The following is a 57671-nucleotide window of genomic DNA, read 5'->3' as shown; positions in this document are numbered from 1 at the left end:
CTATCAGGTCCGCTCCCTGCTCGATCTGCTCTACGACGGCTTCTTCATGCTGTTTCTGTTGAAGAACGGCCGTGAGCCCGGCGACGCGCACGAATTCAGCCAGCGTATCCAGCAGTTTCTCGGCGACTTCGAGCGCGGCGCGAAAAAGCTCAATGCGTCGGCGGAAGACGTCTACGCGTCCAAGTTTGCGTTCTGCGCCGCGATCGACGAATCGGTGTTGTCGTCGACCTTCAAGATCCGCACGGAATGGGAGCGCCGGCCGTTGCAACTGGTGCTGTTCGGCGAGCAACTGGCTGGCGAGAAATTCTTCCAGTATCTGGAGGAATGCCGTGCGCAAGGCGCCGCGCGTTTGCAGTCGCTCGAAGTGTTCCACATGTGCCTGCTGCTCGGCTTTCAGGGTAAGTATCTGCTCGAGGGACCGGAGAAGCTCGCCTATCTGACCGCGCGCATCGGCGACGAAATCGCGCATATGAAGGGCAAGCGCGCACCGTTCGCGCCGCATTGGCCGCTGCCGGATCAGGTCGCGCACCGGCTCAAGCGCGAGGTGCCGTTGTGGTCGATCGGCGCGGTGTTCGCGCTGGTTGGACTGCTCGCTTATCTCGGGCTGAACACCTACCTGAAAGATCAGACGTTGCGCACGCTTGCACCGTACTCGCAGGTGGTCAAGCTCGGCCCACAATCGGCCACGTTGACGATTTCGCTGCCTTAAGGAACCTTAAGGTACATCAAGGAACATTAAGGGACCCCTTGTGTCCGGTCCCGTTGGCACGCGACGTCGTTAATTACACCGCTGCCCGGCGCACAGCCCTGTATGACGGGTCAGTGGCTGATCATCCACGGCCGGCCGCCAGGATTGGTCTTGAGGCCGCCTTGGGTTGTCGCGCCAGCGGACGCCTTCGACCCGCACCCGCACCCCGGCCCATGACGATGCGTGTATTCGCCCGAACGCTGGGGCGCATGTGCGGAGCGTTCGTTAGTCTGGTGACCGGCACGCGCGGCCGTCGACATCAGCGACAACGCCGGCAGGCTCAGCATGCGCTGCGCCGGTGCGGTGCAAGTAGGACACGCGCAAGCCGTATCGCGTTCGGCGACGCGGCGTATCGCGGCAAAAGGGCCGCAGGTATCGCAACGGTAATCGTAAGTCGGCATCGTGCTGCCCTCTAAAGATCGGTGGATCGGTATTTACATCGCCCGCATGTCGGATGGCCGCCGTACTGGTTGCGCGGCGGCCTCGGCACGCGCTATCGCGCCCGCTCGATAAGACACGCGTCAGACCAGATCCGGCGACAACGGCAGATCCACCCCACCCGCAATGTGCCTGACCGGCCCGGCCGAACTCGGCCGGATATCGAAGTCGAAGATCTGCGTAGGCAACCACAGCGTGGCGCACGCATTCGGCACATCGACCACGCCGCTGATATGCCCTTGTACAGGCGCAGTACCAAGAATCGAATAGGCCTGTGCGCGTGAATAGCCGAACTTCGTCAGATATTCAATCGCGTTCAGGCAAGCCTGCCGGTATGCGATATGCACGTCCAGGTAGTGCTGTTTGCCCTGCTCATCGACCGAGATACCTTCAAAAATCAGGTAGTCGTTGTAGTTCGGCGTGATCGGGCTCGGTTTGAAGATCGGATTCCTGATGCCGTACTTCGCCATGCCGCCCTTGATCAGCTCGACCTTCATATGCACCCAGCCGGCCATTTCGATCGCGCCGCAGAAAGTGATTTCACCGTCGCCCTGACTGAAGTGCAGGTCGCCGACCGATAGGCCCGCGCCGTCGACATACACAGGGAAATACACCTTCGAGCCTCGCGACAAATCCTTGATGTCGCAATTGCCGCCATGCTCACGCGGCGGCACGGTGCGCGCCCCTTCGGCAGCAGCTTTGGCGTGAGCGTCGCCGGCGAGTCGGCCCATGTGCGCCGTCGCCGCGAACGGCGGATTGGCGAGGCCGGGCACGCGTTGCGGGTCCGTTGCGATCAGCGCCGCCTCGCGTTCATTCCACGTCGCCAGCATCTTCGGATCGGGCAGGCACCCGATCAGCCCCGGGTGAATCAGCCCCGCGAAGTTCACGCCGGGAATATGCCGCGAACTGGTGTAGAGGCCATGAAAGTCCCAGATCGACTTTTGCGCCTGCGGGAAATGGTCGGTCAGGAAGCCGCCGCCGTTCTTCTTCGAGAAGAAGCCGTTGAAACCCCACTGGCTTTCCTGCTTGGCGCCGATATCGAGCAGATCGACCACCAGCAGATCGCCCGGCTCCGCGCCCTTGACGCCGACCGGTCCCGACAGAAAGTGCACGATCGACAGGTCGATATCGCGCACGTCGTCAGCGCTATCGTTGTTCTTGATGAAACCGCCGGTCCAATCGTAGGTTTCGAGAATGAAATCGTCGCCGGGGTTGACCCAGCAGGCCATCGGGATGTCCGGGTGCCAGCGGTTGTGGACGTTTTCGTTGTCGTAGGCCGACTGTTTCAGGTCGACCTTGATTAGCGTTTCAGCCATTGCAAACCCTCCTCCAGGAAATGACAGACAGTCGGCTCACACCGACAGGTATTCGCGAATCTTTGCGGTGTCGACGGCGCTGCGCGGACTCTCGTGCACGAGCCGGCCGCCTTCGATGACGAACAGCCGGTCCGCGACGTCGAGCGCAAAACTCAGCACCTGCTCCGATACGACGATCGTGATATCGCGCAGCTTGCGGATCTCGTTCAATGCTTTGGCAATGTCCTTGATGATCGACGGCTGGATGCCCTCGGTCGGCTCGTCAAGCAACAACACTTTGGGTTGGGTGACGAGCGCGCGGGCAATCGCCAGTTGTTGCTGCTGGCCGCCGGACAGGTTGCCGCCCTTGCGGGTGCGCATGTCGTAAAGCACCGGGAACAGTGCGTAGATCTCCTCGGGTACCGTCTTCGTGGGGGCATTCTCGAGACCGGTCTGGATATTCTCTTCGACACTCAGCGTGGCGAAAATCTGCCGGCCTTGCGGCACATAGGCGATGCCTTTGGCGACCCGTCGGAAACTCTCGTCACGTGACACCTCCTCACCGTCTACCTGCACCGAACCTGCCTTAAGCGGCAAAATGCCGATCAGCGACTTGAACAGCGTGGTCTTGCCCATGCCGTTGCGTCCCATGATCGCCACGGTTTCGTTGTGGGCGGCGTTGAAGCTGATGCCATGCAGCGCTTCACTCTGGCCGTAACTGACGAATACGTCGTCGACATTCAACATGCTGGGCTCCTCCGTGAACGACTCGATAGCCGGCTCAGTGGCCGAGATAAACGTCGATGACGCGCGGATCCGCCTGCACCTGTTCCATCGCCCCTTCGGCGAGAATCTTTCCCTGGTGCATCACGGTGACCTTGTGGGCGATCTGCGCGACAAACGCCATATCATGCTCAATCACGATCATCGAGCGGTTCTGGCAGATCCGTTTGAGCAGCTCGGCCGTAACCTCGCGCTCGCGCACGCTCATGCCGGCAATCGGCTCGTCGAGCATCAGCAGTTCCGGCTCCTGCATCAGCAACATACCGATTTCCAGCCACTGCTTCTGCCCGTGCGACAGCAGCCCGGCCTCGAGATCGAGCTGGTTTTCAAGGCCGATTTCACCGGCCACGCTGCGCACGCGATCGAGCACATCGCTGGTGCGCCGGAACGTCAGCGCGCCAAAGACGCCCCGCCCGCGCGGGAACGACACCTCGAGGTTCTGGAACACCGAGAGGTTTTCGTATATCGACGGCGTCTGGAACTTGCGGCCAATCCCTTTGCGCACGCGGCGAAACTCCGGCAGCCGCGTCATCTCCTCGTTGCGAAACTTGATGCTGCCTTCGCTCGCTCGCGTCTTGCCGCAGATCAGATCGAGCAGCGTCGTCTTGCCCGCGCCGTTCGGCCCGATCACCACGCGCAACTCGCCGCGATCGACATACAGGTTCAACGAATCGATGGCCTTGAAACCATCGAACGACACGCTCAGGCCTTCGACGGCCAGCACGAAATCGGTATTGCTCATGAAGCGCTCCTTGCGCCGAGGCGCGCGAGCCATGGTTTGACGTGGCTGTCGTAGAGACCCGCCAGCCCGTTCGGAAACGCCATCACGACGCCGATGAAGAGCGCGGCCATCAGGAACAGCCACAGGTTCGGGAAACTCTCCGAGAACCACGTCTTGCCGAGGTTGACGAGCACCGCGCCGTAGACCGCGCCCACCAGCGACATGCGCCCGCCCACCGCGGCGTAGATCACCATCTCGATGGACGGCACGATGCCCACGAACGACGGCGACATGAAACCGACCTGCAGCGTGAACATCGCCCCGCCGACCGCCGCGAGCACAGCGGCGATGCAAAACGCGAACACCTTGAACATGGCGACGTCGTAGCCGGAGAAGCGCACCCGGTCCTCCTTGTCGCGCATTGCGAGCAGCAAGGTGCCGAGCTTGCTGCGCTGGATCTGCCGGCAGCAGACAATGGCGACGAGCAGCAGCACCGCGTTGACGAAGTACAGGATCAGCTTTGCTCCATCGCCGCGAATATCCCAGCCGAGCAGCGTGCGCAGATCGGTGATGCCGTTCACGCCACCGGTATAGCCCTGTTGGCCGATGATCAGCACCGACAGGATCAACGCCACCGCCTGCGTGATGATCGCGAAGTAGACGCCACCCACGCGCCGCTTGAACATCGCGAAGCCGACCACGAACGCGAGCGCGCACGGCACGGCCAGTACCGCCGCCAGCGCAAACGGCAGCGAATGAAACGGCTTCCACCAGAACGGCAAGGCGGTCAACTGATTCCAGTCCATGAAGTCGGGAATGCCCGGCGTCGACTGGATCTTTGTGCTGATCGGGTCCGAAGCTTCGAGCTTCAGAAACATCGCCATGCAGTAGCCGCCGAGGCCGAAAAACACGCCCTGCCCGAGGCTCAACACACCGCCGTAACCCCACGCCATGACGAGCCCAACGGCGACGAACGCGTAGGTCAGATACTTGCCCATCAGGTTCAGGCGGAACACATCGAGCGCGAGTGGAAACACCACGAGGATCAGCAGTGCCAGCACGACGATGCTGCCGTAGCCATCGCCCGTCAGCCAGCGCTTCAGCGCGTGGCGCAAGCCGGCGCGGCCCGCGGCTGGGTCCGGCGCGACGGACGCGCCGGCGGAAGGGTTCAGCTGGTCCATATTCGTTTCTCCGGGCTGAAGCGATTGAAAGAGCCGTTCAGTGACGCAGTCGATGAATACTCAGGCACGGCGCACCTTCGAAGCGAAGAGCCCTTGCGGCCGCAACATCAGCACAACGACGATGGTGAGCAGCGTCACCACACGAGCGGATGAGCCGGTCATGAAGAATTCGCTGATCGACTGCATCTGCGCGATGCCGAACGCGGACGCCACCGTGCCGAGCAAACTCGCCGCGCCGCCGAACGTCACCACCAGAAACGAATCGACGATGTAGAGTGACCCGCTGGTCGGCCCCGTCGAGCCGATCGCCGTGAACGCCGCGCCCGCCACGCCCGCGATCCCGCAGCCGATCGCGAAGGTCAACCGGTCGGTCTTGCGGGTATCGATGCCAGCCGCGTTTGCCATCTGCCGGTTCGCGACGGTGGCGCGCACGCGTAGTCCCCAGCGCGAGCGATACAGCGCCAGCAGTACGCCGCCGGTCATCAGCACCGCGAGGCTCATCACGAACAATCCATTGATCGGGATGTCGAGACCCGGCTTCGGCGACCATGAACCCATCAGCCAGTCCGGCAGCGTGGGGCTCACCTCCTTCGGGCCGAACACCGAGCGAAACACCTGCTGCATCCCGAGGCTCAGGCCCCAGGTCGCCAACAGCGTGTCGAGCGGACGCCGGTACAGATGGCGGATCAGCGCCCACTCCGCCACCCAGCCTGCCGCGAACGCCAGCACGAAGGCCGCGCAGATCGCGATCGGAAAGTACACCGGCGCGTAGCCATGCCAGTAGTTGTCGGCCAGTTGCGAGAACATGTAGATCGTGTACGCGCCAATCGTCATGAACTCGCCATGCGCCATGTTGATGACGCCCATCTGGCCGAAGATCACCGCCAGCCCCAGCCCCATCAGCAGCAGCACACTGAACAGGCTCAGGCCGGCAAAGCCCTGCATCAGCGTGACGTTAAGAATGTCTGAAGCCGACATGACTCTCTCCTCGAAATAATCCGCGCGCGCTCACGTGGCGGCAGCGCGGCTGATTCGCGTTTCACTGATAACCCTTGGGGAACGGGTTCGGCTCGATCAGATCGGGCGACTCGGCCACCACCTTGAACTGGCCGTCCGCCTGCGCCTGACCGATGCGTGTGCGGCTCCACAAGTGATGGTTTGCATGGATCTTCACGTAGCCTTCCGGCGCGCTCTTCAACTCGATGCCGGGCGATGCGGCGACGACCTTGTCGACGTCGAAGCTGCCGGCCTTTTCCACCGCCGCTTTCCACAGCCATGGACCGAGATAGGCGGCCTGGGTGACGTCGCCGATCACCGACTTCGGTCCGTACTTGGCCTTGAACGCCGCGACGAATTTCTTGTTGTTGTCGTTATCGAGCGATTCGAAATACTTCATCGCCGAATAGAAGCCCGCGACGTTTTCGCCGCCGATCCCGAGCACTTCGTCCTCGGTCACCGAGATGGTCAGCAGGAACTGCTTGTCCGCAGTGATGCCGGCCGCTTTCAGTTGCTTGTAGAACGCCACGTTGGAGCCGCCAACGATGATCGCGTAGATGCAATCGGGCTTGGCGATCTTGATCTTGTTGATCAACGAGTTGAAGTTAGTGGTGCCGAGCGGGTAATACTCTTCGCCGACTACCTTGCAACCGCTCAGATGCTGCTCGATATGCTTGCGCGCAATCTTGTTCGACGTGCGCGGCCAGATATAGTCGGAGCCGATCAGGAAGAAGCTCTTCGCCTTCTTCGTCTGGTTCGCCCAGTTCAGCCCCCAGAGAATCTGCTGGGTCGCTTCCTGCCCGGTGTAGAACACGTTCTTCGATTGCTCGAGCCCTTCGTAGAAAGTCGGGTAGTACAAGAGGCCGTTATCGCGTTCGAAGATCGGCAACACGGCTTTGCGCGACGCCGACGTCCAGCAACCGAATACGGCCGCCACGTGATCGTTTTCGAGCAGCTTCTTCGACTTCTCCGCGAAGGTCGGCCAATCGGACGCGCCGTCTTCCTGAATGATCTTGATCTGACGGCCGAGAATGCCGCCTGCTGCGTTGATCTGCTCGATCGCGAGACGCTCTGCCTGAATCGAGCCGGTTTCGGAGATCGCCATCGTGCCGGTTGCCGAGTGCAACTGGCCGACTGTCACTTCCGTATCGGTCACCGCGAGGTGCGTGGTGTTGACCTTCGCGGTCGGATACTGCTGGGCCCGTGCGATACCGGAGATGGCGAGCGCGGGCGCGGCGGCGAGGCCCATCAAGAGTTTGCGGCGCAGCGCCGAAGGCATGCCAGACTCGTTCTGGTCGTCGTGTGACATCGAATTCTCCTTGTGGTCGTAGTCGGGCGACCCGCGCTGGGAACCGGCTGGCGGTGTCGACGGAACGAAAGGTAGGTAGCCAATTTGCGCGGCCCAATACGTCAGTTGACGTAGGGCGCGGTAAAAATCCGCTCCCTATAATCGCGTCGGCATGGCGCGCGAGCGGTGCCGACGCAGCGCCGCCTATGGCATGACGGTGTTGCGCCGGCTTCGAATGGAATGCAATTTGCATGGCCGCACCGTTAGCCTCGGAACCCGTCGACGACAAACCTCGATGCACCAAACAGAGTCACAGCCCCCGCGCCCCGCCGACCAGGCCACCCAAGCTGGGGCATCGCGCCCACCGTCCGGCGGCACGCAGCGCATCGTCAAGATTCGCCGCGACTACAACGCATGGGTCGGCGACGAAACGCTCGAGGATTACGCGCTGCGCTTCACGCCGCGTACATTCCGGCGCTGGTCGGAGTTCCGGGTCGCGAATACGGCGATCGGTGCGGTATCGTTCCTCGTGCTGGAAGCCATCGGCGGTGCGCTGGTGGTGAACTACGGCTTTACGAACGCGGTCTACGCGATCCTCGCCGTCTCGGTCCTGATCTTTTTGACCGGCATACCGATCAGCTACTACGCCGCGCGCAACGGCGTCGACATGGACCTGCTTACGCGCGGCGCCGGCTTCGGCTATCTGGGCTCCACGCTGACGTCGCTGATCTACGCGATCTTCACCTTTGTATTCTTCGCGCTCGAAGCGGCCATCATGTCGCTCGCGCTCGAGCTGTATCTGAAGGTCCCGCTATCGGTCGCCTACGTGATCAGCGCGCTCGTCATCATTCCGGTGGTGACCTTCGGCATCACCTTCATCAACCGCTTGCAGGGCTGGACCCAGCCTGTATGGCTCGTGCTGCTCGTCGTGCCCTACGCCGTCGTGCTGTGGCGTGAGCCGCACCTGCTCGCCGAATGGGTCACCTTCGGTGGTCTTTCGGCGGACGGCCGCGAGTTCAACCTGGTCTCCTTCGGTGCCGGCTGCACGGTGGTGTTTTCTCTGATCGTGCAGATCGGCGAACAGGTCGACTATCTGCGCTTCCTGCCGCCGCGCACACGCGCAAATCGCGTGCGCTGGTGGGTCGCGCTGATTTCGGCCGGCCCTGGCTGGATCGTGCCTGGCGCTTTGAAAATGCTGGGCGGGGCGTTTCTTGCCTTCCTCGCAATCGAGCACGAAATCGACCCGGTGAAGGCCGTTGAGCCGACCCAGATGTATCTGGTCGCGTATCACTACGTGTTCCACTCGCCTGAAGGCGCACTCGCCGCGATGACGCTGCTGGTGATCGTCTCGCAACTGAAAATCAACGTCACCAACGCCTACGCCGGTTCGCTCGCGTGGTCGAACTTCTTCGCGCGGCTCACGCATAGCCACCCGGGGCGCGTGGTATGGCTTGTGTTCAATGTGCTGATCGCACTGCTGCTCGTCGAGATGGGCGTATTCGAGGCCATCAGCAAGGTGCTCGCACTCTATGCGAACGTGGCGATTGCCTGGATTGGCGCGGTGGTCGGCGACCTTGTGATCAACAAGCCGCTCGGTTATAGCCCCCGCGGCATCGAATTCAAGCGGGCACACCTGTACGATATCAATCCCGTCGGGGTGGGTGCCATGGTGATCGCCTCGCTGATTGCCGCGCTGTCCCATGCGGGCGTCTTCGGCGCGATCGCTGAAGCACTGGCGTCCTTCATCGCGCTGCTGGTCGCCTTCGTCTGCTCGCCGTTGCTGGCGATCGCCACACGCGGGCGCTTCTATCTGGCGCGCGACGGTCGCGACCTCGAAGCGGGCGCGGTACTGCGCTGCGTGATCTGCGAAAACAGCTTCGAGCGCGAAGACATGGCGCACTGCCCGGCCTACGCCGGTTCGATCTGCTCGCTCTGCTGCTCACTCGACTCGCGCTGCAACGACTCCTGCAAACCTCACGCGCGACTGCCGGCCCAGTTCGGCAAGTCGATGCATGCGCTGTTCCCGCGGCTCAGGCTCGGTGCCGCCGGCCTGCGGCTCGCGCAGTACGCCGGTCTGTTGATCGTCGTGCTCACGCTGCTTGGCGGCGTGCTTGCCGTGCAGTGGTATCAGAGCGTGCGAACCCTGCCCGATCTCGACGCCACGGTCCATGACGTCCTGCTTCAAGGCTATCTGAAGGCCTTTTTCGCACTCGCGCTGGTCGGCTGCATCGCCGCGTGGTGGCTGGTGCTCGCCAACGAGAACCGCAAGGTCACGCAGGAGGAATCGCAGCGGCAAGCGGAACTGCTGATGCAGGAAATCGAGGCACACCGTAAAACCGACGCCGCACTCCAGCAGGCGAGCGCCGCCGCCGAATCGGCCAACCGCGCGAAGAGCCGCTATGTGACGGGTCTGAGCCACGAATTGCGCACACCGCTCAACAGCATCCTCGGCTATGCGCAACTGCTGCTGCAAGGCACCGATGAACTGCCCCCCGCCCGCCGCAACGCAGTGGCAACGATCTATCGCAGCGGCGAGCATCTTTTGGCGCTCGTTGACGGCCTGCTCGACGTCGCCCGCATCGAGGCGGGCAAGCTGCAACTGAACGTGACGGAGATTTCGCTGCCGGATTTCGTCACGCAACTCTCCGCGATGCTCGAACCGCAGGCCACCGACAAAGGACTGCACTTCGATTTCCAGACTACCGGCCGCATTCCGGAAGTCGTACGCGTCGACGAGAAGCGGGTACGGCAGATTCTCATCAACCTGATCGGCAATGCGATCCGCTTTACGTCGAGCGGTTCGGTGAAGGTACGCGCCGGCTATGCGTGGGAGACCCTCACCTTCGAGATCACCGACACGGGCCCCGGCATGCCGGCTGCCGAACTGGAGCGCCTGTTCCTGCCGTTCGAGCGCGGCGCGGCGGCACGCGAACACGACCACGGTGCCGGGCTCGGCCTGACGATCTGCCGCCTGCTCACGGAACTGATGGGCGGCAACCTGCAGGTGCAAAGCGAGGTGGGCAACGGCACCCGCTTTATTGTCAAGCTATTCGCACCGGAAGTGCGCGCGCCGCAATTGCTGGCAAGCGGCCCGCTCAACGTCAAGGGGTACGACGGACCGCGCCGCACGGTGCTGGTGGTCGACGATCTCACCGAGCAGCGCCGTATCGTCACGCATACGCTTGCGCCGCTGGGCTTCCTGGTAGTCGAAGCGGCCAGCGGACCGGAGGCGTTGCAATGGCTCGGTACGGGGTCGGCCGACCTCATCGTGATGGATGTGTCGATGCCGGACATGGACGGCTTCGAGGCGAGCCGCCTGATTCGCGACAACCAGTTGTCGGCGGCGCCGATCCTGATCCTGTCGGCTAACGCGTTCGCCGACGATCGCGACAAAGGGGCCGCGGCCGGTTGTGACGACTACCTCGCCAAACCGCTACACATTCCGCTCCTGCTCGACAAACTGGCTGCATTGCTGCAACTGCAGTGGATCGTCGAGTCAACTGACACAGCGCTGCCCGCTTCCGCCGTTTCGCTGACCGAAGTGCAGGCAAGCTTGCCCGCCACCCTGCGCGAGAAACTGCATGCGCAGCTTGAAATGGGCTACGTGCAGGGCTTCATCGAACAACTCGACGCAGCGGAGAGCGGCGCGCCGGAGTTGGCTACCCTGCTTGAACCGTTGCGCACGCTCGCGCGACGATTCCGGCTGACTGAACTCGCGCAGTTGCTCGCGCCTACCCAGCAGGTCAATCCCGATGCATGATGAATCGCTGCTCCTGCCCTCTGATATGCAACCGGAACTACCCGACGACAAGCCGGTTGTGCTGATTGTCGACGACACGCCCGACAACCTCGCGCTGCTGTCCGATACGCTGCAGGCGTCCGGCTACGCGGTGCTGGTTGCGCTCGACGGACAATCCGCCTTGCAACGCCTTGCGCGCATCACGCCGGATGCCGTGCTGCTCGACGCGCTGATGCCCGGCATGGATGGCTTCGAAACCTGCCGGCAGATCAAGGCCGATCCCCGCAACCGGCATCTGCCGGTGATCTTCATGACCGCGCTGACCGACAGCGAACATGTCGTGCAAGGCTTTCGGGTCGGAGGAATCGATTACGTGACCAAACCTGTGAAGCCGAGCGAGGTCAGCGCGCGCATTGCCGCGCATGTGCAGCGCTCGCGCCAGCAGCGTCAGGCGGACATGGTGCTCGAAATCGGCATGCGCGCGGCGCTGATTGCCGCCGCGAGCGGAGAAATCAGATGGCAGAGCGACCTTGCGCGGCAGCGGCTCGCGCGTTACGGATCGGGCGACGCGCAAACTGAGGAGAGGAATGGAAGCGCGGAGAGCAACGTGAAGGACAATCTGGTGGACGACGGCGCGCGGCTACCGGCCCCTCTTGCCGAAGCCGGCCCGCGTCTGCCGCCGGTGCTGAGTCAATGGCTGGCGCGCTGGATCGAAACGGGTTGCGACCTGCAAGCCGCCTTCGAGACGGCTGCAGACGGCGCACGCCGCGTCGCGCGGGTACTTGGCCGCGCGACGCGTGGCGACTGGGTGATCCTGCTCGAAGAATTCAACGACGCCGCGCACACCAGCGCGCTCGGCGCGCAATTCAACCTGACGGCCCGCGAAGCGGAAGTCCTGCTATGGGTTTCGCGCGGCAAGACCAATCGCGATATCGGAGACATCCTCGGCATGGCGCCGCGCACGGTCAACAAGCACCTCGAACATGTGTTCGGCAAGTTGCATGTGGAGACTCGCGCGGCGGCGGCGGCGATCGCCGCCAAGGCGAGCACGCGGTATTGAAGATCGCCGCCCTACGTCAAGCCGCGCAACCCGCTTACTGCGACTCTTCCGCCCACACGGCGTTTTCACGCGCCATCAGCGCCGTCGACGCAGCTGGTCCAAACGTGCCAGCCGTATAACCTCGCGGCTTGTCGCCCGACTTGGCCCAGCCTTCCAGAATCGGCTCGGCCCACGCCCATGCAGCTTCGAGTTCGTCGCGCCGCATGAAGTGCGTGAGACGTCCGCGAATCACGTCGATCAACAAACGCTCGTACGCTTCCGCGCGACGCTCGGTGAAAGCCTGCTGCAAGTCCAGGTTCAGATTCACCGGCAGCATATGCATGCCGCTGCCCGGTTCTTTCGCAAGCACCTGCAACTGGATCGACTCTTCGGGCTGCAACTGGATCACGAGCCGGTTGCCATAGTTGCGCCCGCTATTGCCGTTCGGAATGATCGAGAAAGGCAACTCGGAGAACTCGATGACGATCTCCGACACCTTCTTCTGCATCCGCTTGCCGGTGCGCAGGAAAAACGGCACATGGGCCCAGCGCCAGTTGTTGATATGCGCGCGCAACGCGACGAAAGTCTCGGCGCGGCTGCCGGCCGGCACGTTGTCTTCTTCCTGATAGCCCTTCACTGCTTCGCCGTCCACTGCGCCCGCGGTGTACTGGCCGCGCACTGTATCGCGCGCGATGTCCTCGGGCGTCATGGGGCGCAACGAGCGCAGCACCTTGAGCTTTTCATCGCGCACCGCATCCGGATCGAGCGACACCGGCGGCTCCATCGCAACGATGCACAGCAATTGCAGCAAGTGGTTCTGCACCATGTCGCGCAGCGCGCCGGTTTTGTCGTAGAAGCCCGCGCGGCTGCCTACGCCGACCGTTTCCGCCACCGTGATCTGCACGCTCTTGATATACGGCGCCTGCCACAGCGGGCCGAAAATCGGATTGCCGAAGCGCAGCACCATCAGGTTCTGCACGGTTTCCTTGCCGAGGTAGTGGTCGATCCGGTAGATCTGCGCTTCGCTGAAATGCTTGCCGACCGCCGTGTTGATCTCCTGCGCGGACGCCAGATCGTGGCCCAGCGGTTTCTCGAGCACGACCCGCGAATTCTCGTCGACCAATCCCGCCGCCGAAAGGTTTTCGCAAATATTCGTGAACAGATCCGGCGAGGTCGCAAGATAGAACACGCGCCGCACACCTTCGCGCGACACTTCCTTCAGACGCTGGTAGTCCTCGACCGAATCGACGTCCATGCGCACGTACTCGAACAGCGCCATGAATTTGTCCCAGGCGGCGGCATCGAACGCCTTCTTTTCGATGAAGGGCTTCGCCTTCGTTTCCATGAATTCGCTGATGTACTCCTCACGCGACCACGGCTTGCGGCCGATCGTGAGAATGCGGGTATCCGGCGGCAGATTGCAGTGCAGATGCGCCATGTAGAGCGCGGGCAGCAGCTTGCGGAACGACAGGTCGCCGGTGCCGCCGAAGATGATCATGTCGAGCGGCAGGTTGGGAGTGGCAGAAGCGTGTTGGGTCGTCATAGCGCGGTCGCAGCGTCGTGGTAGGCGTCAAGTCAACAGACAAAGGGCAAAAAAACGCCGGCGGACCGGCGCTTCTTTCTGGCAAACGCCTATGGTGCAACGTTTTGAGATTGTTTGCACGGCAACATGTGCCGCAGGTTGGCGCAAGATGCCAACCCGGAGCGCCGAGCCGCAACGCGCCGGGTGCTGCAAACGGTCCGCGATCAGCCGCCTGACAAGGCTTCGCGCGCCACGCGGCAGGCCGCCAGATCCCACGCCGCACAACCGACACTTTTAAAAACAATCGGTTGTTTCGACGGCAACAAAGCAGTGTTGTCCACCACGGCGGCAATTCCGCCGACCTGCGCCCAATCGACACCGGCCTGGATGAAATCGCCGGCTTCATGCCGCGCACCGGCTTCGTCGTCGACGAACAGCGCGCTGCCTGCGATCGTGCGCGCGCCGATCTCGACCATCTCCGGCGTGAACGCACCGACGCCGATCACGAGCCGGTTCGCGCGCGCGGCTTCGTCGTAGACGGCCTGCTTGCTGGTGGTCAGCGCAATCACCACGTCGATCGAATCGGGAATGGTTGCGTTGGGGTCGGCTAGCGGTTGCAGTTCGCGCGCGCTGCCACCCTGCGCACCCTGCGCAGCATGTGCGGCGCAAAACGCCTCGGCACGCGCGGGCGAACTGCCCTTCACCCACACGCGGGCGTCGGGAAACAGTTCGCCGATCGCTTCCAGATGATTCACCGCCTGCGTGCCGGTGCCGATCAGCAGGAATTCGCGCGGCGTTGCGGACGCGAAAGTGTGTACGCCGAGCATCGACATCGCCGCCGTGCGACGCCCGGTCACCGTCGGGCCGTCGAGGATGAAGAGCGTCTCGCCGGTATCGGCGTCGAAGGCCATCACCTGGCCGTGGATCGTCGGGATGCCGCGCGTCCGATTGCTCGCGCACACGTTGACCAGCTTGTGGATCGCGAGATCGGGCGCGGTGGCCGGCATCGATAGCATGATGCCGCCCTCGTTGAGCGGCACGACGAGCCGTTCGGGACTCGCAATGCGCTGCTGCGCGTAGTCGATGCTCGCACGCCTCAATGCGTCGACGAGCGGCGCGTAGGGGATCAGCCGCGCGGTGGCGGCGGCGTCGAAAATCTGCGTAGTCGGGCGGGTCATAAGCGGGCTTTTCCTGTTCAGGCGAGTTGATGCATTCGATTCAGCGCACCCGGTCGTGCGCGTTGCTGTGTGGGCTAGCGCGACGAGTCTGCTCGTGGCGGACGCGACGACTGGATCACCATGAGCAGGTCATCTGCTTCGATCGGGCACGGCTCGTCGTCGTAAAACGACAGCATGCGCCCCGCGCGAACCAGGCCGACCACCACTGCGCCCGGCAATGCATTGCTCCAGCGGCCGACTTCCTGCGCCGTCGCCGGACGCTCGATCAGATTGGCACGGCCGCGCGCCGACAGCAGATCGTTGACGAACGGCACGATGTAGTTGCTGTCCACCGCGTCAGCGAGCAACAGGCCACCGATCTTGGTCGACGAAACGATCACGTCCGCGCCGGCCTGGCGCAACTGACGCTGGTAAGTTTGCTCCTGAATCCGCACGACGATCTTGGTGTCCGGCGCGACGCTGCGCACGGTCAGTGTGAGCAGGATCGCGACGGCGTCGTCGCTGACGGCAATGATCACCGCTTTGGCGATGCGCACCTGCGCCTGCTGCAACAGATCCTCACGCGAGGGATCGCCGAGCAGGCCCGCCACGCCCAGCGCCGTGGCCGCTTCGAGCGCGTCCTGCTGCGAATCGATGACGACGATCGAATCCGCGGCGAAACCGCTTTCCAGCAGCTCGCGCACCGCGACCGAACCGCTCAAGCCGTAGCCGCACACCACGACGTGATCGCGCAGTTGTTTTTGCAGGCGTTTCATGCGGAATTCCTCGATGACGCGTTGAATGACGAACTGATAGGCAGTGCCCAGAAACACGAACCAGATGACGATACGGATCGGCACGATGAAGAAGGCGTCGATGAGCCGCGCGCGGGCGGTGACCGGCACGATGTCGCCATAACCGACGGTGGCGACGGTGACCATCGTGAAGTACATCAGGTCGACGATGCCGAGTACCTTGCGGTTGGCGTCACGCAGACCGTCGCGGTCGAGATAGAGCACGGCGAAAGCGAGCACGCACAGGCCGAGCACGAGATAGATACGCTGCAGCAGCACGCGCTGCGGCGAGGCTGCGGGGCGTGTAAAGAGCGTGCGGGCGCGCGGCGCCTGCCAGGGCGTGCGGGCACGGCGCGGTAGACGAAAACGTGGCGGGCGTGACTGCTGGTGTGGCTGGTCAGGCACGCGGCTACTCCGGGAATCGGGAACAAGCGATTCTACGACGCCCGGCGCGCCGCGGGGCCGGATCGGGGGATCGCGGGCACGCAACTGCAATTGCAACTGCGGCGCAGGAATTAGCGTGATTCGCTGACAAGCAGCGGCGCGCCGCCGCTACGGTCACTGCGAAGCAGCGTTGGCTTTAGCGTCATCTTTCTTGCCGCCCTTGAACATCGCGCGGCACGGCGGACTAAGTTCGTCGAGGTGCTGCTTCATGCAGGCGGTGATTTTTTCCTTGTTCGGAATGTCGGCGGCGCAGAAATGCATCGCGTCGCCGCGGCAGGCCTTGGACTGGTCGTCCTGGGAAGCTGCATGCACTGCGGTGACGGCGCCGAGCGCGACGAGGCTGGCGGCAAGCACGGCATAGGTTCGCTTCATGGCGGGCTCCGGTATCGCAAAAGTCGGTTGAAGCTCTTCAGCAGAAAACGGGCCCGATCATCGCGTTCGCCGTGCGTCTCGCCTGTTGCCGTATCTAGCGCGCGCTGCGGGTGAGCGTCATGCCGCGCCCTGCGTAGAAGCGCGCCATCGTTGCGAACGGCAGATAGACATCCGCCTGATGAGGCGCGATGCCCGACGGATTATGAAACCATACGCCACCGCGATCGCGCCCGTGCAGCAGGATCAGATGCCCGCCCTGACGCTGATTCGGCCGCTCCGGATAACGGATCTCGGGGCTCACGGAAACGATCGCCAGCGTGTCGCCGTCGATGCGCACGGCGATCTCTTCGAGCGGCGCCTGCGGCAGCACCTCGACCTGAATACCGAATGCGTCGCCCAGCCAGTCGGCGAACGGCCGGTAGATCAAACCGTCGACGCCGCCATCGTCGCGCAGCCGGTACACGCCGTGGCGCAAGGCTTCATCCAGCAAGGCGGCGCGCGGCGCGTGTTCGATGCGCCAGTAGTCGAGCGCGGATTCGAGGCAGGTCAGACCGCACAGGCGTTTCGCCCAGAAACGGTAACGCTCCGGGTCGGCAAAACCACTGCGCTGCCAGTGTGGATCGTCGCATGGGTCGCCCTCCTGTTCGACGATGTGGCGCACCCATTCGGGGCTGCCCCATTGCGTGTGGTACGGCACGTCGGTGTGGCGTAGTGTCGGTTGGTTCATGAGTCGCGCGGAGTCGGCAGAAAATATTTTCACAGCATGCTACACGGCCAGCCCAGCAGGGGCGGACACAGACGGAATTTATGCGTCACGCAGATATTTGCCATTTATTCGCCAGACAGATATTTGTCGAATATGCGCCACACGAATATTTGACAAATATCTGCGTGACGCATAAAGTGCATTTATTCGTCTCACGGATAATTTGCCATGATCCACCTCGTCGCCACGCCGGACCAGATGGCCCAGCTGCTCGCTGCCGGCCGGCGCCAGGCCGGCCTCACCCAGGCCGATGCCGCTGCGCGCATCGGCGTCAGCCAGAGCCGCATCTCGGCGCTGGAAACCGACGCCACCGCCCTCACCCTCGCACAATTGCTGGCGCTATGCGGTGCCTACGGCCTGCAATTACAGGTGCGCGACAAGAACCAGCCGGTGCCTGAACCCGCGCCTTTGGTCGAGTGGTAAGCATGGGTCGCCAAACGCATTCGCGGGCGCTTTCGGTGTGGGCCAACGGTGAGCGCGTCGGCGTCTGGCGCCTGCCCACCCGCGGCCCCATGGAGTTCGCTTACGACCCCGCATGGGTCGCCTCACCCGCTGGCCGGCCGCTTTCGCTCTCGCTGCCGTTCGCGCCGAGCAACGTGGCGAACAAAGGCCACCGGGTGCTCAACTATTTCGACAATCTGCTCCCCGACAGCGAGGCGATCAGAAAACGCATCGCCCAGCGCTACCAGACCGATACGCTCGATCCCTTCGATCTGCTACAAGCCATCGGCCGCGATTGCGTGGGTGCCGTCCAGTTGCTGGCCGAAGACGACGCGCCGGCCGGCGTCGAACGCATCGACGGCACGCCGCTCTCCGACAGCGAGATCGAGACCATGCTGGCACGCACCGTCAGCACCCCCGCCCTCGGCGCGGCCGACGAAACGGACGATTTCCGCATCTCGCTCGCCGGCGCACAGGAGAAAACCGCCCTGCTGTGGCACGACGGCAAGTGGCAGCGCCCGCATGGCGCCACGCCCACCACGCACATTTTCAAGCTGCCGCTCGGGCTGGTCGGCAACAAGCTCGCCGACCTCAGCACCTCGGTCGAAAACGAATGGCTGTGTCTGCGGATTCTGCGCGCCTATGGCCTGCCCGTGGCCAACACCGAGATCATGACGTTCGGCAAGCAGCGGGTGCTGAGCGTCGAACGCTTCGACCGGCAACTGCATTCCAGCGGGCAATGGCTGCTGCGCCTGCCGCAGGAGGACTTCTGCCAGGTGTACGGCGTGCCGTCGCATCGCAAGTACGAAAACGAAGGCGGTCCGGGCATGCTGGACCTCGCGCGGATTCTCCAGCAATCGGTGTCGGCGCAACAGGACATCGAAACGCTGCTGGCAAGCCAGATCCTGTTCTGGATGCTGGCGGCGCCGGACGGCCACGCCAAGAACTTCAGCATTCGCCTGCTGGCGGGCGGCCAGTACCGTCTCACGCCGCTTTACGACGTGATGTCGATCTGGCCGGTGGAAGGCAACGGCCCGAACCAGTGGTCATGGTTCAAGGCCAGGCTCGCCATGGGGATGTGGTCGCGCAGCAAACACGACGCCTTCCGCGACGTGCAGCGGCGCCACTTCAACACCATGGCGCTGAGATGCTCATACGGCGCGAACGCCGAACCGTTGATCCAGCGGCTGATCGAACAGACGCCGCAGGTCATCGCGCGGGTCTCGGCCGAATTGCCCGAGCGCTTTCCGGGCAAGGTCGCCGAGCGGATTTTCAAAGGCCTGAAAAACTCGGCGGCCAAGCTCGACACCATGCCGCCGGCGTGACAGCGGGTGAGTAACAATCCAATCGGAATTACTTACAGATTCCTACCAATTTAATCGGTAAAATACTTTTGATGCCAAAGGCATAAACAGATCGCCGAATTCGTCTGTTCGCACCTCGTACCGACAGGTTTGGCGGCAGTCATCCCAAAACACAGACCGTAAGACTTTTTACGGTACATTTGCTGTCCCCCGCGTTGCCGCGTCGATGCGCATCCAATGTGCATGGCCGCGCTGCGCGTGCCGTATCGCATGCCCCCAGCCACCCTTCAAGAAGGCAGATCCTCACGCAGTATGACCAACGAAACAAACTCACCTGACTCCATTGCCGTCGCCGAGCGCGTGCGCGAGTTGATGAGCCGGCATGGAATCGGCAAACGCCAGCAGACCACTGAGCTATGCCGCATCCTCGATCTGAGTTTTTCGCAGGGACACCGCAAGCTGCGCGGCAACAGCCCGTGGACCCTCTCGCAGATCAAGAAGGTTGCCGAGGTGTTCGGCGAACCTGCCGCCCAGCTATTCGGCGCACAGTCGCTCGATCCGGGCATGGTTGGCGCCATCGCCCAGGAGGCGCTGTTCTGCGTCGGCGCGATCGAGCTGGCCTGCACCGCATGGGTCGGCGCCGCGCTCGAACCGGGCAGCCGCCCTGAATTCGTCGCGTACTCGAAGCTCGGCCAATGGCGCGTGGCGCGCCACGACGGCACGCTCTACCAAAGCGCGTACGAAGTCCACAAGATCGAGATCTATCCGCGCCGCGCCGAAACCGACAAGCCGACCATCGCCGTGGTGGACGACGATCAGGCCTCCGCCGACAACCTGCGCGACTATCTCGAACGCAGCGGTTTCGCGGCGGTGGCGATCTACGGCCTCGCGGCGTTCACCGAACAGCTGCAAACGCAGGTCTTCGACGGCGTTGTGATCGATTGGCTGTTCGGCTCGCAGACCTCCGCGGCGGCGATCCGCGCGGTGCGGGCGTCGGAGAATCCGGACGCGCCAATTTTCGTGCTGACCGGCGAACTGCTGACCGGCAAGGCCAGCGAATCGGAAATCAGCCAGGTCATCCGCAATTACGACGTCGCGTGCTATGAAAAGCCCGCGCGTATGGCGATCCTGGTCGCCGATCTGTCCAAACGCCTCAACCGGCCATAACGACGCATATGCCGGCAAGCGGCTGAAGGTGTGTGCTCAGGTTGAGCCCTCCTCCAACTGCGTTTCCTCAAGGCGTCACGTCACACCGTATGCCGCGAAGCCAAAGCTCGCTGCAACGCACTGCGCAGTTCCTCGTAATGTACTGGCTTTGATAACGCTTCAAAGAACGGCTGCAAGCCGGCCTCTCCCGCTTCCCCTGCCGCACCACTCGCCCCACCCGCACTACCTACGCTATCCGCCTCCGGCGCATATGCGCTCACCACGATCACCGGAACACCCGACGACGGCCCTCTGCGTGCCGCGAAGTCCGCAAGGAACGTATACCCGTCGCGATCCGGCATATGCAGATCGAGCAACACCACGTCACAGCGTCGCGCGTCGAGCCACGCGAGTGCATCGTCGGCATTGGAGACGGCGTGCGCGTCGAAATCCATGTGCGCGATCATTTCGCTGAGCGACTCGCGAATCAGCCGGTTGTCGTCGACGATCAACACGCAGGGGCGCGCGCCGCCTGGTTCGGCCTGCGCCGCCACGCCAGGAGGCGCGGTTGCCGCGACCGGTCTGACCGGAATCGTCACCGTAAAGGTCGTGCCCTCGCCCACCGTGCTCGCCACCTCGACGGTGCCGCCGAACAGCCTGACCAGCCCCTGCACGATCGCGAGTCCCATCCCCGCACCCTCGAAGCGGCGCGCGCGCGACGCGTCCAGTTGCGTGAACTCCTGGAAGATCAGCGGAATCTGCGCTTGCGGCACGCCCGGCCCCGTATCGCTGACGACGAAAATCAGCACCGCCGGCCGCTGCCTCAGTTGCACGCGCACCGTGCCGGTTTCGGTGTAACGGATCGCGTTGGTGACCAGGTTGTTGACGATCTGGCGGATGCGGTGCGGATCGGAATCGACGAGGCCGCTCATGCCGCTCGCCTCGCTTTCCAGTTTGAGGCCGCGCGCGGCGGCCGACATCGCGTGTTCGTCGACGATCGACGCCAGCAGCTCGCGCGGTTCGAAGTGCTCGTGACGCAACTCGAGCTTGCCGGCGCCAAGGCGCGCGTAGTCGGTCAGGTCTTTCATCTGCGCTTCCAGATGCCGCCCTGCGGTTTCGAGCCGCTGAATGACCTTGCGGTCGGCCTCGGAGTGATAGTTGAAGCCCAGCAATTCGATCGACGACACGATCGCATGCAAGGGCGTGCGCAGTTCGTGGCTGATCATGCCGAGAAACGCGTCCTTCGCGAGACTCGCCTCGCGCGCCGCGCGGCTCGCCTGATGCTCTGCGTCGAGCGCCGCGTGCTGCTGATGCATCAGGCGCGTGCGGCGCCGGCCGTTGAGCACCAGCAGCGTGGTCGCGGCCGCAGACAAGAGCAGCAGCAACAGGCCGCCCGCGAACAGCATGCGGCGCTTGTCGATGAAATCGCGGTTCATCGCCTCACGGTCGGCCACGTCGGCGAACCGGCGGCTTAACGCGAGATCGTTGACCTCGTTCCAATGCTGGCGCAACTCCACGACGATCTTATCGGCGCGACTGCGGTCCTTAGGCAACGCATCCACCTCAGGCTGAATCCCGTCCAGCAAATGATCGAGCGACTGGATTTCCTCCTGTTGCCGTTGCAGCAGCGCAAGCTGCGTAGTCAGTCTGCGGGTCGAACCAGCCATCACGTGCAGCTTCGATTGCAGCAACTGGTAGCGCAGCATGAGCCGCTGATAGTCGTCGTCGACGCCGGATTGATACAGCAGCAACTGGTTCTCGAATCGCGCGTAGGCGATTTGCAGCTGCGCGGCGTCCCAATAGAAACCATCGTACTGACCGGTCAGCTGTTCGGTGGCGCGCGGATTGAGCAGGTTCGCGTACAACAGATAGCCGATCGCGCCGGCCGGCGCCGCAAGCGCGGTCAGCCAGATCAACACATAGAGGACACGGCGCAAGGGGCGGCGTGTTATTTGACGATGAGTGCCTTGATCTGCCATACGAATTTAGAATCGCCCGCCGCGCCCATGAGTTCATCGGGAAACGCGTCGCGCGGATAGATAAGAAACAGCGGCCCGAAGTCGCTGATCTTCAGGCGCTGGCCGTTCATGCTGTACGCAACGACCACGCCGTAGCGATCGCAGTCCGACACCGGAATGGTGTAGGTATAGTCGTCGAGCGTATGGATCTCGACTGCGCTGCCGGATGCGCCGACTGTCTTCAGGATATCCGCGAGCAGCGGTCCTGTGAAGGTGGAACGTGGCGTCCAGGTGGTAGCGGTCGTAATCGAATGAGCCGGCAGCGCGAGCAGTTGGGCCTCGGTGAAGTGATACAGCTGGTGCGCCGCATCGTTGGTCTTGCTGATCTTGCCCTTCACGTCTAGCGATAACGGCAACGACTCCGCCTGCGCCTGCGCCTGCGCCTGTGCCTGCATGCTCCACGCGGCGAAAGCGAGGAGCAGACCCAGCCCCCACCATGCGCCCCTGACCACGCCTTTCCTGCCATCCACCGCTATGCCCGCCTTGGTCATCTTCATCTGTTTGGTCATTCCATCGTTTGTTATTTTGCGGGCGGCTGCGCTGCGCCGGCTTAACCGGCCAGCGAACCTGCAGCACCCCGCCGTTGTCCTTTTCCCGCGGCGGCGGTCGTCTTTGCGACACGCCCCGTCCGGCGGACGCGCGTCACCCCGACGCGCGATCTTTGAACCGCATGCATAATATCGCCAAAATTCTTCGTCTCAAAAACGGGGACCTGCCGCAGCACCGCGCCGCGCGCCGCTCTCCGTCTACAGGACACCTGCCCTACGCGCGCATCGCGACGCCCTGAGAGTCATGAACAAGCCGGTTTTGCCCCTGACGTACGAACAACTCGATCACTGGATCGAGTCGCTGCAACCCGCGTTGCTGGCGGAGCGCTTCACCATGGCGATCGGCATTCTGCGCGGCGGCGCACCGCTCGCGCTGATGGTTTCGCATGCGGCCGGCACGCCCGTCGCCTTCCTTCGATACGACCGGCAGTCACGCACGGTCGCCTGGGATTCGACGCTGCCGATTCCGCCCGCCGGCTCGAAAGTGCTGCTGTGCGAAGACATCGCGGGGCGCGGCTTTACGCTGACCGATTGCATCGCATTCCTGCAGCAGCATGGTCTCGACGTCAAAACGTTGACCGCCGCGGTCGACGACCTGAGCCGCACACAACCCGACTACGCAATCGACGCTCGCGGCTACTTCGCGCTGTTTCCGTGGGAGCGCCAGGCCTACACCGAGCGTTATCGCGAGGACTGGGAGCGCGTCGAAGCGGGCACCGCGCCCGCCATGGCCGAGGATCACGAATACGCCACCTACGCGATCGACCTCGACGGCATTCTGCTGCCCGACGTGCCGCTCGCCCGCTACGACGAGGATCTGGCCGCGGCGCTCGCCGAACGCGACGCGCTGCTGCCGTTCGAGGTGCTGCCGGGCATCGATCTGCAACGCGTGCGCACGATCATCACCGGGCGCCCGGAACTGGATCGCGCGCGCACCGAAGCATGGCTCACGCGGCACGGCTTCGGTCATATGCAACTGGTGATGCGCACGCCCGGCACGCACGACGAAAGTGCCGCCGGCGCAGCTGCTCACAAGGCCGCGGCGGCGTTGCGCGGCGGTGTCACGCACTTTGTGGAGAGCGATCCGGTGCAGGCGCTGCTGATCGCGCAGCAAGCGCCGTTACTGCGCGTGATCTGGTGGGACGCGCTTACGCAAACGGGGATGCTGGTGGGTGCGCGCGCGTGGACGTGAGCGGTGGCTAGGCTTCTTTCGTCTCTCTGAGATCTTTGGTTTCTTTGAGTTCTTTACCATCACGCAGATGCAGATGCCGCGCGGCCCGCTGCGAGGCGACGATGATCAGCTTCATCGTCGCACGCGTGGCGCCGACGAACAGCTTGCGTGCAATCCGCTCGTCGAATAGTTCGAAGTCGACCTCCGTGAGAATCACGCACGGCGCCGCCTGCCCCTTGAAGCGGTAGATCGACTCGAACAACACATCCCCTTCGCGATACTCCGGGTTGCCGAACAGATCGTACTTACCCGTGAAACTGCGCAACCGATGCGGTCCGAGATGATCCTGCGCGGTCATCGCCGAGCCTTCGCGGCCGCGAAACGACAGCACGGCAATATCCTGTTTGCGAAAGCCGAGCGACAAGGCCTGCGTGATCGCCCGCTTGGTTGCCTCGATGCTGCCTTCGGCGGCATTCGCTTCGTCGTAGACGGAGAACGAAATATCGGAGCCGTCGAACGGACTGCCCGAGGCCAGGTCCGCCGCGACCTGCACCGAAGCACCGACCACGTCGCGCACATAATCGAGAATGTCGCGCGGACTGCGGTAGTTGGTGGTCTCTTTCAGCGTGGTCCAGCCGTGCAGCTCGACCGGCTCGCGCATATACAGATTCTGCAGCGGATCTTCGAGCCACCACCACGCAGCGCCCGGCCGCAACAGACGCTCGAGTGCGGCCACCCACGGCTGCTGGAAATCCTGTCCTTCGTCGACGATCAGCACGTCGAATTGCCAGCGCGCGTCGATCGGCGTTTCGGCGAAAGTCGATTCAAGCTGTTTGAAGACGTCGCCGGACTGGAAATCTGGCTCGCGGCCCGCATCGCGCGCGATCCAGTCGCATAGCTGGTGATAGTTCGCCACCTTCGCCTCAGGCGGCGCGACCCGCGCAATGTGATCCGCGAGCGGCCGGTTGAAACACACGTACAAAGGCCGCTGACCACGCGCCGCCGCGTCCTTCATCACCTGCACCGCCAGTTGCGTCTTGCCGGAGCCGGCCGTGCCGATCACGCGCAGCCGGAACGGCGAAAACTCGAGTCGCCGCGCCCAGGTCGCGAGGCCGCCGGCCAGACGCGTGACGAGCGTGCCGGCCTGGCCGACCAGCGCGCTGGCGTCGGGCGTCAGCGAAAGTTCGTCAGCGAGAAAGTGATGGATTTTCGGTGCGCAGGCAAGGCGCGCTTCGTCCGCCGGCAACGCTTCGCGAATGATCGCGGCAAGCCGGTCCTTGCGCGTCGCGTCGACGATCCGTGCGGGATTCACGCCGGCGATCGCCGCGTCCTTGACGATGTGGTCCGGGCAATACAGCAGTTCTTCGATGAAATACGTACCCGCGCCGAACGCCGCGGTGAAGCGCCGGTGCAGCGTTTCGACGGTATGTGCGAGCGCGATCGCCACATTGCGCTCCGTCTGAAGGTAGACCTTGACGAGCCCCTTGGGCGTTTCGCGCAGGAAGCCGGTTTTCTGTTCGACGATCATCACGCGCCCGGCCGGGCTGACGATCACGAAGTCGGCCTCGCCGAACACTGAAAAATTCTGATTCAGACGAGTCCAGTGCACGCCGTGATAGACGGTGTAGCCATCGGGAAGCGCTTCTTCCAGCAACGCGAGGGTTTCGCGTTCGCGTGCGGCCGCGCCGGTGGCGGCGAGGCTCTTCCAGTCGTCGGGGACAATGCGGGCCATGCGGTGCCTCGTCGTATTCGGGTGCGCTCATTGTACGCAACGCCCGCGCGTTGCCGGCATGGCACATCGGGTGGCAATCGGGTCTCTGTGCGCAAAGCGCTTTGTCCGCGCTCCGGACAACATTTCACGCAGCAGATTGCAGGCTGGCGGCGCGCAAACCCATGCGCATCGTGTATCGTTACTGGCTGAACGCCGTGCGCCGCGCGCGGCTTGCCACCTGTCAATATAAAGAAAGGATTTACCGGATGATCACGATCTGGGGACGCGCCAACTCGGTCAACGTACAGAAAGTCTTGTGGTGTTGCGACGAACTGGTGCTGCCGTACGAACGCATCGACGCGGGACTGCAATTCGGCCGCAACAACGAGCCCGACTACCTGGCGATGAATCCGACCGGCAAAATTCCGACGCTGGTCGACGACGGCTTCGTGCTGTGGGAATCGAACTCGATCCTGCGCTATCTGGTGCTGCAATACGGCGAATCGAGCCTCCTCTATCCGTCGGAACCGAAACTGCGCTCCAGCATCGACCGCTGGCTCGACTGGTCGCTCACCACGCTGCAACCCGCGGAAAGGCCGGTGTTCTGGGCCCTCGTGCGCACACCCGCCGCCGAGCGCGACGCCAGCAAGCTCGCTACCGACTTCAGCGCGGTCACGTTGCTGTGGCGCCTGCTGGATAACCATCTGCAAGGCCGCTTCTTCCTCGAAGGCGAAAAGTTCACGCTTGCGGATATCGTGATCGGCGCGTACGCGAAACGCTGGTTCGGACTGGACGGCGTCGAACGCCCGCCGTTGCCGAATCTGGAGCGGTGGTATTCGCGGCTTGCGACTCGCCCGGGATTCAAGAAATACATCGATTTCCCGCTGACTTGAACAATCCGGCCGCTATAGGACTGCCTCATGTCCCACCGAGGCGTCCAGCCGCGATCGGCAGGTACGCCGCACACCGGCACAGCCAGGCGCGATGGCCTTTATAATCCACGCATGAAGACCGCCAAGCCCGCCGCGAACGCCGACAAAACCACGCCTGCTGCCTCCGCTCATCATCATGAGCCGGGGCACATGCACAGTGGGCACGGGGAATCGCAGGAAGCCGCACTGACTCTCGCGGAAGAATATTGTCGCGAACGCGGCGAAAAACTCACGCCGATCCGCCGCAAAGTGCTCGAATTGCTGTTGAATTCCGGGCGCGCCACCAAAGCTTATTCGCTGCTCGACGACATGCGCCAGATCCATCCGGGCTCGGCGCCGCCTACGGTTTACCGGGCGCTGGACTTTCTGCTCTCGGCAGGACTCGTGCACCGGATCGAATCGATCAATGCGTTCACCGTCTGCCACGACCTGACCCAATGCCAGCACGGCATTCTGGTGGTTTGCCAGCAATGCGGCAACGTCACCGAGTTGCATCAGCCGAAGCTGCGCCAGGCCCTCGTCGCGCAAATCGAAGACGCGGGTTACCGCCTTGCGAGCGATGAAATCGAATTGAAGGGGTTGTGTTCCGCCTGTCAGGCAGCGGAAGCGGCCAGCGCCAGCGCGGCTGCACCGGTCGCCGCCGCCAAATAACAGCGGCGCCTGCAATCAGGTTTGCAATCTGATTGCAGATCGTTTCGCCAGACGAAAGCTTGCGGCCGAAGATCCGGCGGCAAGAAACCGCCCTCCGGCCGCGAGGCCGCTCCTCAGCCTGCCGCGCGAGCGTCGATCGCGTCGTGCAACAGTGTCACGAGCTCTTCCGGCAATGCCGGCTTGGTCATGAAATGCTGGAAGCCTTCGCCGATGCTGCGTAAGCGATAAGCGTCGTCGGTATGGCCTGTAAGCGCCACGGCCACTGAAGGCGCATGGTCACCGCGAATCTCGTGATCGCGCAGCCGCTGGATCAGATAAAAGCCATCCATGGCCGGCAATTCGAGGTCGCACACCACGGCGTCAGGCAACAGCCGCAGCGCCGCTTCGACGCCCTCTTCCGCATCCGCCACAGCGACGACATGCGCCCCTTCCGCCTCGAGTAACAAGGTCAGTGATTCCCGGCTATCCGGGTCGTCTTCGACGAGCACGATCGTGGCCTGATCGAGCCTCAATGCTCCGTTCATGTTCTGTTGTTGCTCTAAAAAACCGGTTAGGCCATCAGACTCGGCCAACGTATCGCCCTGCTGTTTGCCGCCGATTTGCGCGGCTGCGGTATTGCTGTCCATGGTTCCGACTCGATTTCATGCGTCGAGTTGCATGCAGGCCCGCGATTGTAAAACATGGCCTCGGCGCAACGCGTGCGCACAGTAACGCGCCAAAATTGCACGCCAATGAAAAACCGGCCCTCGGCTCCACTGCCTTGGCTGACCGATGCCGACACCCGATTCGCCGTGGCGGCTGGCGCGAACCCACGTCCATCGCCTTGTCCACCCCAGCATCTGCCCTGACATTCCTGTCCTATTGCGACGCCGACGCTGTTATCTCTCCCGCACGGCGTTCAGATCCACTCCTCAGGTAGCACGTAGCGTGCCTCGCCGGCTTCGCCAGATTCATCAGATTCGTCGTTACGGCAGCATGGTTGCGCGAGCCTGCCGCGCGATCTACAGCGGCGCTATGATCGTGTGCGCGAAATCGCAGCGGCTGCGTGACGTTCCGTCGCTGCGACGCAGCACGTCATATGAGCGCCATCTTCCCTCCCCTAAAACCTGAGGCCGCCCGACACCATGTCCGATCTCGACTCCGCCACGCTCGAAGCACTCCGTCATGTCAGCACTGCCACGCTGACCACCCAGTTGTTCAAGCGCGGCTTGCGCAATACGTTCATGCAGGGCGTCGCCCCGCTCGCCGCGCACACTGGCGCAAATCTGGTCGGGCCAGCCTTCACGCTGCGCAATATTCCCTCGCGCGAGGACATCGACGTACTCGAACTGTTTGCGGATCCGGAGTACGCACAGCGCAAATGTGTCGAGACCATTCCGGCCGGTCACGTGCTCGTGCAGGATTGCCGCGGTGAACGCGGCAGCGCCTCGTTCGGTTCGATCCTCTCACAGCGCTTGCAGGTGCGCGGCGTGGCGGGCATGGTGTCCGACGGTCCTGTGCGCGACAGCACGACGATCGCCGCGCTCGGCATGCCGGTGTTTTGTGCGGGCGCAAGCGCGCCGCCGAATCTGATCCGGCATCACGCGGTGGATATCAATGTGCCGATCGGCTGCGGCGGTGTCGCGGTGTTTCCCGGCGACGTGATCGTGGGCGATGCGGACGGCGTGGTGGTCATCCCGTTCAAAATGGCAGCCGAAGTTGCGCAAGCCGCCGTCGAGCAGGAACAACTCGAAGTGTTTCTCACCGAGCGTATTCGTGAGGGCGCAGCCCTGCCCGGCACTTATCCGCCGAACGAAAAAACCAGGGCTGCGTATGAGGCGTGGCGGCAGAAACGCAGTTCTGAATGAGGCACGTGGTGTATCAGGCCGCTTTGCCCGGACCGACGCCCTGCACCAGCAAGGCCACCGCATGCCGGGCGATCTCCTCGCTACCGATGTTGCACCGCGCGGGATCGTTACGCCACAGCTTCGAAGTGGCCAGCGGCAGAATCGTCATGCCCAGTAGCGTGACGAACACCAGCGAGGGCTCCAGTCCGGCATTCAGTCGGCCTTCCTTTTGCCAGCGCGCGATGGCTAACAGCGACGCCTTCTGAGCCGCGTCGCCAAACCGTTCATGCATGCGCTGACGCAGCAAGCCGCCGTCGCTGATCACTTCGCGCACCCACAGCGACGGAAACCACGGATTGTCGCTCGCCGTCTTCACCAAACGCTGCGCGAGTTGCGTAATGGCCGCCACCGGATCGTCGGGATTTTCCTGAAACGGCACTCCGATCCCCGCGCGCAGCGGCGCGAAACGCTCATCGATCAGCACGTCGAGCAGTTGATCGCGCGTCTTGAAGTAGTAGTGCATCATCGCCGGCGTGAAACCCGCCTCGCGGGCAATCTCCCCGAGCGTGGTGTCGACGATACCCTGCCGCGCGAACAGGACGAGCGCGGCGTCCAGCAGGCGGCTGCGCTGCTCCGGGCCGCGCGCCGAGCCCGAAGGCCTGCCCGGCCGCCGCGTAGGTGCGGACGGCAATGCGGCATTTGAAGCGTCCGCAGCATCGCCCGCCGCGGCTGAAGCCGGATTCGAAAGCTTTCGCGCCTTCACGGCGGTCGTGGTGCGCGGTTGGCGTTTCACTTCGCGGTCATCTGACGTAATCCTTGCCATTGCATTCAATTTGACGAGAGACACAATGTCGCATATATTAATCTCCGAATTAATTAATTTCAACACCTTGGCGCCATGGACCAAACGACAACGACTCAACCCGCCGGGCTAACGCTGGCGGATGCGCAGCCAGATGTGCAGTCCGGCCAGCAGGCAAATGACCACCCGCCGATCCGCCTGCTGTTTCCGGCGCTCCTGCTGGTCATGCTGCTCGCCGCGCTCGATCAGACGATCGTCTCGACCGCACTGCCGACCATCGTCGGTGAACTCGGCGGGCTCAACAACCTCTCGTGGGTGGTGACCGCCTACCTGCTCAGCTCGACTATCGTCGTGCCGCTGTACGGCAAATTCGGCGATCTGTTCGGCCGCAAGATCGTGCTGCAAACCGCGATCGTCGTGTTCCTCGTCGGCTCCGCGCTGTGCGGCGTCGCCCAGAACATGACCCAGCTGATCGTGCTGCGAGCGCTGCAAGGGCTCGGCGGCGGCGGTCTGCTAGTCGTGACGATGGCCGCCATCGCGGACGTAATTCCGCCGGCTGAGCGCGGCCGCTTCCAGGGTGTATTCGGCGGCGTATTCGGTCTCGCGACGGTGGTCGGGCCCCTGCTCGGCGGCTTTCTCGTCGAGCATCTGTCATGGCGCTGGATTTTCTACATCAACCTGCCGCTCGGCCTCATCTCGCTGGCTGTGATCGGTGCGGTCTTCAAGCCGCACGTTCAGCACGTGAAGCACACCATCGACTACATGGGCGCCGCGTTTCTCGCCGGCGCGCTGACCTGCATCATCCTGTTCACGAGCCAGGGCGGCACGATTCTGCCGTGGTCGTCGCCGCAATTGTGGTTCACGCTGGGGATGGGGCTGGTGGCGATCTGGGGCTTCATCCATGAGGAGCGCACTGCCGTCGAACCGATCATGCCGCTCGAACTCTTCAAACAGCGCACGTTTTTGCTGAGCAGTCTGATCGGCTTCATCATCGGCGTGTCGCTGTTCGGCTCGGTCACGTTCCTGCCGCTGTATCTGCAAGTGGTCAAAGGCTCGACGCCCACGGAAGCCGGCATTCAAATGCTGCCGATGATGGGCGGCCTGTTCGTGATGTCGATGGTGACCGGACGCGTAATCAGCAAGATCGGCAAGTACCGCATGTTTCCGATCGCCGGCACGTTTCTCGTGGCCGTCGCGATGGTGCTGCTCGCGCGCCTGCAGATCGACACGCCCATTCGTGTGATGTATATCGACATGGGCATTCTCGGCTTCGGTCTCGGCATGGTGATGCAGGTGCTGATTCTCGCCGTGCAAAATACGGTCGAGTTCAAGCACATGGGTGTCGCTACTTCGGGCGCGACGCTGTTCCGTTCAATCGGCGGCTCGATCGGCGTGGCCGCTTTTGGCGCGGTGTTTTCGAACGGCCTTGCCGCGCGACTGGAAAAACTGATTCCGGCGGACACCGAATTGCCGCACGCGCTCGGACCGGCGGCCATCCACCAGTTGCCCGAAGCGTTGCGCAGCGACTATTTGCAAGCGTTTGCCGGCGCGTTGCACACGGTGTATCTCTCGGCGGCCTGCGTTGTCGTGCTGGCCTTTGCGCTCGCGTGGCTTCTGAAGGATCATCCGCTGCGCAAGCACTGATTTCGCATATCCCGTTTCCAGCGGGTGTTTTCTGCAAGCGCTTGATGACGAGGTCGAACGCTACGCGCTTCGACCTCGTTTTGCTTTCATCGCCGCCATTTCGTTCTGCCAATTCCGCCAACGCGCCATCGTTGTCGACGCCTGCGCACAGTAACTTCGCAAACCGTGTGAAAAAAACAGACAGCCTGTTCGTTCTGCCGACATATGCACTGTTTCGTCGTACCTACAAATGCGCTCTGGCGTGCATAAAGTAGGTAAGAACGTCGATTGACGTTCTCATCGAAACGCCACATATTGCATTTAGTGGCACCGCAAGCGAGGACTTGCGTCCGAAGGTTCTCCAGCGCATGTGGATCGTGGTTTCCGCGGACATTACTCCTGCCTCAACACGATCTGGAGCATGCCGTAACGGCACTGTTTTCCACAGGTGGGTCCACAGTATGTCCACCCAGACAATACTCGGCCATAGTTTCCCGACGCCCTGCAAACGCTGCGGTGGTGCGCTGTACCGGCAAGTAGACTATTGCCCGTATTGTGGCGCCGTGCATCCGCTTGACGCCGGGCCGCACAAGCGTGTCGTGATTCCCGGCAGCCGCGCCAGTGCCGTCAGCAAGACAGCGCAGAAAAACGGCTTCGATCCGACACAGCCGGCTGAAATCGACCTCGCCGTGCCGACTGCGGTCACCGACGAAGCCGCGCCTATAGAGTCCCCGATAGAAGCGCCGGCACTCGTGCCTGAGGACGAGCCGATTCCGCCGCTCACCGATCTGAAGTATTCTGCGGACCGCAGCGCGTTCCCGATACGCCGGGTGCTGCTCGCGATCGTGGCGATTGGCGCAATCGGACTAGCGTATGTCGCCTTTACACTATTCAGCGACGACCACGAATCGCAGAGCGGCAATACCGAGCAGGCGGCGGGCAATCCTCAGGACGCCAGAACGGCGACCGGCACGATCGCGCCGTACGCACCGGCTCAGCCAACGAATCAGGCCGCCGCGGTTAAGCCCGCTATCCCCAGCAATGCCGCCAATCCCGCCAAGGCAGCACCGACAATCCTGACCACGCCCGTCGCGCCGCCGTTGCCCCCAGAGCCTGTAAAACCAGCAGCGCCGCAGTTCCGCGATGCCGCACAAGCGCTGCAGGCAGCGCGTCTGGCGTTCCGCGCCAACGACCTCTCCGCGGCACAAGCGGCGCTTGGCACGGCGCAAACGCTGCAGCCCGGCAACGCCGACGCACAAAGCCTGCTGACCGAATTGAAGCCACTCGCCGCGCGCCGCGACGCCGCGTTGCAGGCCGCACAACTGTGCGCCTCGCAGCAGTCGTGGAGTTGCGCGCGCCAGCACGCCAATGAGGCGCTCGCGATCGACACCGGCAACGACACCGCGAAAACGATCCTTGCACGCGTGATTCACGAGACAGGTTGGGCACCGCTCAAGCCACATGCGTAGACCGGCATTCCAGCGAGCGAAAAAGTTTGGATACCGAATTTCATGGCCGTTCGCACGTTCGATTTGTCTGACTGAGCGCATGAATCGTGGCACGCCCGATTGCACTGGCGTTTCACTTTCCCTCTGAGCGGCAACAGACGGACATAGCGGGCGCCATGCATTGAACATGAGAAGGCAAGCCGGCTCACCGGTGCTTCGCGCGCGCCGACGCGAGAGGCAGTTCAACCCTGACAGATAGGTAGATAGACCATGCTGAAGAAACTTCTGACGGGATGGCTGGGGCTGGCGCTGATGATCGTGTCTTCGTTTGCAAGCGCGGAGGCTGCGCACTACAAGATCGTCACCGGTCCGGAACGCGGCACGTATATTCAGATCGGCCAGGATCTGTCGAAGTGGGTGGCGCAGCCGGCCGGCATCGACCTGGAAGTGATGGCGTCGAAGGGTTCGGCTGAGAACGTGCAGCGCATGCGCTTCGAGCCGGGCGTCAAGCTCGCGCTAGTGCAGTCCGATGTGTATCAGGCCTATATCGACATGGCCAACGCGGGCAATGCCGACGCGGGTACGGCAATCCGGCCGCTACGGCTCATCATGCCGCTCTACGACGAGGAAATTAACGTCGTGGTGCGCGCGGACTCGCCGATGAAAACCTTCGCCGACATCAAGGACAAGAGCATCAGCGTGGGCCTGCTCGGCAGCGGCACTGCTCAAACGGCCACGACGCTCTATCACCTGATGTTCGGACAGGCGATTCCGGAGCAGAACGTCCAGCACCTGAGCAACGAAGATGCGCTGGCCGCATTGATCGTCAAGAAGGTGGACGTGGCGATCATCGTGGTCGGGCAGCCGGCGAAACTGTTCAACGACATGAATCCCGAGCTGCTGCAACAGATCCGCCCGCTGAAGGTTGATCCCAATGCGCCCGAAACCACCCGTGCAAAGCAGACGTATTTCCCCACGACACTCCGCGCGACCAGTTATCCGAACTGGCTGAAGGAAGATGTCCCAACGCTGACGGTCAAGGCCTTCCTCGTCACTTACGATTACGGTCTGCGCGATACCGTCGGCAATCTGAATCACTTTGCGGACTCGCTGTGCGCCAACTTCGACAATCTGCAGGAGCATGGGCATCCGAAGTGGAAGCAGGTGAAGCTCGAATTGCCACCTCTCGTGCGCGGATGGAAATACTACGGGCCGGTGGAAAAACATCTGCGCGCGTGTCTCGCGAACAAGAGCGCGGGGATCAGCGCGGCGGCCGCGCAAGCCGCGCAGAAACCACGCTCTTCCTGCACGGATCAGGAGCGTCTGCTCTTGCTGTGTAAATAACGTTGCGTGGCGAGGCGCGCGCGTTCAGGCGTGCGCCTTCGATGCAGCCGACACGTCCATCGCCCGTTGCAGCGCCTCGTACACCTTCGGCCGGTTGCATTGCGACACGTTAAAGCGCAAAAAGCCGGCCGCCGATTGCGACGCGCTGAACACATTGCCCGGCGCGAACACCACACTCTCGGCTAATGCGTGACGCGCGATATCGGCGGCGTCGAGCGCATCGGGCAAGCGCGCCCACACGAATATCCCACCGCGTGGCCGCGTCCACACTTCAAGGCCGGCATAGCCCAGCCGTCTGATCGTCTCCCCCATGGCGTCCGCGAGCTTCGCGCGCATCGATTCCAGATGCCGCCGGTAGGTGCCATCCACCAGCAAACGATGCACGACGCTCGCCGCAAGCTGACCGTTGCCGAACGTGGTGGCCAGCTTCAGGTCGACGAGCGGTTCGATCCACTCGCTGCGCGCCGCGATGTAGCCGCAGCGCACGGCCGCGGACAAGGTCTTCGAAAAGCTGCCGATCGAGACGACCCGCGCGAGACCGTCGAACGCCGCAAGGCGCGGCGCGGGTTCGTCTTCGAAGTCAGCAAAGATATCGTCTTCGATAATCAGCAGATTGTGCTCACCCGCCAGTTTCAGCAGCCGATGCGCAATGGCCGGCGCAAGCGTCGCGCCGGTCGGATTGTGGATCGCGGAATTGGTCACGTAGAGCCGCGGGCGGTGCTCGATCAGCGCCCGCTCGAATGCCGCCAGATCCGGACCGGACGGCGTATAAGGCACACCGACGATGCGGACGCGATGCGCGCGCAGCAGCGCCTGGAAGTTGAAGTAGCAGGGATCGTCGATCAGGACCGTGTCGCCGGGTTCGAGCAGAAAGCGGCAGACGAGATCGAGCGCGTGCGTGCCGCCGTCGGTCAGCACGATCTGCTCGGGCGGCGCGTCCACGCCGTGCTGTGCAAGCCGCCAGGCGAGTTGCTGGCGCAGCGCAGGCAGACCGAGCGGGCTCGCATAGTCGGCGAGCGGCGACTGCGGATCGCGCGCCACGGCACGCAACGCGCGGCGCACGCCGTCTTCCGGCAGCCATGAAGGCGGCATCCACCCGCAGCCCGGCTTGAACACCTTCGCACCGGCCTCCAGCGACTGCCGCGTGAGCCACAGCGGATCGACCTCGCGATCCAGCCGCGGCCCGAGATCGGCGAGCGCAAGCGGCGGCGCATGGCCGGACACGAAAAAGCCGGAACCGCGCCGCGCCACGATCACCCCTTCCGCGACCAGCCGGTCGTACGCTTCTACCACGGTCGACTTCGACACGCCGAGCGTCTCCGTCATCACGCGGATCGAGGGCACGCGCGCCCCCGGCATCAACGAACGGCTGGCGATGCGCTCGCGCAAGCTGTCCATCACCGTGCCGACCCGCGTGCCGACCCGCGTGCCGGCTGGCGCGCCCAAGGGCGCCCGGTTGGTATCGCTTTCCGCCATCTGTACTGCTCCATGTTCGGTACAGTTTGTACGAATTGTACTGATCCGTAGCTTACCCTTTGCAGCGCGAAAGCGGATGCTGTAGGTTCCATTTTCAATGCGCATGGACTCTTTCGATGGACAAGACAACGAACGGCTGGGTGAGCGGCATGGTGGGCGTGTTGATTTTCAGCGGCTCGCTACCCGCCACCCGCATCGCCGTACAAGGCTTCGATCCGGTGTTTCTGACGATGGCCCGCGCGACCATCGCGGGCACGTTGGGTCTGTTGCTTCTGCTCGTGTTTCGCGAGGCTCGGCCCGCGAAGCGCGACCTCGTCCCGCTGGTGATCGTCGCGCTCGGCGTGGTGGTGGGCTTTCCGCTCCTGACCGCCCTCGCGCTGCGCCACGTGAGCGCCGCGCACGCCGTGGTGTTCGTCGGGCTGCTCCCGCTATCCACCGCGATCTTCGGCGTGCTGCGCGGCGGCGAGCGCCCGCAGCCGGCGTTCTGGCTGTTCTCGGCGCTCGGCAGCGGCGCGGTGGTCGCGTTCGCCTTGCGCCACGGCCTTAACGCGTCGCCACTCGGCGATGCGCTGATGCTCGCGGCGATCGTCGTCTGCGGGCTTGGCTATGCCGAAGGCGCGCGGCTGTCGCGCCATCTCGGCGGCTGGCAGGTGATTTCGTGGGCGCTGGTGCTGTCACTGCCGGTGATGCTGCCGCTCGCCTGGTGGGCGCGGCCTGCATCGTTTGAAGGGGTGAGCCATGCGGCGCTGTGGGGACTCGCGTACGTGTCGCTCTTCAGCATGCTGATCGGCTTCGTGTTCTGGTATCGCGGACTGGCGCTCGGCGGCATCGCGGGGGTCGGGCAACTGCAATTGCTGCAGCCGTTCTTCGGCCTGCTGCTCGCCGGTTTGCTGCTGCACGAACAGGTGCCGCTCGCGATGGTCCTGGTGACCGTCGTGGTGGTCGCGTGTGTGGCAGGCGCGCGGCACTTCTCGCGGAGCGCGCCCGTGCGGCCGGCCGTCTGACCGGCGTCTCGCCCGCGTGTGCGTGCGTTCCCTGATTTTGGGACCGCGCGGGGTCGACTGTCGGATGAATATGTCATCATCTCGATAATCGATCCACCACTCGCGCCGCGACTACGATGCCGACCGCATTTGCACAAACCGTCGAAGCCCGCTTTGCCGAACTCACGCCCACCTCCAAGCGCGTCGCCAGTTACATGCTGGCGAATCTCGACCGGCTCGGCCTCGAAAACGCCGACCAGATTGCCCAGCAAGCCGGCACCAGCGGCATCTCCGTGGGCCGGTTCTTGCGCAGCATCGGCTACCAGAACCTGGATGATCTGAAGCGCGAGCTGCGCGGCGCGCAGGAGCGTCCGTGGCTAATTACCGACCGGCTCGACGCATTTCGCCGCACCTCCGGCCAACATGACGAAGCCACACCGGCCGCAAGCGGGCCTGATATTGCCAACCCCGCCCCCAACCCTGCTCTCGCCCACTCGCTCGAACTCGAAATCGGCGCGATCCAGCATGTCTACCAGCTTGCGCAATCGCCGGTGTTTGCCCGCGTGGCCGAACGCATTTCGAACGCTGACGCCGTGTATATCCTCGGTATTCAGTCCACGCGCGGCATCAGCAACGTTCTACAGCTACCTGGAGTACATCCGTCCACGCGTGTTCTATTCGGACGGCATGTCGGGCTCCTATGTCGATTCGCTGAACTCCGAGTTCAAGTCACCGTATCTGATCGTCACCGATACGCGCGCCTATTCGATGATCGCGCGCCGCTATTGCGAGGCGGCCACGCGCCGTGGGCTACCCTTTGCGCTCGTCACCGATATTTACTGTCCGTGGGCGCGCGAATTCGATGGTGATCTTTTGCAGGTGAAGACCGATGTCGGTCAGTTCTGGGACTCGCTGGCGCCGCTCACGTGCCTGTTCAATCTGCTGATTTCGGCGATTGTCGAACGGCTCGGCCCGGGCATCGACGAGCGCGTGGCACGCAACCGCGAACTGCAAAGCGAATTCGACCAGTTCGACCTTTGAGGCCGCGTTTGCGGAAAGCCACGTGATTGACGATCGGCTTACCGGCGGCCTCCGCGCTTCGCAATCGGATCAGGACGCGGTCGTCGCCGCGGCTTCCCCACCGAGATACGCGTCACGGATCCGCTCATCGCCGAGCAGGGACTCCGCCGTGCCTTCGAGCACGACGCGGCCGGTCTGCAACACGTAGCCGTAGTGCGCGATTTCCAGCGCGAGGCTGGCGTTCTGCTCGACCATGAAGAACGTCACGCCTTGCTTATTGATCGTGTCGATCAGTTCAAGCACTTTATCGACGTAGAGCGGTGACAAACCCATCGTGGGTTCGTCCATGCAGATCAGTTTCGGCCGGCTCATCAGCGCGCGCGCCATGGCCAGCATCTGCTGTTCGCCACCCGAGAGCGTGCCCGCCTTTTGCACAAGGCGTTCTTTCACGCGCGGGAACAGGCCCAGCACGCGCTCATAGTCGTCGTCGATGGCAACACGGTCGCGCCGTGTGTATGCGCCCATCAGCAGATTCTCACGTACCGTCATGTCGCCGAACAGCCGCCGCGCCTCGGGTACGGACCCAACACCGCGCCGTACGATCTGCGGTGTACTGAGTCCTGTAATCGCCTCACCTTCGAACGTTATGCTGCCGGAGCGCGGCTTGTGCAGACCGAGAATCAGCTTCATGGTGGTCGATTTGCCGCTCGCGTTGCCGCCGAGCAAACTCACGATCTGCCCGCGCCGCACTTGAAAATTGACGTCGAAATGCACCTGCACGGGACCGTAAAACGTCTCGATGTGTTCGAGTTTCAGTAGAGCGTCGCTCATCGTCGATGTTCCAGAAGTTCAGGCCGCGACGCGCACAGCCGCCGCGCCGCCGACATTGCGATGACCCAGATACGCCTCGATCACACGCGGATCGTTGCGCACGTCGCGCGGCAATCCTTCAGCGATTTTCCCGCCGTTGTCGAGCACGATCACGCGATCCGATAAGCGCATCACCATGTCGAGCTTGTGTTCGATCAGCAGAATGGTCAACCCGCGCGCTTTCAGCTGCTGGATCAGCACCAGCATCTCGGCGGTTTCGGATTCATTCATGCCAGCCGTCGGCTCGTCGAGCAGCAGGATGCGCGGATGCAAGGCAAGCGCGCGGGCGATCTCGACGCGTCGGCGGTTCGCATACGACAGGCTATGCGCCGGATGATCGATACGCGGCGCGAGGCGCTCGCCAAACCCTGCGATGATCTCGCGCACTTCGTCGCGTAACGCCGCGTCTTCACGCCGGATCGAAGCGGGTCCGATCAGCGCACGCGCGACTTCGGCGATGGCGCCGACAATCGGCCAACCCGTGCGGGTAGCGCGCAAACGTGCATGCGCGCCGATCAATACGTTGTCGAGCACGCTCAGATTGCCGAACACGCGGCCATGTTGAAACGTGCGCGCAAGTCCGAGCGCGGCGAGCTTTTCCGGCCGCACGCCGGTGATGTCACGGCCGTCGAATTGCACGCTGCCCGCGTCTGGCGTATCGAGCCCGGTGATCAGATTGAACAGCGTCGACTTGCCCGCGCCGTTCGGCCCGATCACGCTGACGAGTTCGCCTTCCGCAATCGAAAGATCGACGCCGTTCACCGCGGTCAATCCGCCGAAGCGCCGTGTCACGCCGCGCACGTCGAGAAGAGTCTGTGTCATGTGCGCTCCGTCATACCGTTCCCAGCAAACCCTGCGGCCTGAACCGCACCAGCAGCAGCAACACCAGGCCGTAGATCAACATCCGATAGTCTGCCGCCCAGCGGAAAATCTCCGGCAGGCCGATCAGCGCGACCGCGCCGACAATGCCGCCCAGCACGTTACCGAGGCCACCGAGAATCACCATCGTCAAGGCGAGGATGGACACTTGCGAGTCGAAAGTCTGGTTGTTGATGTAGCTATACAGATGCGCCGCAATCCCGCCGCTGATGCCGGCAGCCAGTCCGCCGAACGCAAACGCGATCGCCTTGTAGCGGTTCGGGCGAATCCCGTGGGAGCGCGCGGCGACTTCGTCTTCGCGAATCGCCCGCAGCGTGCGGCCCAGATGCGAGCCCAACAGCCGCGTTTGCAAGAGCGCCAGCACGATCAGCACGCCCAGCGCGAACCAGTAGATCGCGCGAGCGCTGTCGGGCGTCCAGCCAAACACCGACAACGGCGCAATGCCCGCGATGCCGAGCGGGCCGCGCGTCAAACTATCCCAGTTGAGGATCACAAGGCTCACCACTTCGCCGATGCCGAGCGTCGCAATCGACACGTAGTGGCCGCGCAAACGGAACGCCGGATAAACCAGCAGCGTGCCCAGCGCGGCGGTGATCAGGCCGGCGCAGAAGATCGTCACGACGGGTGACCAGCCGAGATTCGTCGACAACAACGCAGAGGCGTATGCGCCGATCACCAGCAACGCAGCATGACCAAGCGAAATCTGTCCAACCGTACCCGCCACCAACGTCAGGCTCAACGCCAACATTCCGTACAGCCAGGCATTGGTGAGCGTTTGCAGGAGATAGGACGAACTGGCGACGAACGGCAGCGCAACCGCAGCCAGTGCCAACGCAATCACCACGGCACGCGGCACTTTCACCGCTTTGCCCGCCGACAGGAACGTGCCCGTCATCGGCTCGGGCGGCAAACGGCGGCTGCCGCTAAAGAGTCCATTGGGACGCCACACCAGAAACAGCAACAGCAAAACGAACGCGAACAGATCGCGGTAACTGGTGCCGAAGATCGCCACGCCATAACTCTCGACCAGACCCAGCAGCAGACTGCCGACAATCGCGCCCGGCACGTTGCCCAGACCGCCGATCAGCAACGCCACCACGCCTTTGAGCGTGGCCTGGAAACCCATCGCCGGATCGATGCTGTTGTAGTACATGCCGACCAGCAAGCCGCTCACGCCGCCGAGCGCGCACGCAATTGCAAACACCGCCTGATTGACGCCGTTGACGTTGACGCCCATCTGCTGCGCCGCGTCCCGGTCCTGCGCAGTGGCGCGTACGGCCCAACCGAGACGCGTGAAACGCAGGAACACATAGAGCACGGCAGCCGCCGTCACGCCAATACCGGCGATCAGCAGATCCAGCGAACCGATCGTTGCGCCGCCGAGGCGAAAGTGCCAATCAGGCAGCGTGCTCGGCACCGGCCGCGGATCGGCGCCGAACAGCAACTGCGCGCACTGATCGAGCACGAAGCTGATACCGATCGTCGCGAGTAGCGGCGCGATGCGTGCCGCGCCCTGCAGCGGCCGCAAGCCAATGCGCTCGATCGCAATGCCCAGCAGCCCGCAGCCGACCACCACCGCCAGCAAGGCCAGCGGCAACGGCAAACCGAGCCGCGTCAGGCACAACCAGCCGATGAAGCTGCCGATCATGTACACCGAGCCGTGCGCAAAGTTAATCAGATGCGACACGCCGAAAATCAGCGCGAGGCCAACCGCCAGCAATGCATAGATATTGCCGACGATCAGTCCGTTGATCGTGTAGTCGAGCCATGAAGCCATAGCATTCAGATCCGGTGAGAAGCAGACACGTGAGCGTTGCTTGTGCGTTGCCCAGACGTTATTTCGAAGCGACCAGCGGCTTGGAACCGTCCCATTGTGCGAACTGATTGTCCTTGACGACCAGGTACACGCTGCGCGCGCCGGCCACGCGACGTGTCTGCGGATCGAACTGCACCTTGCCGAAGATCAGGCTCGGCACGTCCTTGATCTGCTTCAGGCCGTCATGCACTGCCTGACGGGTCACGCCGTAGCGGCGCATGACTTCCGCCGAAACGATCATCGCGTCGTAAGCGCGCGCGGCGAAGGTATCGGGCTCGCCGCTGTACTTCGTGCGATAACGCTGCACGAAGTCCTGCACTTCAGGCCGCTTGTCGCCGGGGAAGAAATTTGATTCGGTGAATACGCCATTCGCGGCCTCACCCGCGAGTTCGAGGAATTTCGGCGAATAGACCGAGCCCACTGCCGCGATCGGTTGCGTCAAACCCGACGAACGCGCCTGGCGCACGATTTGCGCGCCATCCGCGTAGTACGAGATCAGCACGAGCGAATCGGGCTTCGCTTCGTTCACACGCACCAGCGTCGCGCGGAAATCCTTTTCGGTCGGCTGATAGCCTTCCGCCGCGACAACCTGTGCGCCATCCTGCGTGGCCGCTTTCGCAAAAATGTCCTTGCTGGTGCGGCCCCAATCGGTATTCAGATAGAGCACGGCAATACGCTTGAAGCCGAGTTCTTTCGTCGCGTAGTGCGCGAGCAGCGGCTGCTCTTCGGCTTGACTCAGCGCCGTGCTCCACATGTAGTCGCCACCCTTGGTGAAGGCGGGGTGCGAATTGGTGAAGCCGAATTGCACGAGTTGTGCCCGCTGATAAATCGGCGAAGCAGCCATCGAGGTCGTGCTCGACAGGTCACCCAGCTCCAGCAGAATGCGCGGATCGCCGACGAACTTCTGCGCGATCGACACGGCCTGGCGCGGGTCGCCACGGCTGTCCTCGAAGTCATAGGCAAGCGGGCGACCCTTGATGCCGCCCTGGCTGTTGATCTGCTCCAGCGCGAGATCGAAGCCGCGCTTCCACTGCGTGCCGTATTGCGCGTCCTGTCCGGTCAGCGGTCCGCTCACGCCAATGAGATACGGCTCGCCCGTTGCGGCGCCGGCGTAGGCCGGCGAGGTTGCTGCGATGCCCACTACTGCTGCGAGCATCGGCAGCGTTTTCAGCCAGCGTGACCAGTTGGTCCGCGACGATTTGGATTCGTGTTTCATGTTTGCCCCGCCTGTCAGCTTCAAAGTGGGGCCATGTAACCACGGTGAATTCCGGCGAACCAACGAAGTTTTGGGAATATGGTTATCACGCAGGAGAGGATGCCGCCGCTCGCTCGCGGCAACGCAACGAGCCCGTGTTCACGTCCATGCGCTGACACACCGTGGTATCTCGTTGACGCAACTGACTTTTCTCTCTTCCGACACGCGCCATATGAAACAAAATCCGCGCCGCCGCGTCCTCGCCGGCGAATCCGCTTCGCATTTTTTCGGCTGTCGATATCGGAATTCATTATATAAATCCCGCATTCAGACGACCCTACAATGCGCAGACCGAATTGCCAGGGTGAGTCATGGAGCTGCATCAACTCGAAGCATTTTCGGCGGTTATGTCCGCCGGCAGCATCACCGGTGCGGGACGTCTGCTCGAACGCTCGCAGCCGGCCGTCACGCGTCAGATTCAGGAGCTCGAGGCGGATCTCGGCTATGCGCTGTTCAATCGCAACGGTCCGCGTGTGACGCCGACGCATCGCGCGTTTCTGCTTTACGAAGAAGTCGAGCGTTCGCTGATCGGGCTGAAGACCATCGAGCAACGGGCACGCGCCATCGGCCTCGACGAAGCGGAACCATTGCGCGTGGCGGCCACGCCCGCGCTGGCGGCGTCGATCGTGCCGCCCGCCATCGCTTCGCTGCCGCCGCTCGGCCACGCACCGCAATTCCAGTTACGCAGTTTGTCGGCGGAACACGTCGTGCATGAAGTCCTGACTCGTACCGCGGATATCGGTCTGGTGACGCTGCCGATCGGGCATGCGGGACTCGACATCCACTGGATCGCCGAAGCGCCCTGCGTGGCGCTCGTGCAGAGCGGCGATCCGCTAGCCACGCAGCCGAGCATTGCGCTGCGCGATCTGGCGGACCGGCGCATCGTCACCGTGGCGAACCGCTTTCGGTTGCGGCATCGGATCGACGCAGCGTTCGCGGCTGCGCGCATTTCCGCTGACGTGTTTCTCGAAACCAATGCCTCGCTAAACGCAGTGATGGCCGCTCGCGCGGGCGCCGGTGTCGCGATCGTGGATCCGGCCACCGGACTCGGTCTGTCTATCGAAGGTGTAACGGCGCGGCCGCTCGACTGCGCGATTCCGTTCTTCTTCGGCGTCGTGACGCCCGCAGGCAAACCATGCCGCGCGGCCGTCGACGCATTGCTGCGATCCATCGAGCACGCGACCCGTGAGCTGCTGGAAGGCGTTGTGCTACATCCCGCCCAGCAACACGATGCACTGCTACAGCGCGAAACCCGCGTCTCCCGTGCGCGCACCAAACACCCGGAACACACAGCATGAATCGCCTTGCCGCACTCGAAGCCCGCTTGCGTGAAGATCTGCGCTGGCTGGAATTACCCGCACCCTCGTGGGTTCCGCCGCGTTTCGCCGATGCTGAACGCGTGCTCGATGTCGCCGTGATCGGCGGCGGCATGGCGGGGCTCGCCGCGGCGGCGGAACTGCGCTGGCTCGGCATCGACAATCTGCAGGTGATCGACCGCGCGCCGTCAGGACGCGAAGGTCCATGGGTATCGTTCGCGCGAATGGAAACGCTGCGCTCGCCCAAGCAACTCACGGGGCCCGCCCTGCGCATGCCGGCCCTCACGTTTCGCGCGTGGTACGAAGCGCAATTCGACAGCGCTGCGTGGGATGCGCTCTACAAGATTCCGCGAACGCAGTGGATGGACTATTTGCGCTGGTATCGCGAGGTGCTCGATCTTCCGGTGCAAAACGACACCACGTTGACCTCGCTACGTCCTCGCGACGATGGCCTGCTTGAACTCGATCTCGCTGATGCGAGCGGGCAGCGTACGGTGCTCGCGCGGCATGTCGTGCTCGCCACCGGACGCGACGGTTTGGGCGGTCCGTCGGTACCTGGTATCGCCAATACGATTGCGCACCGCTACTGGGCGCACTCCGCGGAGGCAATCGATTTCGCCGCATTGACCGGCAAGCGTGTCGGTGTCGTCGGCGCGGGTGCGTCCGCCTTCGACAATGCCGCGACCGCGCTCGAAACGGGTACGGCCAGCGTCGATCTGTTTATCCGCCGTGACGATATTCCGCGCGTGAACAAGCTGACGGGCATCGGCAGTCCGGGGCTCGTGCATGGTTTCGCCGATCTCGACGATGCGTCCAAATGGCGTTTCCTGCATTACGCACAGACCGAGCAAACACCACCGCCAAGAGACAGCGTGCTGCGGGTTTCACGCCACGAGGGCGCACGCTTTCACGTCGGCAGCCCAATTGTTGCACTCGATGAACGCGACGGCGCGCTCGCGGTAACGACGCCGAAAGGCCACTACGTGGTCGACTTTCTGATCTTCGCGACCGGCTTTCATTCGGATATCGCCACGCGCGCCGAATTCGCGCCGTTCGCCCGCTTTGTGCGGCGCTGGAAAGACCGCTATCAAGCGGACCCGGCGTTGCCTTCGTACGAACTGGCCGAGTCGCCGGATCTCGGCGCCGCGTTCGCGTTTCAGGAGCGCGAGCCCGGCACGTGTGCCGCGCTGACGCAGATCCATTGCTTCAATCATGCCGCGAGCCTCAGCCACGGCAAGCTCTCCGGCGACATCCCCGCGATCAGCGATGGCGCGCAGCGCCTGGCACGCGGCATCGCAAGCCGCCTGTTCGACGCGGATCGCGAGCGGCACTATCAGGCGCTGCTCGCCTTCGATACGGCTGAGCTGCGCGGGGACGAATGGAGCGATGCGGATGCATCGTCCGACACTTCGCGCGCTCGCCTGCAAGCAGAGAACGCAGCTGAAAACACCGATTAACCCGCCGGAGCAGACATGACCGACCTCGCTTCACCGACTCAAGCCGCAACGCCCTCTGGCGCTGACACCATCGACACCCTCGCTGGTCTGCAAGCCGGCAGCGCGCTCGCCGCGATCCGCCACGCGCGCGACAAAGTCGCGCTGCACACGCAACGCAGCGAAGACGCGTTGTTCGATCCGGCGTTGCCCGACTTATCGCTGCAGGAGCGTTTGTTTGCCGCGTGGTATGCCGCGCGCCTTTCGCTCGCCAACGACCTCGCCGATGCCTACGCAGCGAAGCTCATCGCCCTTGGCGCACAGCCGACCACATTCGACGCAATCGAAGCAGGCACGCTCGACGCCGCCACCGACGCTCGCCTGATCGCGATCCTCTCGCACGTCAAACTGCTGACGATCAAGCCAGTCGAAGCACGCCCCGAGCATCTGCAAACGCTGCAGCAGGCCGGCATCACGACACGCGGCATCGTCGCGTTGTCGCAATTGATTGCGTTCGTCACTTATCAATTACGCGTGGTAGCGGGCCTGAAGGCATTGCGCGCCGCACAGGAGGCAGCATGAGTCAGGTGAACACCAGTGCATCGCCGGTTGATCCATTCAACGGCTTCACCTTCGATACGCTCGGCTGGCGCGCATGGCTCGACACGGTCAGCCTCGCCGGCGCCACACTGGAGCAGATCGCCGTGCTCGAAGAGAGCCACCCGCACGCCAAGACCTCCGACTACTATCTGCTGCTGGTCCAACAGGCGGAAATTCTGCGGCAGCGCTCCGGGGTCTTCAACGCGATCATGTATGCGCCAGGAGGCCTGCCGCGCGCCGAGCGCGAACTCGCCAGCACCGTGGTGTCGCGCGTGAACGGCTGCGTGTATTGCGCTTCGGTGCATGCGCAACGATTCGGTCAGCTCGCGAAGCGGACCGACGCGATCGAACAGGTTTTTGAAGATCCGTCGAGTGCAGGCACGACGGAGCGCGAGCGCGCGATCATCCAGTACGCGATCGAACTGACCGACCACCCTGAAAACGTTGACGCCGCCGCCATCAAGCGGCTCGAAGCCAACGGCCTGACGCAGGCGGAGATTCTCGACCTGACTCACGCTATCGCGATCTTCGCGTGGGCCAACCGGCTGATGCTCACGCTTGGAGAACCCGTGTTTCCGCAAGCCGAATAGGTCACCGGTCGCATTGCGGTATCCTCACGGGCTCGTTCAGAAGGAGTATGCATTCATGAAGTTTTCGATTTGCGTGGCGGTTGCCGCCCTGACGCTGACCACCACCGCGTACGCGCAAACCTCGCAAACCTTTCGCTTCGGCGAAGGCCAGAGCTCGCTGCCGTCCGGCAATGCCCATCCGGCACCCGCGCCCGGCGCCCAGGCCCAACAGCCGCAACCGGTGCAGGCCCAGCCACAACCGCAACCGGCGGAACAGGCTCCGGCCAAGCCGAAGCACAAGGCAAAGCATCACCGGCATCATCGCGGGCATGTGACGCAGCCGGATACTTACTCGCATAACTGATCGGCGAAACGCATGCCACGTGCATGCGTCTTCACGACGAAAATCCGTAGCGCCCGGCGCAGCCGCATGGCCGGGCGCTGCGCGCCATCCCTCGATCACGCCGCTCACCTATGCATACGCGGATACTGCCTATAGGTCGCGGCGATTTTTGATTCGCTTCAAATTCTTGCCCGCGGCGGGCATAGTGAAACGTATCCTCAGACTCACCGCCGACAGGACCACGTATGAGCACCACCCGCCCCGCCCCCTCCACGCCCCACTCAGCCGACTCCACTGCCTCCGCGCCCTTGATCCGCGATGCCACCGAAGCCGATCTGCCCGCAATCCAGGCGATCTACGCGCACCACGTACTGACCGGCGTCGCTTCGTTCGAAGAAATTCCGCCTTCCGTCGACGACCTGCGCACGCGGCTCGCGTCGGTACGCAGTCACGGGCTGCCGTACATGGTGGCCGAGATCGACTGCGAAGTCGCCGGCTACTGTTACGCGACGCCGTACCGGCCGCGCCCCGCCTATCGCAACACGATCGAAGATTCGATCTATGTGAGCGACGCCTATCGCGGACGCGGCCTGGGGCGCGTGCTTTTGCAGGCACTGATCGAGCGCTGTGAAACCGGACCGTGGCGGCAAATGGTTGCCGTGATCGCCGACGGCGGCAGCGGCGGTTCGCTGTCTTTGCATACGCAGTTAGGCTTCGAATTGACCGGCACGTTGAAGGCGGTCGGCTTCAAACACGGCCGGTGGCTCGACACCACGCTGATGCAGCGAACGTTGGGCGTGGGCGATTCGACCGTGCCGGATGACGTGGCGCGTTAAAATCCCCTCATGCCCAAAACGCCGCCCCCCATTTCGCCCTCGTCCGACGCCCCGAGCGTCCCGGCAAGCGCCACGCCGCGCAACGAATACACGGTCGACGAACTCGCGCGCGTGAGCGACACCACCGTGCGCAACGTGCGCGCCTATCAGGATCGCGGCCTGCTCGAGCCGCCGGAAAAGCGCGGCCGCGTCGGCGTGTATGACGACACGCATGTCTCGCGTCTGAAGCTGATCAACCATCTGCTCACGCGCGGCTACACGCTCGCGAACATCCAGGATCTGATCATGGCCGTCGACGAAGGCCACGATCTGCGCTCGATCCTCGGTCTCGAAACCGCGATCGGCAGCCGCTGGTCGCGCGAACGGCCGAAAAAATACTCGCTGCTCGAACTGCTGCAAATGTTCGGCGACAAAGCCTCGCCGAGCGCCTTGGGCAAAGCGGTCGACCTGGGTTTGCTGGAGCGCGACGGCCTCTCCTTCGTGTCCGGCAGCCCAACGGCGCTGGCCGCCGGCGCGACCATGGCCAAGGAAGGCATTCCGCTTGCCGACCTGCTCGACGCCGTGGGTATCGCGAGGCCCCATTTCAATGCGGTCGCCAAGGCGCTGGTCGATCTGGTGGTCCGTCAACTGGATCGCTATGACGCCGACGCCCTGCCGCCGCCCGCCGATGTGCCCGCCCTGGTCGACGCGATCTGGCGTGTGCGGCCGCTGGCGATGGTGCTGGTGGAAAGCGAAATGAACCGCGCGCTGGAAGAAGCCTCCGGCGATTATCTCGGCGACCGTGTCGCGGCGATCATGGAAAAGAAGCTGGGTCACGCGCCCGAAAGCACGGCAGCCGAGCGCGCCGCGGCAAAGAAAGATAAACCCAGGAAATAGCATTACACGCGGCCATTTGCTCGCGCTAGCTGTGCTGTTCGCGTGCGCGACGAGCGCCTTCCCCTTCCGCGCGCAAGCTGGCGCTTTCATACCCCGGCTGTTCGCGCGCGCGTCATATTCAAATCTGCATTGCTTCGTTTGATCGGCGGGACGTCCATGCGACGATCTTCGACTAATCGAACGCAATGGAGATTCGCAGCATGTCCCGTCATACCCGTATTTCGCTACACGTCGCCGCTGCGTTGCTGGCGGCGCTCACCACATTCAACGCGACCGCGCAGAGCACCAGTAATGGCAACGGCAGCGAGCCGGCCAACGTGCTGCGTATCGGCTATCAAAAGTCGGGCTTACTCGCGATCCTCAAGGCGCAAGGCTCGCTCGACGAAAAGCTCAAGCCGCTCGGCTATAGCATCAAGTGGTTCGAATTCCCGGCCGGCCCGCAACTGCTCGAAGCGCTGAACGCGAACAGCGTCGACTTCGGCTATACCGGCGCGCCGCCGCCCGTGTTCGCGCAGGCCGGTGGCGTGCGCTTCGTGTATGTCGGCGCGGAGCCGTCAGGGCGTCATGCCGAGGCGATTCTGGTCAGAAGCGATTCCGCGCTGCATAGCGTGGCGGAATTGAAGGGCAAGCGCGTCGCGCTGCAGAAGGGTTCCAGCGCGAACTATCTGCTGCTCGAAGCGCTGAAGAAAGCCGGCCTGCGTTACGAAGACGTTCGCCCGGTGTATCTGGCGCCCGCCGATGCGCGCGCCGCCTTCGAAAGCGGCACCGTCGATGCATGGGCGATCTGGGACCCTTACTACGCGGCCGCACAACAGACGCTGAAGGCTCGTACGCTGGTCGATTATGCCGAGCTCAATAGCCCCAATAATTTCTACGAGGCGACGCGCGACTTCGCGCAGCAGCATCCGGATGTGATCGGTGCGATTCTTGGACAGTTGCGCACCACCGGCCTATGGGTGAATGACCATCCGGTGGAAACTGCTGCGCTGATCGCGCCGAAGGTCGGCCTCGATCAGAAGCTGGTCGAAACCTGGGTGCGCCGTTATCCGTACGGCACCACCGCCGTGACCGACGAGATCGTGCGCTCACAGCAGGTTGTCGCGGATGCGTTTTACGGCGCGCATCTGATTCCGCAAAAAATCACGGTGAAGGACAACGTCTGGCAGAACCGCGACGTGACTGCAGCGCTGGCCGCGAAGTGAAGCGGCAGCGGGGTGGAGCGTTGCCGGGCTGCACGCCCTTACGCATAGCCAGCGTAGTCAGGAAAAGCGGACCCGCCGGTCCGCTTTTTTTACGCCTGGCGCCTTCGCCTTCATTTCACATTGCGAAAAATCCTTGGACCTGTCTTAGAGACAAGGGTCTAACAGCCCGCTTGCGTCATCCGTTGACAGTCTCTATTGTTACATCAATCAATGTAACAGTTAAGAGCCGACAACAAGGAGACGGATCGGATGAACGCACGCATGATGCCCCCCGACGACGCGGCGCCCAACGCATCCGCGCCCGTCGATACCGATATCGCCATCATTGGTTCCGGCTTTGCCGGCCTCGGCATGGCGATCCGGCTGCGGCAAGCCGGCATGACCGATTTCATCATCGCCGAAAAGGCCGAGTCGGTTGGCGGCACCTGGCGCGACAACCACTACCCCGGTTGTGCCTGCGACGTGCAATCCCACGTCTATTCGTTCTCCTTCGCCCCGAATCCGCGCTGGACCCGCATGTTCGCGCGCCAGCCGGAAATTCGCGCCTATCTGGAAGAATGCACGCAACGCTTCGGCATCCAGCGCCATTTGCGCTTCGGCCATGAACTGGCCTCCGCGATCTACGACGAAACCCGCCACCGCTGGCAACTGACGTTCGCGAACGGCCAGCAATGGTCGGCGCGCGTGCTGATTTCGGGGATGGGCGGACTGTCACGCGCGGCCCTGCCGACCATTCCCGGCATCGAGAAATTCAAGGGTAAGGCGTTCCACTCGCAGCACTGGGACCACACGTATCCGCTCGAAGGCAAACGCGTCGCGGTGATCGGCACCGGTGCGAGCGCGATCCAGTTCGTGCCGCAGATCGCGCCGCGCGTCTCGCATCTGAATCTGTTCCAGCGCACGCCGCCGTGGATCATGCCCAAGGCCGACCGCGCGGTGAAGCCGTTCGAACAGTGGCTGTTCAAGCATCTGCCGTTCACGCAGAAGATCATGCGTTCGGCGCTGTACTGCATGCTCGAATCGCGCGCTTTCGGTTTTGCGATTCATCCTTCGCTGATGAAGACCGCGCAGAAAGTCGCGGAGCGGCATCTGCGCCGCCAGGTGCCCGATCCGCAACTGCGCGCCACGCTCACGCCGAACTACACGATGGGCTGCAAGCGCATCCTGATCTCGAACGACTACTTCCCGGCGCTGTCGCGTCAGAACGTGTCGGTGACGACTACGGGTATCGCTCGCGTCGAAGAAGATGCGGTGATCACGACCGACGGCGCGCGTCATCCGGCCGATTGCCTGATCTTCGGCACCGGCTTTCAGGTGGCCGACCCATTTCCGGCGGGCGTGGTGCGCGGCCGTGGCGGCGTCGATATCGTCGATACATGGCGCGACGGCGCGCATGCGTATCTCGGTACGACACTGCCTGGTTATCCGAACTTCTTCATGATCGTCGGTCCGAACACCGGCCTCGGCCACAACTCGATGGTGTTCATGATCGAGTCGCAGGTCGAATACGTGCTGCGCGCGCTGAAGACGATGAACGCGGAACGCGCCGATGCGATCGAAGTGCGTCCGCATGTCGAGCGCGCCTACAACGAACAGATCCAGCAGAAACTCGGCCGCGCAATCTGGTCGACGGGCGGCTGCAAGAGCTGGTATCTCGATCCGAAGACCGGCAAGAACACCACGCTGTGGCCAGGATTCGCCTACAAATTCCGCCAGGCCACCAGCACCTTCAGCATGGACGATTACCTCGCGTATTCGCCCGCGGTGCAGCCGGTGGGCGGCCACGCGGGCTCACAGCAGCAACCCGTGCATGCACATGGCAATGCAGCCGCGACATCCGCCGAAGCAACCTGAAAAAACATAACGACAAGGCACCGTTCAGAGAGGACAGGAGATAAGCCAATGAAGAACTTCACCGACAGAGTGGCCGCGATCACCGGCGCAGGCTCAGGCATGGGCCGTTCGCTCGCGATCCGGCTGGCGCGCGAAGGCTGCCACCTTGCACTCGCCGATCGCAATGCCGCGAGCCTCGCCGAAACCGCGCAGCTCGCACAGGCCGCCGCGCCGCATATCGTCGGCTCGCCGCTGCGTATCACTACGCGTGTGCTCGACGTGTCGGACCGCGCTGCGATGTTCGAATGGGCCGCTGAAACGGCCGCGCAGCATCAGCGCGTGAACCTCGTGTTCAACAACGCGGGCGTGGCATTGTCGAGCACCATCGAAGGCATGGAGTACGCCGACCTGGAGTGGATCGTCAACATCAATTTCTGGGGCGTGGTGCACGGCACGAAGGCGTTTCTGCCTTATATCAAGGCGTCGGGCGAAGGACACATCGTCAATACGTCGAGCGTGTTCGGCCTGTTTTCGCAGCCCGGCATGAGCGGCTACAACGCAACCAAGTTCGCTGTGCGCGGTTTTACCGAAGCATTGCGCCAGGAACTCGATCTGATGAAGTGCGGCGTATCGGCCACCTGCGTGCACCCAGGTGGCATTCGCACGAGCATCGCGCAGTCGAGCCGGATCTCGTCGAACATGGTCGGCTTCATGCTGGAAAACGAACAGCAAGGCAAGGACGATTTCGAGAAGTTTTTCATCACCACCGCCGACGAAGCCGCACGCGTGATTCTCGACGGCGTGCGCAAGAACAAGCGGCGCGTGCTGATCGGCCGCGATGCGCGCGCCGCCGACTGGCTGGCGCGTACGTTGCCGGCCGCTTATCAGGCGCTGGTCGTGATGCAGACGCGCCGCATGAAACGCATTGCGGAAAAGCGCGCACGCCGCGCCGCGCAAGTGGACGGCCGACGTGCGTGATGCAGCGCCTGACGGCGTGCAGCGCGCAATGCAATCCACACGATCAACAGGACATAAAGGAAAACAGGGAGAATGGCCATGATGCCGGTTCGCCGCGACCTCCGCTTCAACTTACCGCCCGAACGCGCCTCGGATTGGCACGTGCAGGGCTCGCATGTGACACACTTCTTCAACGCGCTTTCGCTGCTCTTCCCTGCCGGCGAACGTTTCTTCATGGACAGCGTGCGCTACTACCGCGACCAGATCGACGACCCGGTGCTGAAAAAGCAGGTGCTCGGCTTCATCGGCCAGGAAGCGATGCATACGCGCGAGCACATCGAATACAACGATCTGTTGCAAGAAGCGGGTTTGCCCGCGCATAAGCTCGACAAGCGGCTGTGGGCGATTCTCAACTTCGGCCGCAAGATCCTGCCGCATTCGTATCAACTCGCGGTCACGGTCTGCCTCGAGCATTACACGGCGATGCTGGCGGGCCTGCTGCTGGAGGACGCATCGCGAATCGGCGGTTCGGTCGAAGGCTATACGCAGATGTGGACGTGGCACGCGCTCGAAGAAACCGAACACAAGTCGGTTTCGTACGACGTGTGGAATACGGTGCTGAAGCCCGGCCTCGGACGCTATCTGCTGCGCACTGGCACGATGCTCGCCACGACGCTGACCTTCTGGCTGATCGTGTTCGACTTCCACGTGCGTCTGCTAATCGCCGATCGCAAACGCGGCGGCCATATCCGCGGCATGTGGCGCGTCGTGAAGTATCTGTACGGCCCGCGTCATGGCGTGTTTCCGCGTATTGCCGGCGAATGGCTGAGTTTCTTCCGACCGGGCTTCCATCCGTGGGATCACGACAATCGCGCGCAACTGTCGCGCATTGACGGCCTAATCGCCGCGGTGGACGCCACCAACGCCGCCACGCCGAGCGCACGTAAAGCCGCACGACGCGGCGTGCAGGCGGCCGCGTGATACGCGACACGCTGTCGGTCCAGGCCGGCGACGTGCGTCTCGCGGTCTACGTGAGTGGACCGCGAGACGCGCCGCCGATCGTGCTGGTGCACGGTTATCCGGATTCGGCGGCGGTGTGGGAGCCAGTGCGCGCGCAACTCGACGCGCGCTACCGCGTCATCAGCTATGACGTGCGCGGCGCAGGGGCATCTGACGCACCCGGGTCACGCGCGGCTTACCGGCTCGAACGGTTGGCCGCCGATCTCGCGGCCGTCGCCGATGCAACGTGCGGCGCGCGACCGTTTCACCTGGTCGGCCACGACTGGGGTTCCATTCAAAGTTGGGAAGCGGTCACTGATCCGGCCTTCAAAGGCCGCATTGCGTCGTACACATCGATCTCAGGGCCGTGCCTGGATCATGCGTCTTTCGGCTTACGCGGCGTTAGCGCTGGTGATGATGCTGGTGCTGGTGCCGATCGTGCGGAACAGTCCAATGCGCATCAGACAGCCAAGCGCCCGTTCGGCAGCGGCCTTCGGCAAACACTCAAATCCTGGTACATCTTCTTCTTTCACCTGCCGTTGCTGCCGGAGCTGGTATGGCGCGCGGGCGGCGCACGCACGTGGCCGTTATGGCTGCGCCTGACCGAACGGGTACGCCCTGAACGCGATCCTGCGCAGATGCGTAACGCGATCAACGGTCTGAATCTTTATCGCGCCAATTTCATCGACAAGTTGCTGCACCCGCGTGCGCGCCATGCGCATGCGCCAGTGCAATTCATCGTGCCGCTGCGCGATCGCTACGTCGGGCCCGAGCTCTCCATTGGACTCGAAGGCTGGCTCGGTCCGTATAGCCGCACCGAAATCGATGCCGGGCATTGGGTCGTATTGCGCGAACCCGAGCGTATCGCGGCAGGCATCGAGCGCTTTGTCGAGCAGCACCGGGCACTGCAAGCAGACAACGGCGGCCCCGGCGCCTCGTCGGTCACCGGTCGCGCGGCAGGCGTGTGAACAGCGTCGGATAGTCGATCACGAGGCCGTCTTCATCCACCGTCAGGTCCGCGGTGAAATTGCGGAAGATGCCCTCATAGCGATATACGCGATTCAATTCGATGCACGAATACGCCTGCCCGGCACGCGTGACCTCTAAATCCGGCGTCGAAATATAAGCCACGGAAATCGGCTGACGTTCGCCTTCGGCCAGTTGCAAACGGCGGATCGGCAACGTGTTCGTATAGGGCGTGGCGGCGATATCGATATCGATGCAGCCTTCAATCGCGCTCAGCACGAGGCCATGCCCGTCGTGCCAATGGCCGGCGCCGTCGCCGTGCAATTCCAGCTCAGCGCCGCCGACGATCTTCAGCCACGCATACGTGGTGCGCCATTGCGCATCGCAGCGCACCTTATAGTGCAGGCCATATTCCTTGCCGTAGCGCTGCCCGACCAGGACGCTTTCCACCGCAAAGCCGTCCGCGCGCGCGTCGAACACCAGATGTTCGAAGCCGTCGCCTTCTTCCGATGCCCACCTTAGTTCACGCATCAGCCTGTCTCCTTGTGGAACGGCGCGGCAAACGCGCCGGGTTTCTATCGTAGCGCGAAAATTTTCGGTTCGCCGACGCATCGTTTTCCGGCTTTCGGCTCTATCGTGCGCATGTGTCGCAAATAGCCACTATCAACGGCGGCGATGCCCGGCGCGGCGCCAGTAGCCTATGCTCGCGGTTTATTTTCAACCTGACCCGCTGCGCGTGCCTCACCGGCACGCGGCAAAGTCGCGCCGCATCGAATCCGCCGCCCTCAAACCATGCACGCCGCCGCAACCGAAGCACACTCCGCCGCCTTGCGCACCCTGCTGCGCAGTTTTGGCCAGATCGTGCTGCAACCGAACGCCTTCACCGGCGCGTGCCTGCTGGGCGCGTGGCTGCTATACGATCCACGTCTCGCTTGCGCGGCGCTGATCGGCGCGATCGCGGCCAACGTGAGCGCGGTGCTAGCCGGCTATCGCGAGGACGACACGCGCGCCGGCCTGCATGGCTTCAATGGCGCGCTGGCCGGTCTCGCCGCGTTCAGCTTCATCGCCGACAACGCGACGGCCGCCGCCGTGGCCATCCTGGCTGCGACAGGCACGGCATGGCTGCTGGAACCGTGGTCGCGCTGGTTGCGCGCGCGTGGTCTCGGCTATTTCTCGAGCCCCTGTTTGATCGTCACGTGGCTTTGGCTGCCGCTGGTGACACGTGTCGCTCAACAAGCAAGCCTCGCCACCGAACCCACGCTCAGCGCGGTGCAATTGAGCAGCGGCTTACTCGCTGGATTCGCGCAAACCGGCTTTGCGTCCGGCGCGTTGGCAGGCGTGCTCATATGGATCGGCATTGCGGCTGCGTCAAGACGGCACGCGTTGTGGGCGCTGGTCGGCGCGGGCCTCGCGAGCGTCATGCACCTGCTGCTCGGCGCGAGTGCAAGCTCGTTCGACGCAGGCCTGTTAGGATTCAACGGCGCGCTGACCGCGATCGCACTGACCGATTGCGGCATCGCGATGGCGCTCGGCGGTGTTGTGCTTTCGGTCGTGCTGCAGATGGCGGCTGCTTACTATGTGTTGCCGGCCATGACCGCGCCGTTCGTACTCTCGACGTGGAGCATGCGGTGGCTCACTGGCCGTTTTACGCAAGGTACGGCAGTGGCCGGAGCGGCGAAGCGTGTCGACTCCGGAAGGCGTGTCGCGTCGTCAGCATCGTTCAGGCGCCCGGGTTAGCACTGCGGGTTTGGGTTGAAGATTTGGGCCAAGGGCTTAAGCCTCAGGTTTGAGTGCAGATCCTGGCCGCGGGTTTAACCCACGGACCCAAGTCGCAACCACAGCTCATCAAGCAATCTCAGGAGACAGACATGTCGTTCACCCACACGCCCACTGGCCGTGTCGCCGAGGCGGAGCCAAGATCCGAAGCGGAACAGCAGACCCGCGTCGACCTGGCGGCCGCCTATCGCCTCGCAGCGCTCAACAGCTGGGACGATCTGGTCTACACGCATATCTCGGCCAGCGTTCCCGGCGAACCCGGTCACTTCCTGATCAACCCGTTCGGCCTCGCATTCGACGAAGTGTGCGCGTCGAACCTGGTGAAGATCGATATCGAAGGCAACATCGTCGGCGCGAGCGAGCATCCGGTCAACGCCACCGGCTTCGCGCTGCACGCCGCCGTACACGCGGCACGTGCCGATGCTTTCTGCGTGATGCATTTGCACAATACGGCAGGCGTGGCGGTTTCCGCACAACCGGCCGGCTTGCTGCCGGCGTCGCAACATGCGCTGCGTTTTTATGGCCACCTCGCGTATCACGATTACGAAGGCCTCGCCTTTACGCCGACCGAAGGCGAACGCCTCGTCGCGCATCTCGCCAACAAACCGGCCATGCTGTTGCGCAATCACGGCACGCTGACGGCCGGCCGCACCGTCGCCGAAGCCTATGTATTGATGGCGACGCTGATCAAGGCCTGCGAAATCCAGCTGCAGGCGCAAGCATGCGGCAGCGAACTTGTCGTGCCGGGCGATGCCGTCGCAGCACGCACAGCCGATCAACTGTACGACGGCGGTGCGATTGAAGGCGCGGTGGAATGGCCTGCGTTGCTACGCAAGCTCGATAGGCTCGATCGCACATACCGCGATTGAATTCACTTCTCAACGTCACTCATCACGGAGTCATGCAATGCCCACGTTTCGTATCGAACTCTTCGAAGGCCGCTCGCTGGAACAAAAACGCCAGTTCGTCGAAGCCATTACCAAAGCGACTTGCGAATCGCTCGGCGTCGAACCGAACTCGGTGGACATTATCCTGACCGACGTCAGACGCGAAAACTGGGCAACGGGTGGGCGTTTGTGGTCCGAACCGGACGCTTGATTGTCCGTATTGACCATCCAACGTCTTAATCCTGTCCGATTGTCACAACAGATTCGCGGCCTGTGAGCTGAAAAGCCGCCACTGGGTCTGTCCGTGGACAGTAGCGCGACACGGGGCGCTTCGCGACTGAACCGAAGTCCGTGCGCCATAGAAAATGCTGCGCGCGTTGCGCGCGCAGCAGGTACTTCTGGGTGACGCGTATCTGAAACGCGTCGGCGTGGCAGTGTCGACAGACGCCGCCACGCCACCCGGCAATTAGAACCGGTGGATGATGCCTACGCCCGCAGCAAACTGGCTGCGTGACGAGGACGGCGCGCTGT

At 63.2% G+C, this 57671-nt stretch carries 52 protein-coding genes and 1 pseudogene (1 of these 53 running past the window's edge); 30 read left to right on the top strand and 23 right to left on the bottom strand.

Annotated features, from left to right (window positions below):
• On the top strand, positions 1-709 hold the 3' portion of the coding sequence (gene icmH / locus BM438_RS23205) for a type IVB secretion system protein IcmH/DotU (protein ID WP_093638426.1). It extends 71 nt beyond the left edge of the window; only the last 709 of its 780 coding nucleotides appear in the window; the start codon falls outside the window, past its left edge; it ends in the stop codon at positions 707-709.
• Positions 710-819: 110 nt separating this feature from the next.
• On the opposite strand, the gene BM438_RS23200 is transcribed toward icmH, so the two are convergent.
• The 7 genes from BM438_RS23200 to urtA form a co-directional block, all read right to left on the bottom strand.
• Positions 820-1149: an FmdB family zinc ribbon protein gene (locus BM438_RS23200; RefSeq protein WP_093638423.1), complete on the bottom strand. Its 330-nt coding sequence runs from the start codon at positions 1147-1149 to the stop codon at positions 820-822.
• Positions 1150-1269: 120 nt separating this feature from the next.
• Positions 1270-2502 carry a formamidase gene (fmdA, locus tag BM438_RS23195; RefSeq protein WP_093638420.1) on the bottom strand — a complete coding sequence of 411 codons (1233 nt, stop codon included), beginning with the start codon at positions 2500-2502 and terminating at the stop codon, positions 1270-1272.
• A 36-nt stretch (positions 2503-2538) separates the two neighbouring features.
• A complete protein-coding gene (urtE, locus tag BM438_RS23190) occupies positions 2539-3228 on the bottom strand; it encodes an urea ABC transporter ATP-binding subunit UrtE (protein ID WP_054036482.1) in 690 nt (229 codons plus the stop codon).
• Positions 3229-3262: 34 nt separating this feature from the next.
• Entirely contained in the window at positions 3263-4006 is a 744-nt protein-coding gene (gene urtD / locus BM438_RS23185) for an urea ABC transporter ATP-binding protein UrtD (RefSeq protein WP_093638417.1), read from the bottom strand.
• Positions 4003-5166, bottom strand: a complete 1164-nt coding sequence (gene urtC, locus BM438_RS23180) for an urea ABC transporter permease subunit UrtC (protein WP_093638414.1) — start codon at positions 5164-5166, stop codon at positions 4003-4005. Before urtC ends, urtD begins: the two co-directional genes overlap by 4 nt.
• A 60-nt stretch (positions 5167-5226) precedes the next feature.
• Positions 5227-6144 (bottom strand): urea ABC transporter permease subunit UrtB, encoded by a 918-nt coding sequence (gene urtB, locus BM438_RS23175; protein ID WP_093638411.1) that lies wholly within the window; start codon positions 6142-6144, stop codon positions 5227-5229.
• 61 nt (positions 6145-6205) lie between these two features.
• Positions 6206-7471, bottom strand: a complete 1266-nt coding sequence (gene urtA / locus BM438_RS23170; protein WP_054036487.1) for an urea ABC transporter substrate-binding protein — start codon at positions 7469-7471, stop codon at positions 6206-6208.
• A gap of 274 nt (positions 7472-7745) precedes the next feature.
• Between urtA and BM438_RS23165 the strand changes: the two genes are divergently transcribed.
• Both BM438_RS23165 and BM438_RS23160 read left to right on the top strand, forming a co-directional pair.
• Complete coding sequence (locus tag BM438_RS23165) at positions 7746-11210, top strand: ATP-binding protein (RefSeq protein WP_408412689.1); 3465 nt, start codon at positions 7746-7748, stop codon at positions 11208-11210.
• Positions 11203-12249: a response regulator transcription factor gene (locus tag BM438_RS23160; RefSeq protein WP_093638407.1), complete on the top strand. Its 1047-nt coding sequence runs from the start codon at positions 11203-11205 to the stop codon at positions 12247-12249. The genes BM438_RS23165 and BM438_RS23160 overlap by 8 nt, the downstream gene beginning before the upstream one ends.
• Positions 12250-12283: 34 nt before the next feature.
• On the opposite strand, the gene zwf is transcribed toward BM438_RS23160, so the two are convergent.
• The 5 genes from zwf to BM438_RS23135 all read right to left on the bottom strand — a co-directional run bounded on the left by zwf (position 12284) and on the right by BM438_RS23135 (position 17244).
• Positions 12284-13771, bottom strand: coding sequence for a glucose-6-phosphate dehydrogenase (gene zwf, locus BM438_RS23155; protein ID WP_093638403.1), 1488 nt, complete (start codon positions 13769-13771; stop codon positions 12284-12286).
• A gap of 203 nt (positions 13772-13974) precedes the next feature.
• A complete protein-coding gene (gene lhpI / locus BM438_RS23150) occupies positions 13975-14928 on the bottom strand; it encodes a bifunctional Delta(1)-pyrroline-2-carboxylate/Delta(1)-piperideine-2-carboxylate reductase (protein WP_093638399.1) in 954 nt (317 codons plus the stop codon).
• Positions 14929-15002: 74 nt separating this feature from the next.
• Positions 15003-16106, bottom strand: a complete 1104-nt coding sequence (locus tag BM438_RS23145; protein ID WP_093638396.1) for a potassium channel family protein — start codon at positions 16104-16106, stop codon at positions 15003-15005.
• A 153-nt stretch (positions 16107-16259) separates the two neighbouring features.
• Entirely contained in the window at positions 16260-16517 is a 258-nt protein-coding gene (locus tag BM438_RS23140) for a hypothetical protein (RefSeq protein WP_093638393.1), read from the bottom strand.
• 94 nt (positions 16518-16611) lie between these two features.
• The gene (locus BM438_RS23135) at positions 16612-17244 is read right to left on the bottom strand and encodes a C39 family peptidase (RefSeq protein WP_093638390.1); all 633 of its coding nucleotides are present in this window, start codon (positions 17242-17244) and stop codon (positions 16612-16614) included.
• Positions 17245-17451: 207 nt separating this feature from the next.
• On the opposite strand from BM438_RS23135, the gene BM438_RS23130 reads away from it, so the two are divergent.
• The 3 genes from BM438_RS23130 (at position 17452) to BM438_RS23120 (ending at position 20195) form a co-directional block, all read left to right on the top strand.
• Positions 17452-17706, top strand: coding sequence for a helix-turn-helix transcriptional regulator (locus BM438_RS23130; RefSeq protein WP_054036490.1), 255 nt, complete (start codon positions 17452-17454; stop codon positions 17704-17706).
• Positions 17707-17708: 2 nt separating this feature from the next.
• Complete coding sequence (locus BM438_RS23125; RefSeq protein WP_093638387.1) at positions 17709-19049, top strand: type II toxin-antitoxin system HipA family toxin; 1341 nt, start codon at positions 17709-17711, stop codon at positions 19047-19049.
• A gap of 291 nt (positions 19050-19340) precedes the next feature.
• Positions 19341-20195 (top strand): helix-turn-helix domain-containing protein, encoded by an 855-nt coding sequence (locus tag BM438_RS23120; protein WP_093638384.1) that lies wholly within the window; start codon positions 19341-19343, stop codon positions 20193-20195.
• Positions 20196-20275: 80 nt separating this feature from the next.
• Here the strand turns inward: BM438_RS23120 and BM438_RS23115 are convergent, their stop codons facing one another.
• Both BM438_RS23115 and BM438_RS23110 read right to left on the bottom strand, forming a co-directional pair.
• Positions 20276-22153, bottom strand: a complete 1878-nt coding sequence (locus BM438_RS23115; RefSeq protein ID WP_093638381.1) for an ATP-binding response regulator — start codon at positions 22151-22153, stop codon at positions 20276-20278.
• The gene (locus BM438_RS23110; RefSeq protein ID WP_093638822.1) at positions 22123-22683 is read right to left on the bottom strand and encodes a putative pterin-binding protein; all 561 of its coding nucleotides are present in this window, start codon (positions 22681-22683) and stop codon (positions 22123-22125) included. Before BM438_RS23110 ends, BM438_RS23115 begins: the two co-directional genes overlap by 31 nt.
• Positions 22684-22984: 301 nt before the next feature.
• Between BM438_RS23110 and BM438_RS23105 the strand changes: the two genes are divergently transcribed.
• Entirely contained in the window at positions 22985-23932 is a 948-nt protein-coding gene (locus BM438_RS23105) for a phosphoribosyltransferase (RefSeq protein ID WP_093638378.1), read from the top strand.
• Positions 23933-23939: 7 nt separating this feature from the next.
• Here the strand turns inward: BM438_RS23105 and BM438_RS23100 are convergent, their stop codons facing one another.
• Positions 23940-25643 (bottom strand): ATP-binding domain-containing protein, encoded by a 1704-nt coding sequence (locus tag BM438_RS23100; protein WP_093638375.1) that lies wholly within the window; start codon positions 25641-25643, stop codon positions 23940-23942.
• Positions 25644-25888: 245 nt separating this feature from the next.
• Here BM438_RS23100 and BM438_RS23095 point away from each other — a divergent pair, with 245 nt between their 5' ends.
• Positions 25889-26515: a glutathione S-transferase family protein gene (locus tag BM438_RS23095; protein WP_093638819.1), complete on the top strand. Its 627-nt coding sequence runs from the start codon at positions 25889-25891 to the stop codon at positions 26513-26515.
• Positions 26516-26626: 111 nt separating this feature from the next.
• Entirely contained in the window at positions 26627-27205 is a 579-nt protein-coding gene (locus BM438_RS23090; RefSeq protein ID WP_093638372.1) for a Fur family transcriptional regulator, read from the top strand.
• 113 nt (positions 27206-27318) lie between these two features.
• On the opposite strand, the gene BM438_RS23085 is transcribed toward BM438_RS23090, so the two are convergent.
• Positions 27319-27831: a response regulator gene (locus BM438_RS23085; RefSeq protein ID WP_093638369.1), complete on the bottom strand. Its 513-nt coding sequence runs from the start codon at positions 27829-27831 to the stop codon at positions 27319-27321.
• A gap of 498 nt (positions 27832-28329) precedes the next feature.
• Between BM438_RS23085 and BM438_RS23080 the strand changes: the two genes are divergently transcribed.
• Entirely contained in the window at positions 28330-29052 is a 723-nt protein-coding gene (locus BM438_RS23080; protein ID WP_093638366.1) for a ribonuclease activity regulator RraA, read from the top strand.
• A gap of 13 nt (positions 29053-29065) precedes the next feature.
• Here BM438_RS23080 and BM438_RS23075 read toward each other — a convergent pair whose 3' ends face one another.
• Positions 29066-29854 (bottom strand): TetR/AcrR family transcriptional regulator, encoded by a 789-nt coding sequence (locus BM438_RS23075; RefSeq protein WP_093638363.1) that lies wholly within the window; start codon positions 29852-29854, stop codon positions 29066-29068.
• A 75-nt stretch (positions 29855-29929) separates the two neighbouring features.
• Here BM438_RS23075 and BM438_RS23070 point away from each other — a divergent pair, with 75 nt between their 5' ends.
• The 3 genes from BM438_RS23070 (at position 29930) to BM438_RS23060 (ending at position 34248) form a co-directional block, all read left to right on the top strand.
• The gene (locus tag BM438_RS23070; protein ID WP_093638360.1) at positions 29930-31477 is read left to right on the top strand and encodes an MDR family MFS transporter; all 1548 of its coding nucleotides are present in this window, start codon (positions 29930-29932) and stop codon (positions 31475-31477) included.
• Between the two features lie 440 nt (positions 31478-31917).
• The gene (locus tag BM438_RS23065; protein WP_093638356.1) at positions 31918-32925 is read left to right on the top strand and encodes a zinc ribbon domain-containing protein; all 1008 of its coding nucleotides are present in this window, start codon (positions 31918-31920) and stop codon (positions 32923-32925) included.
• 249 nt (positions 32926-33174) lie between these two features.
• Positions 33175-34248, top strand: a complete 1074-nt coding sequence (locus BM438_RS23060; RefSeq protein WP_093638353.1) for a TAXI family TRAP transporter solute-binding subunit — start codon at positions 33175-33177, stop codon at positions 34246-34248.
• Positions 34249-34272: 24 nt separating this feature from the next.
• Here the strand turns inward: BM438_RS23060 and BM438_RS23055 are convergent, their stop codons facing one another.
• Positions 34273-35724: an aminotransferase-like domain-containing protein gene (locus BM438_RS23055; protein ID WP_093638349.1), complete on the bottom strand. Its 1452-nt coding sequence runs from the start codon at positions 35722-35724 to the stop codon at positions 34273-34275.
• Between the two features lie 116 nt (positions 35725-35840).
• Here BM438_RS23055 and BM438_RS23050 point away from each other — a divergent pair, with 116 nt between their 5' ends.
• A complete protein-coding gene (locus tag BM438_RS23050; protein ID WP_093638346.1) occupies positions 35841-36728 on the top strand; it encodes a DMT family transporter in 888 nt (295 codons plus the stop codon).
• Positions 36729-36844: 116 nt separating this feature from the next.
• Positions 36845-37748, top strand: a pseudogene (gene sapR / locus BM438_RS23045) (sap1 transcriptional regulator SapR).
• Positions 37749-37817: 69 nt separating this feature from the next.
• Here the strand turns inward: sapR and BM438_RS23040 are convergent.
• From BM438_RS23040 to BM438_RS23025, 4 genes are read right to left on the bottom strand one after another with little or no spacing between them, the layout of a single operon-like run.
• Positions 37818-38558 (bottom strand): ABC transporter ATP-binding protein, encoded by a 741-nt coding sequence (locus BM438_RS23040; protein ID WP_093638343.1) that lies wholly within the window; start codon positions 38556-38558, stop codon positions 37818-37820.
• An 18-nt stretch (positions 38559-38576) separates the two neighbouring features.
• Positions 38577-39419 carry an ABC transporter ATP-binding protein gene (locus tag BM438_RS23035; RefSeq protein WP_093638339.1) on the bottom strand — a complete coding sequence of 281 codons (843 nt, stop codon included), beginning with the start codon at positions 39417-39419 and terminating at the stop codon, positions 38577-38579.
• Between the two features lie 10 nt (positions 39420-39429).
• Positions 39430-41253 (bottom strand): ABC transporter permease, encoded by a 1824-nt coding sequence (locus BM438_RS23030; RefSeq protein ID WP_093638336.1) that lies wholly within the window; start codon positions 41251-41253, stop codon positions 39430-39432.
• A gap of 58 nt (positions 41254-41311) precedes the next feature.
• Positions 41312-42508: an ABC transporter substrate-binding protein gene (locus BM438_RS23025; RefSeq protein ID WP_093638333.1), complete on the bottom strand. Its 1197-nt coding sequence runs from the start codon at positions 42506-42508 to the stop codon at positions 41312-41314.
• A 350-nt stretch (positions 42509-42858) separates the two neighbouring features.
• On the opposite strand from BM438_RS23025, the gene BM438_RS23020 reads away from it, so the two are divergent.
• The 12 genes from BM438_RS23020 (at position 42859) to BM438_RS22965 (ending at position 54479) form a co-directional block, all read left to right on the top strand.
• Positions 42859-43845, top strand: coding sequence for a LysR family transcriptional regulator (locus BM438_RS23020; RefSeq protein ID WP_093638330.1), 987 nt, complete (start codon positions 42859-42861; stop codon positions 43843-43845).
• Entirely contained in the window at positions 43842-45320 is a 1479-nt protein-coding gene (locus tag BM438_RS23015) for an NAD(P)-binding domain-containing protein (protein WP_093638326.1), read from the top strand. Before BM438_RS23020 ends, BM438_RS23015 begins: the two co-directional genes overlap by 4 nt.
• Before the next feature lie 15 nt (positions 45321-45335).
• Positions 45336-45878 carry a CMD domain protein gene (locus BM438_RS23010; protein WP_093638322.1) on the top strand — a complete coding sequence of 181 codons (543 nt, stop codon included), beginning with the start codon at positions 45336-45338 and terminating at the stop codon, positions 45876-45878.
• Positions 45875-46486, top strand: a complete 612-nt coding sequence (locus BM438_RS23005) for a peroxidase-related enzyme (protein ID WP_093638319.1) — start codon at positions 45875-45877, stop codon at positions 46484-46486. The genes BM438_RS23010 and BM438_RS23005 overlap by 4 nt, the downstream gene beginning before the upstream one ends.
• A gap of 55 nt (positions 46487-46541) precedes the next feature.
• Entirely contained in the window at positions 46542-46829 is a 288-nt protein-coding gene (locus BM438_RS23000; protein WP_093638316.1) for a hypothetical protein, read from the top strand.
• A 224-nt stretch (positions 46830-47053) separates the two neighbouring features.
• Positions 47054-47644: a GNAT family N-acetyltransferase gene (locus BM438_RS22995; RefSeq protein ID WP_093638313.1), complete on the top strand. Its 591-nt coding sequence runs from the start codon at positions 47054-47056 to the stop codon at positions 47642-47644.
• A gap of 9 nt (positions 47645-47653) precedes the next feature.
• Positions 47654-48520, top strand: coding sequence for a MerR family transcriptional regulator (locus BM438_RS22990; RefSeq protein WP_093638310.1), 867 nt, complete (start codon positions 47654-47656; stop codon positions 48518-48520).
• 200 nt (positions 48521-48720) lie between these two features.
• Positions 48721-49722 carry a sulfonate ABC transporter substrate-binding protein gene (locus BM438_RS22985; protein WP_093638815.1) on the top strand — a complete coding sequence of 334 codons (1002 nt, stop codon included), beginning with the start codon at positions 48721-48723 and terminating at the stop codon, positions 49720-49722.
• Between the two features lie 249 nt (positions 49723-49971).
• Positions 49972-51576, top strand: a complete 1605-nt coding sequence (locus BM438_RS22980; protein WP_093638307.1) for a flavin-containing monooxygenase — start codon at positions 49972-49974, stop codon at positions 51574-51576.
• A gap of 48 nt (positions 51577-51624) precedes the next feature.
• Positions 51625-52533, top strand: a complete 909-nt coding sequence (locus BM438_RS22975) for an SDR family NAD(P)-dependent oxidoreductase (RefSeq protein WP_093638305.1) — start codon at positions 51625-51627, stop codon at positions 52531-52533.
• Between the two features lie 78 nt (positions 52534-52611).
• On the top strand, positions 52612-53493 hold the full coding sequence (locus tag BM438_RS22970) for a metal-dependent hydrolase (protein WP_093638812.1): 882 nt from the start codon (positions 52612-52614) through the stop codon (positions 53491-53493).
• A complete protein-coding gene (locus BM438_RS22965; RefSeq protein ID WP_093638302.1) occupies positions 53490-54479 on the top strand; it encodes an alpha/beta fold hydrolase in 990 nt (329 codons plus the stop codon). Before BM438_RS22970 ends, BM438_RS22965 begins: the two co-directional genes overlap by 4 nt.
• On the opposite strand, the gene BM438_RS22960 is transcribed toward BM438_RS22965, so the two are convergent.
• The gene (locus BM438_RS22960) at positions 54454-55008 is read right to left on the bottom strand and encodes a putative glycolipid-binding domain-containing protein (RefSeq protein ID WP_093638299.1); all 555 of its coding nucleotides are present in this window, start codon (positions 55006-55008) and stop codon (positions 54454-54456) included. The two genes, BM438_RS22965 and BM438_RS22960, sit on opposite strands and share 26 nt — an antisense overlap.
• A gap of 261 nt (positions 55009-55269) precedes the next feature.
• On the opposite strand from BM438_RS22960, the gene BM438_RS22955 reads away from it, so the two are divergent.
• The 3 genes from BM438_RS22955 (at position 55270) to BM438_RS46725 (ending at position 57351) form a co-directional block, all read left to right on the top strand.
• Complete coding sequence (locus BM438_RS22955) at positions 55270-56214, top strand: urea transporter (RefSeq protein WP_093638296.1); 945 nt, start codon at positions 55270-55272, stop codon at positions 56212-56214.
• 131 nt (positions 56215-56345) lie between these two features.
• Positions 56346-57122 (top strand): class II aldolase/adducin family protein, encoded by a 777-nt coding sequence (locus BM438_RS22950; RefSeq protein ID WP_093638293.1) that lies wholly within the window; start codon positions 56346-56348, stop codon positions 57120-57122.
• Positions 57004-57351, top strand: coding sequence for a 4-oxalocrotonate tautomerase (locus tag BM438_RS46725; RefSeq protein WP_093638290.1), 348 nt, complete (start codon positions 57004-57006; stop codon positions 57349-57351). The genes BM438_RS22950 and BM438_RS46725 overlap by 119 nt, the downstream gene beginning before the upstream one ends.
• Positions 57352-57671: the final 320 nt, after the last annotated feature.

Source organism: Paraburkholderia aspalathi, from assembly GCF_900116445.1.
Taxonomy (GTDB): Bacteria; Pseudomonadota; Gammaproteobacteria; order Burkholderiales; family Burkholderiaceae; genus Paraburkholderia; species Paraburkholderia aspalathi.
This window is presented reverse-complemented; position numbering and strand designations above follow the sequence as displayed.

Coding starts and splice junctions, on each gene's coding strand:
- BM438_RS23050 (WP_093638346.1), top strand. CDS start 35,841: ATGGACAAGACAACGAACGGCTGGGTGAGCGGCATGGTGGGCGTGTTG.
- lhpI (WP_093638399.1), bottom strand. CDS start 14,928: ATGACCCGCCCGACTACGCAGATTTTCGACGCCGCCGCCACCGCGCGG.
- fmdA (WP_093638420.1), bottom strand. CDS start 2,502: ATGGCTGAAACGCTAATCAAGGTCGACCTGAAACAGTCGGCCTACGAC.
- BM438_RS23030 (WP_093638336.1), bottom strand. CDS start 41,253: ATGGCTTCATGGCTCGACTACACGATCAACGGACTGATCGTCGGCAAT.
- BM438_RS23010 (WP_093638322.1), top strand. CDS start 45,336: ATGACCGACCTCGCTTCACCGACTCAAGCCGCAACGCCCTCTGGCGCT.
- BM438_RS22960 (WP_093638299.1), bottom strand. CDS start 55,008: ATGCGTGAACTAAGGTGGGCATCGGAAGAAGGCGACGGCTTCGAACAT.
- BM438_RS23060 (WP_093638353.1), top strand. CDS start 33,175: ATGCTGAAGAAACTTCTGACGGGATGGCTGGGGCTGGCGCTGATGATC.
- BM438_RS23085 (WP_093638369.1), bottom strand. CDS start 27,831: ATGGACAGCAATACCGCAGCCGCGCAAATCGGCGGCAAACAGCAGGGC.
- urtD (WP_093638417.1), bottom strand. CDS start 4,006: ATGAGCAATACCGATTTCGTGCTGGCCGTCGAAGGCCTGAGCGTGTCG.
- BM438_RS23040 (WP_093638343.1), bottom strand. CDS start 38,558: ATGAGCGACGCTCTACTGAAACTCGAACACATCGAGACGTTTTACGGT.
- BM438_RS23080 (WP_093638366.1), top strand. CDS start 28,330: ATGTCCGATCTCGACTCCGCCACGCTCGAAGCACTCCGTCATGTCAGC.
- BM438_RS23070 (WP_093638360.1), top strand. CDS start 29,930: ATGGACCAAACGACAACGACTCAACCCGCCGGGCTAACGCTGGCGGAT.
- BM438_RS22975 (WP_093638305.1), top strand. CDS start 51,625: ATGAAGAACTTCACCGACAGAGTGGCCGCGATCACCGGCGCAGGCTCA.
- BM438_RS23005 (WP_093638319.1), top strand. CDS start 45,875: ATGAGTCAGGTGAACACCAGTGCATCGCCGGTTGATCCATTCAACGGC.
- BM438_RS22970 (WP_093638812.1), top strand. CDS start 52,612: ATGATGCCGGTTCGCCGCGACCTCCGCTTCAACTTACCGCCCGAACGC.
- BM438_RS23035 (WP_093638339.1), bottom strand. CDS start 39,419: ATGACACAGACTCTTCTCGACGTGCGCGGCGTGACACGGCGCTTCGGC.
- BM438_RS23165 (WP_408412689.1), top strand. CDS start 7,746: ATGCACCAAACAGAGTCACAGCCCCCGCGCCCCGCCGACCAGGCCACC.
- BM438_RS23140 (WP_093638393.1), bottom strand. CDS start 16,517: ATGAAGCGAACCTATGCCGTGCTTGCCGCCAGCCTCGTCGCGCTCGGC.
- BM438_RS23025 (WP_093638333.1), bottom strand. CDS start 42,508: ATGAAACACGAATCCAAATCGTCGCGGACCAACTGGTCACGCTGGCTG.
- BM438_RS23075 (WP_093638363.1), bottom strand. CDS start 29,854: ATGGCAAGGATTACGTCAGATGACCGCGAAGTGAAACGCCAACCGCGC.
- BM438_RS22990 (WP_093638310.1), top strand. CDS start 47,654: ATGCCCAAAACGCCGCCCCCCATTTCGCCCTCGTCCGACGCCCCGAGC.
- BM438_RS23105 (WP_093638378.1), top strand. CDS start 22,985: ATGAACAAGCCGGTTTTGCCCCTGACGTACGAACAACTCGATCACTGG.
- BM438_RS23110 (WP_093638822.1), bottom strand. CDS start 22,683: ATGACCAAGGCGGGCATAGCGGTGGATGGCAGGAAAGGCGTGGTCAGG.
- BM438_RS23115 (WP_093638381.1), bottom strand. CDS start 22,153: ATGGCAGATCAAGGCACTCATCGTCAAATAACACGCCGCCCCTTGCGC.
- BM438_RS22950 (WP_093638293.1), top strand. CDS start 56,346: ATGTCGTTCACCCACACGCCCACTGGCCGTGTCGCCGAGGCGGAGCCA.
- urtC (WP_093638414.1), bottom strand. CDS start 5,166: ATGGACCAGCTGAACCCTTCCGCCGGCGCGTCCGTCGCGCCGGACCCA.
- BM438_RS23095 (WP_093638819.1), top strand. CDS start 25,889: ATGATCACGATCTGGGGACGCGCCAACTCGGTCAACGTACAGAAAGTC.
- BM438_RS23125 (WP_093638387.1), top strand. CDS start 17,709: ATGGGTCGCCAAACGCATTCGCGGGCGCTTTCGGTGTGGGCCAACGGT.
- BM438_RS23065 (WP_093638356.1), top strand. CDS start 31,918: ATGTCCACCCAGACAATACTCGGCCATAGTTTCCCGACGCCCTGCAAA.
- zwf (WP_093638403.1), bottom strand. CDS start 13,771: ATGACGACCCAACACGCTTCTGCCACTCCCAACCTGCCGCTCGACATG.
- BM438_RS22955 (WP_093638296.1), top strand. CDS start 55,270: ATGCACGCCGCCGCAACCGAAGCACACTCCGCCGCCTTGCGCACCCTG.
- urtB (WP_093638411.1), bottom strand. CDS start 6,144: ATGTCGGCTTCAGACATTCTTAACGTCACGCTGATGCAGGGCTTTGCC.
- BM438_RS23200 (WP_093638423.1), bottom strand. CDS start 1,149: ATGCCGACTTACGATTACCGTTGCGATACCTGCGGCCCTTTTGCCGCG.
- BM438_RS23020 (WP_093638330.1), top strand. CDS start 42,859: ATGGAGCTGCATCAACTCGAAGCATTTTCGGCGGTTATGTCCGCCGGC.
- BM438_RS22980 (WP_093638307.1), top strand. CDS start 49,972: ATGAACGCACGCATGATGCCCCCCGACGACGCGGCGCCCAACGCATCC.
- BM438_RS23120 (WP_093638384.1), top strand. CDS start 19,341: ATGACCAACGAAACAAACTCACCTGACTCCATTGCCGTCGCCGAGCGC.
- BM438_RS23160 (WP_093638407.1), top strand. CDS start 11,203: ATGCATGATGAATCGCTGCTCCTGCCCTCTGATATGCAACCGGAACTA.
- BM438_RS22985 (WP_093638815.1), top strand. CDS start 48,721: ATGTCCCGTCATACCCGTATTTCGCTACACGTCGCCGCTGCGTTGCTG.
- urtE (WP_054036482.1), bottom strand. CDS start 3,228: ATGTTGAATGTCGACGACGTATTCGTCAGTTACGGCCAGAGTGAAGCG.
- BM438_RS23130 (WP_054036490.1), top strand. CDS start 17,452: ATGATCCACCTCGTCGCCACGCCGGACCAGATGGCCCAGCTGCTCGCT.
- urtA (WP_054036487.1), bottom strand. CDS start 7,471: ATGTCACACGACGACCAGAACGAGTCTGGCATGCCTTCGGCGCTGCGC.
- BM438_RS23100 (WP_093638375.1), bottom strand. CDS start 25,643: ATGGCCCGCATTGTCCCCGACGACTGGAAGAGCCTCGCCGCCACCGGC.
- BM438_RS23055 (WP_093638349.1), bottom strand. CDS start 35,724: ATGGCGGAAAGCGATACCAACCGGGCGCCCTTGGGCGCGCCAGCCGGC.
- BM438_RS22995 (WP_093638313.1), top strand. CDS start 47,054: ATGAGCACCACCCGCCCCGCCCCCTCCACGCCCCACTCAGCCGACTCC.
- BM438_RS23135 (WP_093638390.1), bottom strand. CDS start 17,244: ATGAACCAACCGACACTACGCCACACCGACGTGCCGTACCACACGCAA.
- BM438_RS46725 (WP_093638290.1), top strand. CDS start 57,004: ATGCCGTCGCAGCACGCACAGCCGATCAACTGTACGACGGCGGTGCGA.
- BM438_RS23000 (WP_093638316.1), top strand. CDS start 46,542: ATGAAGTTTTCGATTTGCGTGGCGGTTGCCGCCCTGACGCTGACCACC.
- BM438_RS23015 (WP_093638326.1), top strand. CDS start 43,842: ATGAATCGCCTTGCCGCACTCGAAGCCCGCTTGCGTGAAGATCTGCGC.
- BM438_RS23090 (WP_093638372.1), top strand. CDS start 26,627: ATGAAGACCGCCAAGCCCGCCGCGAACGCCGACAAAACCACGCCTGCT.